At 42.4% G+C, this 52,458-nt stretch carries 43 protein-coding genes and 6 tRNA genes; 38 read left to right on the forward strand and 11 right to left on the reverse strand.

Translation table 11 applies throughout. From position 1 onward, the window contains the following. The first annotated feature begins 28 nt into the window (after nt 1–28). Nucleotides 29–105: transfer RNA gene (locus tag PSF67_RS19350), tRNA-Asp, on the forward strand. Between the two features lie 8 nt (nt 106–113). Beyond that, nucleotides 114–189 (forward strand) — tRNA-Trp (locus PSF67_RS19355). 657 nt (nt 190–846) lie between these two features. On the opposite strand, the gene hdfR is transcribed toward PSF67_RS19355, so the two are convergent. After that, on the reverse strand, nt 847–1,686 hold the full coding sequence (hdfR, locus tag PSF67_RS19360; RefSeq protein WP_166263917.1) for an HTH-type transcriptional regulator HdfR: 840 nt from the start codon (nt 1,684–1,686) through the stop codon (nt 847–849). A gap of 112 nt (nt 1,687–1,798) precedes the next feature. Here hdfR and PSF67_RS19365 point away from each other — a divergent pair, with 112 nt between their 5' ends. After that, complete coding sequence (locus PSF67_RS19365; protein ID WP_102139853.1) at nt 1,799–2,137, forward strand: DUF413 domain-containing protein; 339 nt, start codon at nt 1,799–1,801, stop codon at nt 2,135–2,137. Between the two features lie 77 nt (nt 2,138–2,214). Here the strand turns inward: PSF67_RS19365 and PSF67_RS19370 are convergent, their stop codons facing one another. Further along, a complete protein-coding gene (locus PSF67_RS19370) occupies nt 2,215–3,741 on the reverse strand; it encodes a YifB family Mg chelatase-like AAA ATPase (protein ID WP_102139854.1) in 1,527 nt (508 codons plus the stop codon). A gap of 479 nt (nt 3,742–4,220) precedes the next feature. Between PSF67_RS19370 and ilvL the strand changes: the two genes are divergently transcribed. From ilvL to ilvA, 6 genes are all read left to right on the forward strand, one after another. Then, nucleotides 4,221–4,322 carry an ilv operon leader peptide gene (gene ilvL / locus PSF67_RS19375; RefSeq protein ID WP_071524553.1) on the forward strand — a complete coding sequence of 34 codons (102 nt, stop codon included), beginning with the start codon at nt 4,221–4,223 and terminating at the stop codon, nt 4,320–4,322. 132 nt (nt 4,323–4,454) lie between these two features. Continuing rightward, complete coding sequence (gene ilvG, locus PSF67_RS19380; protein ID WP_102139855.1) at nt 4,455–6,101, forward strand: acetolactate synthase 2 catalytic subunit; 1,647 nt, start codon at nt 4,455–4,457, stop codon at nt 6,099–6,101. Continuing rightward, on the forward strand, nt 6,098–6,367 hold the full coding sequence (gene ilvM / locus PSF67_RS19385) for an acetolactate synthase 2 small subunit (protein ID WP_102139856.1): 270 nt from the start codon (nt 6,098–6,100) through the stop codon (nt 6,365–6,367). The genes ilvG and ilvM overlap by 4 nt, the downstream gene beginning before the upstream one ends. Before the next feature lie 11 nt (nt 6,368–6,378). Next, nucleotides 6,379–7,305, forward strand: coding sequence for a branched-chain amino acid transaminase (locus tag PSF67_RS19390; protein ID WP_102139857.1), 927 nt, complete (start codon nt 6,379–6,381; stop codon nt 7,303–7,305). Nucleotides 7,306–7,372: 67 nt separating this feature from the next. Continuing rightward, nucleotides 7,373–9,223: a dihydroxy-acid dehydratase gene (gene ilvD / locus PSF67_RS19395; RefSeq protein WP_272677499.1), complete on the forward strand. Its 1,851-nt coding sequence runs from the start codon at nt 7,373–7,375 to the stop codon at nt 9,221–9,223. Nucleotides 9,224–9,225: 2 nt separating this feature from the next. Next, entirely contained in the window at nt 9,226–10,800 is a 1,575-nt protein-coding gene (ilvA, locus tag PSF67_RS19400; protein ID WP_102139859.1) for a threonine ammonia-lyase, biosynthetic, read from the forward strand. Here ilvA and ilvY read toward each other — a convergent pair. Beyond that, nucleotides 10,792–11,688 (reverse strand): HTH-type transcriptional activator IlvY, encoded by an 897-nt coding sequence (ilvY, locus tag PSF67_RS19405; RefSeq protein ID WP_102139860.1) that lies wholly within the window; start codon nt 11,686–11,688, stop codon nt 10,792–10,794. The two genes, ilvA and ilvY, sit on opposite strands and share 9 nt — an antisense overlap. Before the next feature lie 172 nt (nt 11,689–11,860). Between ilvY and ilvC the strand changes: the two genes are divergently transcribed. Then, nucleotides 11,861–13,333: a ketol-acid reductoisomerase gene (gene ilvC / locus PSF67_RS19410; RefSeq protein ID WP_206276152.1), complete on the forward strand. Its 1,473-nt coding sequence runs from the start codon at nt 11,861–11,863 to the stop codon at nt 13,331–13,333. Between the two features lie 243 nt (nt 13,334–13,576). Further along, nucleotides 13,577–15,601: a DNA helicase Rep gene (gene rep, locus PSF67_RS19415; protein WP_102139862.1), complete on the forward strand. Its 2,025-nt coding sequence runs from the start codon at nt 13,577–13,579 to the stop codon at nt 15,599–15,601. Between the two features lie 52 nt (nt 15,602–15,653). Here rep and gppA read toward each other — a convergent pair whose 3' ends face one another. Both gppA and rhlB read right to left on the reverse strand, forming a co-directional pair. Continuing rightward, nucleotides 15,654–17,156 carry a guanosine-5'-triphosphate,3'-diphosphate diphosphatase gene (gppA, locus tag PSF67_RS19420; RefSeq protein WP_195697885.1) on the reverse strand — a complete coding sequence of 501 codons (1,503 nt, stop codon included), beginning with the start codon at nt 17,154–17,156 and terminating at the stop codon, nt 15,654–15,656. Nucleotides 17,157–17,167: 11 nt separating this feature from the next. Further along, the gene (gene rhlB, locus PSF67_RS19425; protein WP_166263931.1) at nt 17,168–18,454 is read right to left on the reverse strand and encodes an ATP-dependent RNA helicase RhlB; all 1,287 of its coding nucleotides are present in this window, start codon (nt 18,452–18,454) and stop codon (nt 17,168–17,170) included. 117 nt (nt 18,455–18,571) lie between these two features. Between rhlB and trxA the strand changes: the two genes are divergently transcribed. The 19 genes from trxA to PSF67_RS19520 all read left to right on the forward strand — a co-directional run bounded on the left by trxA (nt 18,572) and on the right by PSF67_RS19520 (nt 36,686). After that, complete coding sequence (gene trxA, locus PSF67_RS19430) at nt 18,572–18,898, forward strand: thioredoxin TrxA (RefSeq protein WP_102139865.1); 327 nt, start codon at nt 18,572–18,574, stop codon at nt 18,896–18,898. A gap of 704 nt (nt 18,899–19,602) precedes the next feature. Further along, the gene (gene rho / locus PSF67_RS19435; protein WP_004906109.1) at nt 19,603–20,862 is read left to right on the forward strand and encodes a transcription termination factor Rho; all 1,260 of its coding nucleotides are present in this window, start codon (nt 19,603–19,605) and stop codon (nt 20,860–20,862) included. 626 nt (nt 20,863–21,488) lie between these two features. After that, nucleotides 21,489–22,574 carry a UDP-N-acetylglucosamine--undecaprenyl-phosphate N-acetylglucosaminephosphotransferase gene (wecA, locus tag PSF67_RS19440; protein WP_102139866.1) on the forward strand — a complete coding sequence of 362 codons (1,086 nt, stop codon included), beginning with the start codon at nt 21,489–21,491 and terminating at the stop codon, nt 22,572–22,574. A gap of 29 nt (nt 22,575–22,603) precedes the next feature. Then, a complete protein-coding gene (wzzE, locus tag PSF67_RS19445; RefSeq protein WP_102139867.1) occupies nt 22,604–23,662 on the forward strand; it encodes an ECA polysaccharide chain length modulation protein in 1,059 nt (352 codons plus the stop codon). Between the two features lie 97 nt (nt 23,663–23,759). Beyond that, on the forward strand, nt 23,760–24,890 hold the full coding sequence (gene wecB, locus PSF67_RS19450; protein ID WP_102139868.1) for a non-hydrolyzing UDP-N-acetylglucosamine 2-epimerase: 1,131 nt from the start codon (nt 23,760–23,762) through the stop codon (nt 24,888–24,890). Beyond that, entirely contained in the window at nt 24,887–26,149 is a 1,263-nt protein-coding gene (gene wecC, locus PSF67_RS19455; protein ID WP_102139869.1) for a UDP-N-acetyl-D-mannosamine dehydrogenase, read from the forward strand. Before wecB ends, wecC begins: the two co-directional genes overlap by 4 nt. Next, nucleotides 26,140–27,213, forward strand: a complete 1,074-nt coding sequence (gene rffG / locus PSF67_RS19460; protein ID WP_272677500.1) for a dTDP-glucose 4,6-dehydratase — start codon at nt 26,140–26,142, stop codon at nt 27,211–27,213. Before wecC ends, rffG begins: the two co-directional genes overlap by 10 nt. A gap of 8 nt (nt 27,214–27,221) precedes the next feature. Beyond that, complete coding sequence (rfbA, locus tag PSF67_RS19465; protein ID WP_102139870.1) at nt 27,222–28,103, forward strand: glucose-1-phosphate thymidylyltransferase RfbA; 882 nt, start codon at nt 27,222–27,224, stop codon at nt 28,101–28,103. Beyond that, nucleotides 28,081–28,821 (forward strand): dTDP-4-amino-4,6-dideoxy-D-galactose acyltransferase, encoded by a 741-nt coding sequence (gene rffC, locus PSF67_RS19470; protein WP_102139871.1) that lies wholly within the window; start codon nt 28,081–28,083, stop codon nt 28,819–28,821. The genes rfbA and rffC overlap by 23 nt, the downstream gene beginning before the upstream one ends. Beyond that, on the forward strand, nt 28,808–29,938 hold the full coding sequence (gene rffA / locus PSF67_RS19475; protein ID WP_102139872.1) for a dTDP-4-amino-4,6-dideoxygalactose transaminase: 1,131 nt from the start codon (nt 28,808–28,810) through the stop codon (nt 29,936–29,938). Before rffC ends, rffA begins: the two co-directional genes overlap by 14 nt. Then, on the forward strand, nt 29,938–31,188 hold the full coding sequence (gene wzxE / locus PSF67_RS19480) for a lipid III flippase WzxE (protein WP_102139873.1): 1,251 nt from the start codon (nt 29,938–29,940) through the stop codon (nt 31,186–31,188). The genes rffA and wzxE overlap by 1 nt, the downstream gene beginning before the upstream one ends. After that, a complete protein-coding gene (locus PSF67_RS19485) occupies nt 31,185–32,270 on the forward strand; it encodes a TDP-N-acetylfucosamine:lipid II N-acetylfucosaminyltransferase (protein ID WP_102139874.1) in 1,086 nt (361 codons plus the stop codon). Before wzxE ends, PSF67_RS19485 begins: the two co-directional genes overlap by 4 nt. Beyond that, nucleotides 32,267–33,622, forward strand: a complete 1,356-nt coding sequence (wzyE, locus tag PSF67_RS19490) for an ECA oligosaccharide polymerase (RefSeq protein WP_094962456.1) — start codon at nt 32,267–32,269, stop codon at nt 33,620–33,622. Before PSF67_RS19485 ends, wzyE begins: the two co-directional genes overlap by 4 nt. 54 nt (nt 33,623–33,676) lie before the next feature. Next, nucleotides 33,677–34,414: a lipopolysaccharide N-acetylmannosaminouronosyltransferase gene (wecG, locus tag PSF67_RS19495; RefSeq protein WP_166264485.1), complete on the forward strand. Its 738-nt coding sequence runs from the start codon at nt 33,677–33,679 to the stop codon at nt 34,412–34,414. A 289-nt stretch (nt 34,415–34,703) separates the two neighbouring features. Then, nucleotides 34,704–36,080 (forward strand): bifunctional threonine/serine APC transporter ThrP, encoded by a 1,377-nt coding sequence (gene thrP / locus PSF67_RS19500; protein ID WP_102139875.1) that lies wholly within the window; start codon nt 34,704–34,706, stop codon nt 36,078–36,080. Between the two features lie 167 nt (nt 36,081–36,247). Next, nucleotides 36,248–36,324: transfer RNA gene (locus tag PSF67_RS19505), tRNA-Arg, on the forward strand. Nucleotides 36,325–36,403: 79 nt separating this feature from the next. Beyond that, nucleotides 36,404–36,479, forward strand: a tRNA-His gene (locus tag PSF67_RS19510). A gap of 15 nt (nt 36,480–36,494) precedes the next feature. Then, nucleotides 36,495–36,580, forward strand: a tRNA-Leu gene (locus PSF67_RS19515). A gap of 29 nt (nt 36,581–36,609) precedes the next feature. After that, nucleotides 36,610–36,686: transfer RNA gene (locus PSF67_RS19520), tRNA-Pro, on the forward strand. Nucleotides 36,687–37,510: 824 nt separating this feature from the next. Here PSF67_RS19520 and PSF67_RS19525 read toward each other — a convergent pair. The 5 genes from PSF67_RS19525 to hemC form a co-directional block, all read right to left on the reverse strand. Further along, on the reverse strand, nt 37,511–37,738 hold the full coding sequence (locus tag PSF67_RS19525; protein ID WP_272677501.1) for a hypothetical protein: 228 nt from the start codon (nt 37,736–37,738) through the stop codon (nt 37,511–37,513). 319 nt (nt 37,739–38,057) lie between these two features. Beyond that, nucleotides 38,058–39,251, reverse strand: coding sequence for a protoheme IX biogenesis protein HemY (gene hemY / locus PSF67_RS19530; protein ID WP_102139877.1), 1,194 nt, complete (start codon nt 39,249–39,251; stop codon nt 38,058–38,060). 2 nt (nt 39,252–39,253) lie between these two features. After that, nucleotides 39,254–40,522 (reverse strand): uroporphyrinogen-III C-methyltransferase, encoded by a 1,269-nt coding sequence (hemX, locus tag PSF67_RS19535; RefSeq protein WP_166263939.1) that lies wholly within the window; start codon nt 40,520–40,522, stop codon nt 39,254–39,256. 3 nt (nt 40,523–40,525) lie between these two features. Continuing rightward, on the reverse strand, nt 40,526–41,281 hold the full coding sequence (locus tag PSF67_RS19540) for a uroporphyrinogen-III synthase (RefSeq protein WP_272677502.1): 756 nt from the start codon (nt 41,279–41,281) through the stop codon (nt 40,526–40,528). Further along, nucleotides 41,278–42,222, reverse strand: coding sequence for a hydroxymethylbilane synthase (gene hemC, locus PSF67_RS19545; RefSeq protein WP_166263943.1), 945 nt, complete (start codon nt 42,220–42,222; stop codon nt 41,278–41,280). Before hemC ends, PSF67_RS19540 begins: the two co-directional genes overlap by 4 nt. A gap of 593 nt (nt 42,223–42,815) precedes the next feature. Between hemC and PSF67_RS19550 the strand changes: the two genes are divergently transcribed. After that, nucleotides 42,816–45,389, forward strand: coding sequence for a class I adenylate cyclase (locus PSF67_RS19550; RefSeq protein ID WP_166263945.1), 2,574 nt, complete (start codon nt 42,816–42,818; stop codon nt 45,387–45,389). Nucleotides 45,390–45,432: 43 nt separating this feature from the next. Here the strand turns inward: PSF67_RS19550 and cyaY are convergent, their stop codons facing one another. After that, nucleotides 45,433–45,750: an iron donor protein CyaY gene (gene cyaY / locus PSF67_RS19555; protein WP_166263947.1), complete on the reverse strand. Its 318-nt coding sequence runs from the start codon at nt 45,748–45,750 to the stop codon at nt 45,433–45,435. Between the two features lie 235 nt (nt 45,751–45,985). Between cyaY and lptM the strand changes: the two genes are divergently transcribed. The 7 genes from lptM to PSF67_RS19590 form a co-directional block, all read left to right on the forward strand. After that, nucleotides 45,986–46,171 (forward strand): LPS translocon maturation chaperone LptM, encoded by a 186-nt coding sequence (lptM, locus tag PSF67_RS19560; protein WP_272677503.1) that lies wholly within the window; start codon nt 45,986–45,988, stop codon nt 46,169–46,171. Between the two features lie 21 nt (nt 46,172–46,192). Then, complete coding sequence (gene dapF, locus PSF67_RS19565; RefSeq protein WP_102139884.1) at nt 46,193–47,017, forward strand: diaminopimelate epimerase; 825 nt, start codon at nt 46,193–46,195, stop codon at nt 47,015–47,017. A gap of 24 nt (nt 47,018–47,041) precedes the next feature. Then, nucleotides 47,042–47,746 (forward strand): DUF484 family protein, encoded by a 705-nt coding sequence (locus PSF67_RS19570; protein ID WP_102139910.1) that lies wholly within the window; start codon nt 47,042–47,044, stop codon nt 47,744–47,746. Continuing rightward, complete coding sequence (gene xerC / locus PSF67_RS19575) at nt 47,728–48,657, forward strand: tyrosine recombinase XerC (RefSeq protein WP_272677504.1); 930 nt, start codon at nt 47,728–47,730, stop codon at nt 48,655–48,657. Before PSF67_RS19570 ends, xerC begins: the two co-directional genes overlap by 19 nt. Beyond that, entirely contained in the window at nt 48,657–49,373 is a 717-nt protein-coding gene (yigB, locus tag PSF67_RS19580) for a 5-amino-6-(5-phospho-D-ribitylamino)uracil phosphatase YigB (RefSeq protein WP_210843089.1), read from the forward strand. Before xerC ends, yigB begins: the two co-directional genes overlap by 1 nt. Nucleotides 49,374–49,451: 78 nt before the next feature. Further along, complete coding sequence (gene uvrD / locus PSF67_RS19585; RefSeq protein WP_231068266.1) at nt 49,452–51,623, forward strand: DNA helicase II; 2,172 nt, start codon at nt 49,452–49,454, stop codon at nt 51,621–51,623. A gap of 224 nt (nt 51,624–51,847) precedes the next feature. Continuing rightward, the coding region (locus tag PSF67_RS19590) for a hypothetical protein (protein WP_272677505.1) at nt 51,848–52,458 on the forward strand (611 nt) is incomplete at its 3' end.

Here is a 52,458-nt window from a genome sequence, read left to right on the forward strand (position 1 = left end):
AAACAGCCGAGAGGCAAAAAGAATAAGTGGAGCGGTAGTTCAGTTGGTTAGAATACCTGCCTGTCACGCAGGGGGTCGCGGGTTCGAGTCCCGTCCGTTCCGCCACTTAATTTAGGGGCGTAGTTCAATTGGTAGAGCACCGGTCTCCAAAACCGGGTGTTGGGAGTTCGAGTCTCTCCGCCCCTGCCAGTTACCAATTAAGTAATAATAAAAGAAGTATCTATTGATAACCCGATTAGCTTAATCGGGTTTTTCTTTATCCGTACAATTGTAAATATAGAGTTATTTTCTTAACCCCCTTCAGTTAATCTTTAATTCACTTTTTTCCCCCACATACTATATTAACTTTCACTAATTTCAAAAAATCACTTTGCTAAAGAAGTAATATATTGTTGTATTATTGTTTTATAAAAATAAATGCCGATGAGTTTTTCGTGATTGATATACTTATTGAGATATAAAAGAAAATATTAGTTAAGACTATTTAATAGCGGCATATAATTTACTTATTCATTTTTTTTATTATATTAAGTTGCGTTAGCGTCATTAAACATGAGGTTATTAAATTCTATTTATAAATCAGACTATTAATTCAATAATAGGACCTTCATGTCAGAGGTTGATGCTTAGGTTAATATTCGTAAGCTAAGTATGAAAAGATGTTTATAGGAATTAAAGAATAAAGCTCAGAGCATACAAAGTGGCTATGTAAATATTATCTCGCCTTTTGCTAAAACTCAGACAAAAATTAGCTTTTAATAATATTCGTTCAATTATAGGTGAGGGTTATGAGTCTTTCACTAGTATAAAGATATGCCAAACCACCCGTTATGAGGGTGGCTATGATTATTCACTTAAAGGCGCATTTTTTATTGGCGTCTTAATCAATTGATTGATAAGAGCTTGTTGATCATTTTTTTGGAGCCAGACAGCATACAAGGGTTTGCTTATTGAGGTTTCTGAGAGCGTTTTTAAGCCTGGGTATTGATATGCCCAATGTGCAGGCAAAAATGCCGCTGAAAGCGATACAGGAAGTAATTGACGGGTAATATGGGCTGAGGTAGTGATCATTACGGGTGTATCATCTTGAGTTAGTGCTGGTTCATTTTTTGGATGAAAATCAGCCCCCCATTCAAGCTTTATAAAATTATATTTTGTGAGTGCAATATTTTTTTGGGAAGCCATAAGTTGTAAGTCAATAGTACCGATGATTGTGCTTTCAAACTCATCCATTTTGGGTGGCTCAGTTGCAATTAATAAATCTAATTCTCTAGAATGTAATTGCTTAACGAGGGACTGACGCGTTGAAACTCTAGCTTCGAGTCGTAGTTCATCATGTTGATTATAAAGTTCTTCTGCCCAGTCAGTTAGATAGCCTTCCCAAAGTGAAGCAGTTGCACCAATAGAAAGTTCTGTGTGTTGTGAGGCATGAGATATCTCTTTTTTAGCTTGCAACCAGGTATTCATTAGTGATTCAGCATATGGAACGAGCCTTTCACCGGCAGCGGTTAACCGGATATTATTTCTATGCCTCGTAAATAGGCTTGTACCTAGTTGTGTTTCTAATTGCCTAATACGGAAGCTAACCGCTGATTGCGTTAAATAGAGTGATTCTGCGGCTCTACCAAAGTGCCTAGTTTTACTAACCTCTAAAAAAGTTCTCAATAACTCGCTGTCCACACGCATCTCCAATTATTTTTGTCGTGATGATTTAAATGTTTTGTTTTACAGATTGTCAATGCTGTCTAATACTCCGCGCCATATAGAGTTTGACTGTAATAAGTTAGGAGTGTGTCAGATGGCAGATAGCTTCATCACGACTAATCGTTTTTTTGATAATAAACATTACCCACGTGGCTTTTCTCGTCATGGTGATTTCACCATCAAAGAAGCTCAGTTGCTAGAACGTCTCGGCCAAGCTTTTAATGAGCTTGATGCAGGTAAACGAGCACCGCAGACAGAAGAAGAAAAACTTTTCGTCGCTGTATGCCGTGGTGAACGTGAACCAGCTACCCCAGAAGAAAAAGTTTGGGTAAAATATTCTAGCCGTATTAACCGCCCTAAACGCTTCCATACTTTATCTGGCGGTAAACCGCAGATAGACCCATCGGAAGACTATACTGATACAGATGATTAATATCGTCGTCGTATGATAAGAGGGACTCCGGTCCCTTTATTTTTACGAGATAATAAGTACTTGTCTGTCCACCCTTCTCAGCTTACTTGTTTTTGCAAATGAAGCAATAACTTATCCATCGCTCGATACCCCAGCGCTTCTAATAAATCGGAACGCTCAATAGTTTCTGCGGCATTAAGGTCGGCTATTGTTCTAGCAACCCTTAAAATTCTATGCCAGGCTCGGATGGAAAGACCTAACTTATTTAATGCATGTTCTAAGAATAACGCATCTTTTGTTGTTAGTAGGCAAAATTGTGTGGTTTCTCTTGGCGTTAGTAAACTATTAATTTTTCCAGCTCGCCTAAGTTGTCTATTTCTAGCTTCGATGACTCTTTGTCTAACGTGTTCACTTGTTTCACCTTGATTTGTTTGATTACTCAATGAGCCGAGAGGCAACAATGGAATTTCTATTGAGAGGTCAAATCGATCAATAAAAGGCCCTGATATGCGTGAAAGGTAACGTAGGATACGAGAAGGGACTGAACGGCTCATTTCTCCTTGGTAGTGCCCTGTTGGACTAGGATTTAAGGCTGCGATCAGCTGGAAGCTTGCAGGATAGCAAACTTTTGCTTTTGCTCGAGAAATGCTAATTTTTCTAGATTCTAATGGTTCTCGTAAAGAATCAAGTACTGAACGGCTAAATTCTGGTAATTCATCTAAAAATAACACACCATGATGTGCAAGTGAAATTTCGCCAGGTTTGGGAAGCGAGCCTCCCCCAATTAAAGCCGCAATTGATGCGCTATGATGAGGCGCTCTAAAAGGCCTTATTGGCCAGTTCATATCTTCTTTTGTGTTTTCACTCAAACTATGCAATGAAGCCACTTCTAATGCTTCCTGAGGGGTTAAAGGGGGAAGTAAAGTCATTAGCCGGCTTGCTAACATCGTTTTTCCTGTTCCCGGAGGACCCAGTAAGAGTAAATTATGCCCACCAGCAGCACAAATTTCTAATGCCCGTTTCCCATGTTCTTGGCCGATAATATCGTTAATATCACTCTCTTGCTTGATTGAGATAGGCGGTTGATGAATTTGTTGATTACAAAGTAATGTATGTTTGTTATGTAAAAAATGACAAAGCTCTAATAAGGATGTCGCGAAATAAACGCTATTATTTGGGAGCAAACCTAATTGGTGTTGATTCTCCATGGATAGTATCAAAGAACGCTGTTGTTTTAATGCTGATTGAGCTGCAGGAATAGCGCTATTGACATAACGAACATCGCCAGACAAAGCGAGTTCGCCTAAAAATTCATATTGTCTTAATGGCTCGTGGGGGAGTTGGCCTGATGATGCGAGTATGGCTATCGCAATTGCGAGGTCATACCGACCGCTTTCTTTTGGTAAATCGGCTGGCGCTAAATTAACCGTCATTTTTTTAGCTGGATATTCAAATCCACTGTTTAGTAGAGCGCTTCGAACTCTATCTCTTGCTTCTTTTACTGCTGTTTCTGGTAGCCCAACAAGTGTTAAACCTGGAAGCCCATTACTAATATGTGCTTCAACAGTAACAAGAGGTGCTTCTAACCCAATTGATGCTCTAGTGTAAACAATCGCTAATGTCATAAGCCCTCCAATATCATTTACAGAGTAATATTCTGCTGAAAGTAAGTTTACTTATCTTGGGTAGATAATATGTTTGCGAAGCTGCTCGACAATTTAATTACTTAGTTACTGGACTGTTTCAATTTACTGCGAGCAGCTTCGAAGTCTTGTTATAATTGGGGTTGTGAGGATGTTATAAAGCATGGAGACTATTCTGAGCTTGGAAATCAGTAAGAAAAAATAATTAATTTCTCTGTGTGAGTTTTAATGGCGCTAGATGATTGTTATGGATGATATAGCTGATCATGCTGGGTATTTTGTTGAATATTACTGATGAATGGGTGTTTAAGTAGTTAATAATGCTAATTATCTCATAGGTATGTGATTTTGAAGTGATTTAATGTTTTGAAAATAAATAAATTAAATAAAAGTTGTCAAAACAATTTTAAAATGATAACTCTAAATAATAGATAATTAAGAATATTGAAAAAGTAAAATACATGAACGCATTTATCCAAGCAGTTAGCCTAATTATTATTAGCGTGGTGGTGATTATTATCCCACCGTGCGGGGCTGCACTTGGACGACGAAGGCTAAAATAACAGCCAGATCTTACGAGAACCCCGCACCGAAAGGCGCGGGGTTTTTTTTGACATAAATGTTGATTAATGCAAACACACAAAATAAAACATAACAAATACAAACAGATAAAGTAGATGGACAGGAGATAAAGCATGAACGGAGCACAATGGTTAGTTCAAGCATTGCGAGCACAGGGGGTTGATACCGTATTTGGTTATCCTGGTGGCGCAATAATGCCAGTTTATGATGCATTGTATGATGGTGGAGTTGAGCATTTGTTGTGTCGACATGAGCAAGGTGCTGTAATCGCTGCGATTGGCTATGCACGTTCAACAGGAAAAACAGGGGTATGTATCGCAACATCTGGCCCTGGTGCAACAAATGTTATCACGGGATTAGCTGACGCATTATTAGACTCCGTCCCTGTTGTCGCGATTACCGGGCAAGTCGCCTCTGAGTTTATCGGAACCGATGCCTTTCAGGAAATCGATGTCTTAGGGTTGTCTTTAGCTTGTACTAAACATAGCTTTTTAGTTGAAGATATCGAAGATTTACCTCGCATTCTTGCTGAGGCTTTCGCAATCGCAAATAGTGGGCGTCCTGGCCCTGTACTGATTGATATTCCGAAAGATATTCAGCTACAACAAGCTGAGCTGTCTCCGTTTTTAATGCCGGTAGAGCAAGAAGTCACGTCACCTTTATCAGAAATTCAACAGGCAAGAATGCTATTAGAACAATCAGAAAAGCCTATGTTGTACGTTGGTGGTGGTGTTGGAATGTCTGGTGCGGTTACAGAATTGCGTGAATTTATTGAGTTTACAGGCATTCCTTCAGTTGCAACATTAAAAGGTCTTGGTGCTGTGAGTCCTTTAGATGAAAACTATTTAGGTATGTTAGGGATGCATGGCACTAAGGCAGCCAATATCTCAGTACAACGTTGTGACCTACTCATCGCTGTTGGTGCTCGTTTTGATGATAGGGTAACAGGTAAGTTAAATACTTTTGCACCGAACGCCAAAGTGATTCATATCGATATAGATCACGTAGAACTGGATAAATTGCGTCAAACTCATGTTGCGCTGCATGGTGATGCAAAGGTATTACTGCCTGAATTAATGCTTAAAAAATCAATTGCGCTTTGGCAGCAGGAAGTTCAGCAACTTAAAAAAGAATTCGGTTGGCGTTATGACCATCCTGGTGAGCCTATTTATGCGCCATTATTACTGAAACAGCTGTCGGATAAAATGAAGCCAAATACCGTTGTTACCACTGATGTAGGGCAACACCAAATGTGGTCAGCGCAACATATCACCGTTGATGCGCCTGAAAACTTCTTAACTTCAAGCGGGCTTGGAACCATGGGGTTTGGTATCCCTGCAGCAATTGGTGCACAGGTTGCTAGGCCTGAAGATACCGTTGTTTGTGTCTCTGGGGATGGCTCATTTATGATGAATGTCCAAGAGCTGGGAACCATCAAACGTAAGCAACTTCCTGTAAAAATCCTTTTGATCGATAACCAACGATTAGGCATGGTCCGTCAGTGGCAAGAACTGTTTTTTGAACAGCGCTATAGCGAAACAATTTTAACAGATAACCCTGATTTTGTGGCATTAGCCAGTGCGTTTGGTATCAAAGGCCAACGGATCACGGACAAGTCGGAAGTTAACTCTGCATTAGATGAATTACTTAATAGCGAAGGTGCCTATTTATTACAGGTATCAATTAATGAATTAGAAAATGTCTGGCCGTTGGTTCCACCTGGGGCTAGTAATGAAAAAATGATGGAGAAACCATTATGATGCAACATCAAATCTCGATATTGGCCCGTTTCCGTCCTGAGGTTTTAGAGCGTATATTAAGGGTCACTCGCCATCGTGGATTTCGTATTAATGCCATGAATATGGGGCAATCGACAGACGGCGACAATGTTAATATTGAACTTACTGTAAGTAGTCAAAGGCCATTAACCCAGCTTTGTGCACAGTTAACCAAGCTTTCAGACATTACAGAAGTTGAAGTACGACAACAAGAATCACGACTATTACGCACACAAAGTGCAATGTAAGGAATATACAAATGACTAAGAAAGCTGACTTTATTTGGTTTAACGGTGAAATGACGCCATGGGCTGATGCAAAGGTTCATGTTATGTCTCATGCTCTGCACTATGGTACATCAGTGTTTGAAGGCGTCCGTTGTTATGACTCACACAAAGGTCCCGTGGTCTTCCGCCACCGTGAGCATATGCAACGTTTGCATGATTCAGCGAAAATTTACCGTATGCCTGTCAGCTACAGTGTGGAAGAGTTAATGGAAGCATGTCGTGCAACTCTGCGTAAAAATAACTTAGTCAGTGCATATATTCGCCCATTAGTATTTATTGGTGATGTTGGTATGGGTGTTAACCCACCAGACGGTTATAACACCGATGTGATTTTAGCTGCGTTCCCATGGGGTGCTTATTTAGGTGAAGAAGCGTTAGATCAAGGCATTGATGCGATGGTGTCTTCTTGGAATCGTGTTGCACCAAACACCATTCCTACAGGGGCAAAAGCAGGTGGTAACTACCTGTCTTCATTACTGGTTGGTAGTGAAGCGCGTCGCCATGGTTACCAAGAAGGGATTGCACTAGATGTTCATGGGTATCTTTCAGAAGGCGCAGGGGAAAATATTTTTGAGGTGAAAGATGGCATCCTGTATACGCCTCCGTTCACATCATCTGCATTACCGGGTATTACACGTGATGCAATTTTAACCTTAGCAAAAGATATGGGTATTGAAGTTCGTGAGCAAACACTATCACGTGAATCTCTCTATCTTGCTGATGAAGTCTTTATGACAGGCACAGCTGCCGAAATTACGCCAGTACGTAGCGTTGATGGTATCCAAGTCGGCATTGGTCGTTGTGGCCCAGTAACCAAGAAAATTCAGCAAGCATTCTTTGGCTTATTTGATGGCACAACAGAAGATAAATGGGGCTGGTTAGATCCAGTAAACCCTTAATAACTAAATTGAAATAGATGTTACAGGCGGACGTTCCCCGCCTGTTTTAAACACGGGAGTTAAAGATATGCCTAAGTACCGTTCAGCAACAACAACTCATGGTCGTAATATGGCTGGGGCTCGTGCATTATGGCGTGCAACAGGCATGACCGATGCTGATTTTGGAAAGCCCATTATTGCTGTTGTTAACTCATTCACACAGTTTGTTCCTGGTCACGTACATCTACGTGATTTAGGCAAATTAGTTGCAGAGCAAATTGAAAATGCAGGTGGTGTTGCGAAAGAGTTTAATACAATCGCAGTTGACGATGGGATTGCCATGGGACATGGCGGAATGCTGTATTCCTTACCTTCTCGTGAATTAATTGCAGACTCGGTTGAATATATGGTGAATGCACACTGTGCGGATGCCATGGTATGTATTTCAAACTGCGATAAGATCACCCCAGGCATGTTGATGGCGTCATTGCGCCTCAATATTCCAGTTATTTTTGTTTCGGGTGGCCCGATGGAAGCGGGTAAAACCAAGCTTTCAGACCAAATTATCAAGCTCGATTTGGTTGATGCCATGATCCAAGGAGCGAACCCAAATGTGAGCGATGCAGATAGCGAGCAAATAGAACGTTCAGCATGCCCAACGTGTGGTTCTTGCTCAGGAATGTTTACTGCAAACTCAATGAACTGCTTAACTGAGGCGCTGGGGTTATCTCAACCAGGAAATGGCTCATTATTAGCGACTCACGCAGACCGCGAAACTTTATTTATCAATGCAGGTAAGCGCATTGTTGAATTAACCAAACGCTATTACGAACAAGATGATGAAAGTGCGTTACCACGCAATATCGCCAATAAATCTGCATTTGAAAATGCGATGACGTTGGATATTGCCATGGGTGGTTCAACTAACACCGTCCTGCACTTACTGGCAGCCGCTCAGGAAGCAGAGATCGATTTCACCATGGATGATATCGACCGCTTATCACGTAAAGTTCCACATCTGTGTAAGGTTGCACCGAGTACGCAAAAATACCATATGGAAGATGTTCACCGTGCTGGTGGTGTTATCGGTATTTTAGGTGAGCTGAGCCGTGCAGGTTTGCTGCAAGAAAATGTGACTAATATTTTAGGCCTTAGCTTCCAAGAAACACTAGCGCAATATGATGTGATGTTAACAAAGGACGAGTCTGTCAAATCGATGTTTTCCGCAGGCCCTGCCGGGATCCGCACGACAAAAGCTTTTTCACAGAATTGCCGTTGGCCGTCATTGGATACTGACCGTGAAAATGGGTGTATCCGTAGTATTGAGCATGCGTATAGTTTGGATGGGGGCCTTGCTGTCCTGTCTGGAAATATTGCAGAGGATGGCTGTATTGTTAAAACAGCAGGGGTTGATGAAGGTAGCTTAACATTCTGTGGCCCAGCCAAAGTGTTTGAAAGCCAAGATGATGCCGTTGAGTCGATCCTCGGTGGAAAAGTTGTTGAAGGTGATGTGGTTGTTATTCGCTATGAAGGGCCTAAAGGTGGCCCGGGCATGCAAGAAATGCTGTATCCAACCTCATATCTGAAATCAATGGGGTTAGGCAAAAGCTGTGCATTGATAACGGATGGCCGCTTTTCAGGTGGTAGCTCTGGGCTTTCTATCGGCCATATTTCGCCAGAAGCCGCGAGTGGTGGCTTATTAGCATTAGTTCAAGATGGCGATATTATTGATATTGATATCCCAAAAAGAACGATTGTGCTGGATGTTAGTGAAAGCGAATTGAATCAACGTCGTGAAGCTGAATTGGCTCGAGGTGATAAAGCTTATACTCCGCGTAATCGTCAGCGTGAGGTTTCTTTTGCTCTGCGTGCTTACGCTTCTTTGGCGACGAGCGCAGACAAAGGTGCTGTTCGTGACAAGTCGAAATTAGGGGGCTAATTGTGGCGGCAGCAAAACCATTACCGGTTGCCCCAACCGGAGCAGATTACTTAAAAGCGGCGCTGAGTGCGCCGGTTTATGAAGCTGCACAAGTAACGCCTCTTCAACAGATGGATAAAATATCTTCACGCTTGGGCAATACCATTTTAGTCAAGCGCGAAGATAGGCAGCCAGTACATAGCTTTAAGCTCCGTGGTGCTTACGCCATGATTGCGAGTTTAACTGAAGAGCAAAAAAGCAAAGGTGTGGTGACCGCTTCTGCTGGGAATCACGCTCAAGGCGTTGCGTTATCGGCAAATCGTGTGGGTGTGAAAGCAAAAATCGTTATGCCAGTTGCGACAGCGGATATCAAAGTGGATGCCGTACGTAGTTTCGGTGGCGAAGCTATTTTACATGGTGCCAATTTTGATGAAGCGAAAGCGAAAGCCATTGCAATGGCAGAAGAGGATGGTTACACCTTCGTTCCACCTTTTGACCACCCTTCAGTCATTGCAGGCCAAGCTACGATAGCACTGGAACTATTGCAACAAGATGTTCATTTAGACCGAATTTTTATCCCAGTAGGTGGCGGTGGGTTAATTGCGGGCGTCGCTGTGATTATCAAGCAATTAATGCCTGAAATTAAAATCATTGGTGTAGAGTCGGAAGATGCTGCTTGTTTAAAAGCGGCATTAGAGGCGGGACACCCTGTTGATTTACCCCGTGTTGGCTTATTTGCAGAAGGTGTAGCAGTAAAACGCATCGGAGACGAAACCTTCAGGTTGTGCCAGCAATATGTTGATGATGTTATTACTGTTGATAGCGATTCCATTTGTGCAGCACTGAAAGATATTTTTGAAGATGTTCGTGCGATAGCTGAACCTTCAGGCGCTTTGGCATTGGCCGGATTGAAAAAATATGTACAGCAGCACAACATCAAAGGTGAACGTTTAGCACATATTTTGTCCGGTGCGAATATGAATTTCCACGGGCTGCGTTATGTTTCTGAGCGCTGTGAAATTGGTGAACAACGAGAAGCCTTGCTGGCAGTGACCATTCCTGAGCAAAAAGGGAGTTTCTTACGCTTTTGCCAGTTATTAGGTCATCGAGCCATTACGGAGTTTAACTATCGATATACGGATGCCGATCCTGACCGTGCTTGTATTTTTGTTGGGGTGCGTTTAAGTGGCCGTGATGGCGAGCGCTCGGAGATTATTCAAGAGCTCAAAAGTAACGGCTATGAAGTCGATGATTTATCAGATGATGAAATGGCCAAACTCCATGTGCGTTACATGATTGGTGGCCGCCCATCAAAGCCATTAGATGAAAGATTGTATAGCTTTGAATTTCCAGAGTCTCCAGGTGCATTACTGAGATTCTTAGAGACTCTTGGGACTCATTGGAATATTACGTTATTTCATTATCGCAGCCATGGTACGGATTATGGACGAGTGCTGGCGGCATTTGAACTGGCCGGGCCAGAAGTACGTTTTGATAGGCATCTTGATGCGCTAGGTTATGAATATCATGATGAAACAGGAAACCCGTCTTTCCGTTTTTTCTTAGCGCCACAAGATAACCAAAGAACCTTAGACTGAGTTGTCCGGGAGTAACTCCCAGAACGCTTTAATTAATGGTTCACTCAGGCGTTTGCTTAATAGGCAAACGCCGAGCTCAAAAGGTTCGACCATTGAAATATTATCGAGCTGTGAAATACGGCTACGTACGGGCTCTGGGCTGTTATCAACGACCACGCTGGGGATCAAGGCAATGCCACATCCCAAAGCCACCATTGACACAATAGCCTCATGGCCCGATACCGTCGCATAAATGACGGGGTTATTGATATTATGGCGACGGAACCAAAGTTCGATACGTTTACGTGATGGGCCATGCTCAGGCAGGATGAAGGGGACGGTAGACCAATCAGGTTCAGCCTCTGTTACCATGCTTCGTACTGCACAGGGTAGTGATGGAGCAATCAAAACGAGAGGGATTTCGCCGATTTTTGCAAAACGGACGTTATCAGGTAAGCGCTCGGGTTTGCCTGCGATACCAAGGTCAGCCTCATGAGTTTCCACTTTTTCAACGGCATCAGCTGCGTCCCCTGTCGTGAGCTTAATTTCAACTAATGGGTGCAGCGCACGGAATTTATCTAACACTTCGGGTAAATGACTATAGGCTGCCGTAACAGAACAGAAAAGATGCAGTTCTCCACTGAGCGATGGGCTTTGCTGGTTGAGAGCATGTTGCAGTTGTTGATATTGCAATAATGTTTGTTGGGCAAATTGCTTAAGATGCTCCCCTGCTTGGGTCAATTTGACTGAGCGGTTATCGCGCACAAATAGTGGGTGACCCAGTTGTTCTTCGAGGCGTTGTATTTGTCGAGACAATGTGGAAGGGCTGACATGCATCGCTTTAGATGTGCGCCCGAAGTGGCAACTTTGTGCTAGATGCAAAAAAAGCTTGAGATCGCGAATGTCCATTTTGCCCTCTAATAACATAATTAATGACGTTGCAGATATTGCAACATTGTATTGTTAATATATCAATTTAAGCAATGCGAAACATCGCATATAGTAAATCCATAAACGCTCAAAATGAGCGACAGGCAGACTGCCTGACATAACGAACACAACAGAACAATGGAGTATGACAATGGCGAATTATTTTAACACATTGAATTTACGTGAGCAGTTAGCTCAATTAGGTAAGTGCCGTTTTATGCAGCGCGAAGAATTTGCGGATGAAGCGGGCTTTCTGAAAGGTAAAAAAATCGTCATCGTCGGTTGTGGAGCACAAGGTCTGAACCAAGGCCTGAATATGCGTGACTCAGGTTTAGATATTGCTTATGCATTACGTGATGAAGCAATTGCAGAGAAACGTGCTTCATGGCGCAAAGCGACAGAAAATGGTTTCAAAGTTGGGACTTATAAAGAATTGATCCCTACTGCTGATTTGGTTGTTAACTTAACGCCAGACAAACAGCATTCAGCCGTTGTTCGTGCTGTTCAGCCTATGATGAAACAAGGCGCAGCACTGGGTTATTCACATGGCTTCAACATTGTTGAAGTTGGCGAAGAAATCCGTAAAGACATTACTGTTGTGATGGTTGCTCCAAAATGTCCAGGTACTGAAGTACGTGAAGAATACAAGCGTGGTTTTGGTGTTCCAACGCTGATTGCAGTACACCCAGAAAATGACCCGAAAGGTGAGGGTATGGCGATTGCTAAAGCGTGGGCGGCAGCGACTGGCGGTCACCGTGCAGGTGTTCTGGAATCCTCATTTGTTGCAGAAGTTAAGTCTGACCTGATGGGTGAGCAAACGATTCTGTGTGGTATGTTGCAAGCGGGTGCATTACTGAGCTACGACAAAATGGTCGCAGACGGTGTTGAGCCAGGCTACGCAGGTAAATTAATTCAGTTTGGTTGGGAAACTATCACTGAAGCGCTGAAACAAGGCGGTATCACGCTGATGATGGATCGCTTATCTAACCCTGCGAAAGTGCGTGCTTATGCGTTATCTGAGCAACTGAAAACTATCATGGCGCCATTGTTCCACAAACATATGGATGACATCATTTCAGGCGAGTTTTCTGCAACAATGATGGCAGACTGGGCAAATGATGATAAAAACTTGCTGACATGGCGTGAAGAGACAGGCAAAACAGCATTCGAAAATTACCCTGAATATAACGGGAAAATTGCGGAACAAGAGTACTTCGACCACGGTGTTCTGTTAGTTGCAATGGTTAAAGCAGGCGTTGAGTTAGCGTTCGATACGATGTTAGAAGCGGGTATCTTAGAAGAATCGGCTTACTATGAGTCACTGCATGAGTTACCACTGATTGCGAACACTATTGCTCGTAAACGTTTATATGAAATGAACGTGGTTATCTCTGATACTGCAGAATATGGTAACTATCTGTTTTCATTCGCAGTTGTACCAATGCTGAAGGATTTCATGACGAAATTACAAGCAGGGGATTTAGCGAAACCAGTTGCAGATAATGGTACTGATAACGCGCAGTTACGTGATATCAACGAAGCTATCCGTAATCATCCGATTGAGAAGATCGGTAAGACTTTACGGGGTTATATGACGGATATGAAGAAGATTGCGGTCGGCTAATTTTTCGTCACTCTTCGCGTGATAGGTGCGTTGGCTACACTCTGTTACCTTCCTCTAACGCGAATAGTTTAGAAAAATGCATTAATGATATAAAAGAAAAAGAACAAAACCACATCTTTCTGATGAATGATGTGGTTTTTTGTTTTTTATAAATAGAGAAGATCGTTGCTCAAGAGTTGGCTCGGTTTCTGCTACAATCTGTAGCGAATTCCTTTTTGAATAACTGAGTGATGTAGAGAAGCCATGCGATTAAACCCAAGCCAACAGCAGGCAGTTGAATTTGTCGATGGCCCGTGCCTTGTATTGGCGGGAGCGGGGTCAGGCAAAACACGTGTTATTACCAATAAAATTGCGCATTTAATTCGCCAATGTGGTTATCAGCCTAGGCAAATTGCAGCGGTGACTTTCACCAATAAAGCAGCGCGGGAAATGAAAGAACGCGTGGCACAAACCTTGGGTAAGAAAGAAGCGCGTGGTTTGATCATATCCACCTTCCATACATTAGGGTTGGAAATTATTAAGCGTGAATATAAAGCGCTGGGTATTAAAGCCAACTTTTCGCTATTTGACGACCAAGACCAGATGGCATTGTTGAAAGAGCTCACTTTTGACTTGCTAGAAGAAGATAAAGACTTACTCAAGGAATTGATCTCAGCGATCTCAAATTGGAAAAATGATCTTATCTCGCCACAACAGGTTATAGGCCAAGCACGGAGTGAAAAAGAGCATCACTTTGCCGAGTGTTATCGTCGCTATGAACTTCATCTGAAAAGTTGCAATGTGCTGGATTTTGATGACTTAATCAGCAAACCTACCATGTTGTTATATCAGAATGAAGAAGTTCGCGAGCGCTGGCAGCAAAAAATTCGTTACTTGCTGGTGGATGAGTACCAAGATACCAATACGAGTCAGTATCAGTTGGTTAAATTGCTTGTGGGGCAGCGGGCAAGGTTTACGGTTGTGGGTGATGACGACCAGTCAATCTATTCATGGCGTGGAGCAAGGCCGCAAAATTTAGTTTTATTGAATCAGGACTTCCCTAAGTTAAATGTTATTAAGCTTGAGCAAAATTACCGTTCATCCGAACGAATTTTAAAGGCTGCGAATATTTTAATTGCCAATAACCCTCATGTATTTGAAAAAAAACTATTTTCAGAGCTGGGGTATGGTGCGCCAATTCGGGTTCTTACCGCAAATAATGAAGATCACGAAGCCGAAAGAGTGATTGGGGAGCTTATTGCACACCACTTTATTAATAAGACGGAATATAAAGATTACGCCATTTTGTATCGCGGTAACCATCAATCGCGTATTTTTGAAAAAATGTTGATGCAAAACCGCATTCCGTATCGTATTTCGGGGGGGACTTCGTTTTTCTCTCGCCCTGAAATCAAAGACTTATTAGCTTATTTGCGAGTATTGACGAACCCTGAAGATGACAGTGCTTTTTTACGTATCGTAAATACTCCACGTCGAGAGATTGGCCCCAAAACTATCCAAAAATTGGGGGAATGGGCAAACCAGCGGGGCAAAAGCTTGTATCAAGCCAGTTTTGATCTAGGGCTTGAACAAAGCTTAAAAGGCAAAGGATTAGAAGCATTACAGCGTTTCACTCATTGGATGGACAGTATTGTTCGAACGTCGGAACGTGAACCTTTAATTGCGGTGCGTGATTTGCTGCGCGAAATGGATTATGAAAGCTGGTTATATGAAACGTCGACCAGTACTAAAGCGGCTGAAATGCGAATGAAAAACGTCAACCAATTGTTCACATGGATGAGTGAAATGGTGGAAGGTGATGAGCTCAATGACCCAATGACATTGAGCCAAGTGGTTACCCGCTTTACGCTGCGAGATATGATGGAGCGTGGTGAGGATGATGAAGAATCAGACCAAGTTCAACTCATGACGTTGCATGCCTCTAAAGGTCTTGAATTCCCTTATGTTTTTTTGGTTGGTATGGAAGAGGGGCTATTGCCACACCAAAGTAGTATTGATGAAAACAATATTGATGAAGAACGCCGTTTAGCTTATGTGGGAATTACGCGGGCACAAAGAGAGCTGTTTTTTTCTCATTGCCGTGAGCGCCGCCAATATGGTGAATTAATCCGCCCTGAATTAAGCCGTTTTCTTCTTGAATTACCTCAAGATGATTTGCAATGGGAGCAGGAGCGTAAAGTGGTTAGTGCGCAGGAGCGTATGCAGAAAGGGCAATCAGCATTAGCTGATATTAAAGCCCGTTTAGGGTTAAATAAAAAAAGCGAGTAATGGTAACTAATTGAATTTCCACACTAGAGTCGGCCTAGTGTGGAAAATATTATCAATTTGAACTATTACGTTCTTCCAACTCTAAAACCCAATTTACATAGCCCTGCCATTGGACTTCTTGCTGTAAATTTTCAGCTCGTAGAGGGTGAGAAGATAACCAACGATAAGGCAATGTAATGGTTAATCTTTGTGCATTCACATTAAGCCTAAGAGCAGGCAAGGTATCATCCCGTCTACGGCTCGCAAAAATAATGGCGAGACGAAGTAAACGACATAAATCATATGCATGCTGCATGGGTAACGCATTTTGTTGGCTTAATGGCGTTAAATCAACAGGGCCTTGCTGGTTTATCAATAATGCAGCAAGTAACCGTTTTTGAGCTGGAGTGAAGCCAGGTAAATCAAGGTGTGTTATGAGGTAGCTAGCGTGCTCGGGGCCTTTACGGAAATCAACACTCAAGCCGATTTCATGTAAGGCGCATGCACTTGATAGTAAATCACGACAGCGAGTATCTAAGCCCCAATCTTTCGCGACTTGCAAGTAAAAATATTCTGCAAGTTGACGAACTCGGCCAGCTTGTTCGATATCGACTTGGAAGCGCCGTTGAATATTGCGAACGGTACGAGCGCGAATATCCTGCTCAATAGGAAGCTGTAGCATACCATAGACAAGACCTTCACGAAGTGCGCCGCCAGCCAGTGTCATGTTATCAATGTTTAATGCTTCAAAGATAGCAATCAAAATAGACAAGCCGCTTGGAAAAACCAGAGCGCGTTCGAAGGTTAAGCCGTCAATTTCAAGCTCTTCAAGTTTTTGGCATTGAATGGCTTTGCGCTTAAGCTGTTGTAATTTAGAAAGAGTGATCAGTTCATCCATGCCTTGGGCAATCATGATTTCCTGAATGGCTTGTACAGTACCGGATGCACCAACACATATCTTCCACCCATGTGTCTTTAGTGCATCAGCAATAGGGGCGATGACATTATGGGCAGCGGCTTGAGCCGCTGCGAAGTTTTCTTCGGTTAAACTTCTATCGCCAAAGTAGCGCTCAAGCCAAGTTACACACCCCATTTCAAGGCTGTAGAGTTGCTCTGCTTTTGCGCCTGTACCCGTAACTAGCTCAGTGCTTCCCCCTCCAATATCAACCACTAAGCGTTGATCTGGCCCGCCAGTTGTATGTGCAACACCTTGATAAATCAAACGAGCTTCTTCTTCCCCTTGAATGACTTTAACAGGGTTTCCTAAAATTTGGCTGGCTTTTTCGATGAAAATATCGGCATTTTTAGCTAGACGCAAAGTCGCTGTTGCGACAACACGAATTTGTGTATTCGGAATATCTTGTAAGTGTTCCGAAAACAGGCGCAAGCATTGCCAGCCTCGCTCCATTGCTTGCTCAGAAAGCAGGTTGTTGTTATCTAACCCTGCTGCAAGACGAACTTTGCGTTTAACCCTAGAGATGACCTGAATGCTGCCAGCAGTCTCACGTACAACGAGCATATGAAAACTGTTTGAGCCTAAATCGATGGCGGCATAAAGAGAAGAAGATTTCAGCATATCGTTTTTACTCAGCCTGGACGTTTATGGTTGTTACGTGGGCCATTGTGGCGACGCTGCGAATTCGAATTACGGCGAGGGCCTCCAGGACGTGGGCGATGACGGCGTTTTGGCGCAGGTAAATCGCTCAATAATGCATCACTGTTATATTTACTCACAGGGATTGAGTGTTGGATATATTCTTCAATAGCTGGCAGGTTAAGTGCATATTCTTCACAGGCTAAGCTAATTGAGTTTCCGCTTTCGCCAGCACGGCCAGTACGGCCAATACGGTGTACATAATCTTCACAGTCATCAGGTAAGTCGTAGTTAAAGACATGAGTTACTGATGGAATATGTAAACCACGTGCAGCAACATCAGTTGCCACTAAAATATCTAAATGGCCTTGTGTGAATTGCTCTAATATACGCAGTCGTTTTTTCTGTGCGACATCGCCAGTTAGCAAGCCTACACGATGACCATCGGCAGCTAAATGCGCCCAAATATCATCACAACGGTGTTTGGTATTGGCGAAAATAATACAACGCTCTGGCCACTCTTCTTCAAGTAGCGTTTGGAGCAAGCGCATTTTCTCTTCATTAGAAGGGTAAAATAACTCTTCTTTAATACGATGACCTGTTTTTTGTAAAGGTTCGACCTCAACATATTCAGGGTTATTCATTTGTTCGAAAGCTAATTCTCTTACTCGGTAAGATAAAGTTGCAGAAAACAGCAAATTAAGCCTGTCTGCCGCACCTGGCATGCGACGGAAAATCCAGCGGATATCTTTAATGAAACCAAGGTCATACATACGGTCGGCTTCATCGAGGACCACAACTTGAATCGCACTTAAGTCGACATGGCCTTGTTTTGCGTAGTCGATTAAACGGCCAGTTGTACCAATAAGGATATCAACACCGTTTTGTAAAACCTTCAGTTGCTCATCATAGCCGTCACCACCGTATGCTAAGCCCATTTTCAGGCCAGTGTACTCAGCGAGCTCTTTAGCATCTGAATAGATTTGTACAGCGAGTTCGCGTGTCGGCGCCATAATGAGAGCACGAGGCTGATTCGCTTTTTTACCCTCAATCGCAGGGTGAGTTAATAAATAATGGAATGTAGACGTTAAAAAAGCTAACGTTTTCCCTGTACCGGTTTGCGCTTGACCCGCCACGTCTTTGCCTTCGACAGTAAAAGGCAAGGTGGACGCCTGGATAGGCGTGCAAAAATTGAAGCCTTTTTTATTTAGAGCTTCAATGACTTTAGGGTGCAATGCGAAGTCGGAAAACTTCTTTTCTGTCAAGTGTGCTTTACTCATAGTATGTTAGAATATCAGTTAACGGTTGGTTTACGAAAGTGTATCTTTTGAAATAAAGCATACTGCTGCCAATAATGTTACACTAAGTCTGCAAAAGATGACCCCTTGGAGTACAACATGAGCGATAAAATTATACATATAACTGATGCAAGTTTTGCAACTGAAGTTTTGAACGCAAGTTCACCTGTTCTCGTCGATTTTTGGGCAGCATGGTGTGGTCCTTGTAAAATGATCGCGCCTATTCTTGATGAAGTTGCTGAAGAATATACAGGCAAACTGACTATCACAAAACTGAATATTGATGAAAACCCAGGTACTGCTCCAAAATATGGAATTCGTGGTATCCCGACCTTGCTTTTATTCAAAAATGGTGAAGTCGCAGCAACGAAAGTCGGTGCATTATCAAAAACGCAACTGAAAGAATTTTTAGACGAAAATCTGTAAGTTATCGTTATATGTAAGCTAAAACGTTTAGCGGTATATCTATTTTATCTAGAGAGCCGCTAGACGTCTTCACTTAAGCATGATAAGTTATCTTTATTCCTCGTATAGCACCCATATGAATTACCTTGTATTCCATTGCTCTTATCTTACATATCTAGCTTGTTAGTTCAGTATTGTGATGTCTTTTTTGATCAAAAAACTGATGACATAATGATTTTAAATATGAAATTGAAAGTTTAGACGTTGAGTTATAGCCGTATTCAATATCTTCTGTTTCAATGTATCCTTCATATGAATTAAAGATAGTGCATAAACGAACATAGTGAAATTCAATATTTTTATATCTTTTGGATATAAAAATGAAGTGGGAGAAGGTTGGCATTGAGCAGTTATGTGTTTTTTAATGCTAATCTGACATTAAATTTGCGATATTGGGATGGATGTTGTCCTAAATGTACAAAAAACTATTGCTAATATTGTCCGTGTTTCTAATAATATGCCACACATCATCAAGATGAGTTGCAGTCAAATGTTAGAGTAATCTTAGTAATGGCTAGCACAAGATTTTTTTGCATTGCTGTTTGTTTTTGGTAAAAATTAGCGATCAGCAGGGCAGTATAAAGTTAAACTGGCACTTAATAATAAGCTGCCGTCAATTTACGTTCATAGTTCGAGAATTACCCCGAGTTAAAGAACCCACCATTATGAATCTTACCGAATTAAAAAATACGCCAGTATCAGAATTGATTACGTTAGGCGAAAACATGGGGCTAGAGAACTTAGCCCGTATGAGAAAGCAGGATATTATTTTCTCTATTTTGAAGCAGCATGCGAAAAGTGGCGAAGATATTTTCGGCGATGGCGTACTGGAAATATTGCAGGATGGATTTGGTTTCCTCCGTTCAGCAGACAGTTCTTACCTCGCAGGTCCTGATGATATCTACGTTTCTCCTAGCCAAATCCGCCGTTTTAACTTACGTACAGGTGACACAATTTCAGGAAAAATTCGTCCTCCTAAAGAAGGTGAACGTTATTTTGCCCTCCTAAAAGTCAACGAAGTTAACTACGACAAACCTGAAAATGCCCGCAGTAAAATTCTTTTCGAAAACCTAACTCCATTGCATGCAAACCGTCGTCTGCGTATGGAACGTGGTAACGGTTCAACTGAAGATTTAACTGCACGTGTACTGGATCTTGCGGCGCCAATCGGTCGTGGCCAACGTGGTCTGATTGTTGCTCCACCGAAAGCGGGTAAAACAATGTTGCTGCAAAACATTGCAGCAAATATTGCACACAATTATCCTGATTGCGTTCTGATGGTTCTGTTGATCGATGAACGTCCTGAGGAAGTGACAGAAATGCAGCGTTTAGTTAAAGGTGAAGTAATCGCTTCAACTTTCGATGAGCCTGCAGCACGTCACGTTCAAGTCGCTGAGATGGTGATTGAGAAAGCGAAACGTCTAGTTGAACATAAAAAAGACGTTATCATTTTACTCGACTCTATTACGCGTCTGGCCCGTGCATACAACACCGTTGTACCTTCCTCTGGGAAAGTATTAACCGGTGGTGTGGATGCTAACGCATTACACCGTCCAAAACGTTTCTTCGGTGCTGCTCGTAATGTTGAAGAAGGTGGAAGCCTGACAATCATTGCAACTGCACTGGTTGATACCGGTTCTAAGATGGATGAAGTTATTTACGAAGAGTTTAAAGGTACAGGTAACATGGAACTGCACCTGTCTCGTAAGATTGCAGAAAAACGTGTTTTCCCTGCAATAGACTACAACCGTTCTGGTACGCGTAAAGAAGAGTTACTGACATCGCAAGATGAGTTACAAAAAATGTGGATCCTGCGTAAGATCATTCACCCAATGGGCGAAATCGATGCAATGGAGTTCCTCATCAGTAAATTAGCGATGACGAAAACTAACGAAGAGTTCTTTGATTTTATGAAAAGAGCGTAACCGTTAAGGTTCTCTGTGTATTATAAAAAAGGTGCCTGTTATGGCACCTTTTTTTGTTTTTTATACACGGTAGTCGCGTATAAAAATTAAAACATATCATATTAAGTAAGGGTTAATATTTTGCTGATTGAGTTCAATGGATTAAGATGCTGTTTTATTGCTTTGTTTATAAATAACATTGAATAAATAGGCGAAATTTTTATTAGAACATTAATGATAAACGATAAAAACACCAATGCATGCAAGTTAACCAACTGAATTAAAAGATAAATACTATGTTTATATTTATTTTGTGATTAGCATTAAATTTATTTTCACCACTTTATTATTTAATCATCAAGCGCTTATTTAAACATCAATCGATTAACGCAATTTTAGAGTATTGCTTTTATGGCATGCATATTGCAGCTATTCAGTATAAAATTAAGGGATGTTTCGTTATTAAATCAAACACACTAATAAAGTGTGAAAACTAATAATGTTACAGGGATCTCTTTATGAATAAAGATTCGTCTTATAGCGGATTCCAGTACTAAGATGATAATGCATTGGCGTATGCTTGTTTACCAGCATTCGCTAAAAAATTAGTTTTGAAAGTTAAATATAAAGATTAAGAGAGTCGAACAGTGGACACCATACACTTTGTAACCAATCTCTTCTACGTTTTCTTGTTTTCATTAGTTTTTATTTTTCTGGCTCGAGTTGTTGCAATAAAAATCGGGTTAGTTGATAAACCTAATTTCAGAAAGAAACACGTAGGATTAGTTCCTCTTGTTGGGGGAATTTCCGTTTTCTTTGGGATCTGTTTTGCATTTTATATCACCGGAGAATACATTCCTCATAAGTGGCTATATATCGCTTGTGCAGGATTACTCGTCTTTATTGGCGCATTAGATGATAGGTTTGATATCAGTGTGAAATTAAGGGCTGGTATCCAAGCGATCGTTGCAGTTGTGATGATGACAGCGGCAGGGTTGAAACTTGAATCACTTGGCCATGCCTTTGGCCCATGGGAACTGGTGCTGGGTCCATTCGGTTATATCGTCACTTTATTTGCGGTATGGGCAGCAATTAACGCTTTTAACATGGTTGATGGCATTGATGGACTATTGGGTGGTTTATCGTCTGTTTCTTTTGGTGCTCTTGGCTTTTTGTTATATCAAAACGGTAACTACGCGTTAGCATTTTGGTGTTTTGCCTTTATTGCAGCTATCCTTCCTTATATTCTTCTGAATTTAGGTGTGCTAGGCCGTCGTTTTAAAGTTTTCATGGGGGATGCGGGAAGTACACTGATTGGGTTCACTATTATTTGGATCCTTGTGGCTTCGACCCAAGAAGAAGTACATCCGATTAACCCAGTTACCGCTTTATGGATTATTGCGATCCCTCTAATGGATATGGTTGCCATTATGTATCGACGTATTCGTAAAGGCATGAGCCCATTTTCACCAGATCGCCAACACATTCACCATTTAATTATGCGTTCTGGCTTTACACCAAAAGGGGCATTTGTGCTGATTACATTATCAGCAGCCGCTTTAGCGTGTGTTGGTATTATTGGTGAACACTTAACATTTGTACCTGAATGGGTAATGTTGGCATTATTTTTGCTTGTATTTATGATGTATGGTTACTGCATCAAACGAGCTTGGAAAGTCGCCCGTTTTATTAAGCGAGTAAGACGTAGAGCACGTAGAGGAGCAGTACGGTAACGACAAAACGAAAATAGAGGTTCTGTGCAGTGAATAACTCAGAAACACAACCGAGTCAGCATCAATCGCCAATAGAGCCGGAATTGGATATCCGTGGTTTATGTCGCTCACTGTGGCAAGGTAAAATTTGGATCGTTGCATTTGCCGTTATTTTTGCTGCAATTGCCTTGGGAGCGTCCTATTTTATGCAGCCAAAGTGGAGTGCGACAGCAATTACGGATTTACCAACCGTCAATAATCTGGGAAGTTACTATTCTCAGCAACAATTTCTGCGCAACCTCGATTCCCGTATTAATAATACGGGAGTAGAAGGGCAATTACCGACAATCGCAAAAGAAGCTTATCAAGAATTCACCAAGCAGCTCGGCTCTTATGATACGCGTCGTCAGTTTTGGCTAAATACAGATTACTATAAGCAGCGTTTAGAGAATGACCCTAAAGCAGATGCCGCATTATTGGATGAGCTCATCAACGATATTGAGTTTACGCCAGCAGATGAAGTCAAAAATTTAACAGATAACATTAAGTTAGTGGCGGAAACTTCCGCTGATGCGAACCAGTTGCTGCGTCAATATACTCAGTTCGCTAACCAACGTGCGACAACGAATCTCAATGATGAAATTAAAGGCACTTGGGCTACGAAAATGCAATCTATGAAGGCATTGGTTAAACGCGAAGACATGGTGGCAAAGGCTGCTTATGAACGTCGTTTGAATGCTTTAGAACAAGCACTAAAAGTTGCTGAAAAACAAGGTATTGTGCGTAATCAAAGTGCAACGCCTGTGGATGAAATTCCAGATTCTAAAATGTTTATGTTAGGTGCCCCTTTATTAGAAGCACAGATTGAAACATTGAAAGCAACTGGGCCCGATCACGATAGTGATTACGATCAAAATATTGCCATGTTATCAACATTGAGCGTAGGGCCTACCCTCCAAGATAATTTTCAAGCATATCGCTATTTACGAACGCCTGAAGAGCCCGTTAAACGCGATAGTCCTCGTCGAGCCTTTATGATGGTTCTATGGGGAGCCATAGGGATGTTAGTAGGTGCCGGTGTGGTACTTGCTCGCCGCCGCCCATCTTGATTTTGGGATAAGCCACTGGTGAATTTACCAGTGGCATATAAAGTTATTAAGATTACAAAAGCAGCTCACTGCGAAAGATAAATATAAGAGAGTCACTGTGAAAGTATTGACTGTATTCGGCACACGACCTGAAGCCATTAAAATGGCACCACTGGTTCATGCATTAGCTGAAGATGCAGACTTTGAAGCCAAAGTTTGTGTTACAGCACAGCATCGTGAAATGCTAGATCAAGTACTGAAACTGTTTGAGATCATTCCAGATTACGATCTCAATATTATGAAACCAGGGCAAGATTTAACTGATATCACATGTCGTATTCTTGAAGGGTTGAAAAGCGTTTTTGCTGATTTTCAACCGGATGTTGTTCTTGTTCATGGCGACACCGCAACGACGATGGCAACTAGCCTTGCGGCATTTTACCATCGTATACCTGTAGGGCACGTTGAAGCTGGGTTACGTACAGGAGACCTGTATTCCCCATGGCCTGAGGAAGCAAACCGTAAGATTGCTGGGCATTTAGCAATGTATCACTTCGCCCCAACTGAAAATTCACGCCAAAATCTGTTAAAAGAATCTATTCCTGACAGCCATATTTTTGTCACCGGAAATAGTGTTATTGATGCGCTATTGTGGGTACGTGATAAAGTCATGAGCGACCAGTACATGATGGAAAAACTGGCCGCAAACTATCCGTTTATCGACCCAAATAAAAAAATGATTTTAGTCACAGGCCACCGTCGTGAAAGTTTTGGTGGTGGTTTTGAGCGGATTTGTCATGCGCTGGCAGAAATTGCACAAGCACATCCAGATGTGCAAGTTGTCTACCCAGTTCACTTAAATCCAAATGTGAGTGAGCCTGTTAAACGTATACTGCATGATATTGATAATATTATTTTAATTAGCCCTCAAGACTACCTGCCATTTGTTTATTTAATGAATCATGCTTATTTAATTTTAACAGATTCAGGCGGTATTCAAGAGGAAGCGCCTTCTCTCGGTAAGCCTGTTTTGGTAATGAGAGATACCACAGAACGACCAGAAGCAGTTGATGCAGGAACGGTTCGTCTTGTGGGAACAGACACACAAAAAATTGTGAAAGAAGTTAATCGGTTACTGACAGATGACGCGGAGTATCACGAAATGAGCCGCGCACATAACCCTTATGGGGATGGTCATGCTTGTCAGCGTATTCTTGCAGCATTGAAAAGTAATCAGGTGAAATTATGAGTTTTGAAACTATTTCTGTTATTGGCCTTGGTTATATTGGTTTACCAACAGCAGCAGCCTTTGCATCACGTAAAAAACAAGTGGTTGGTGTCGATGTTAACCAACATGCCGTTGATACTATTAATCAAGGTAAAATCCACATCGTGGAGCCAGAACTGGATATCGTGGTCAAAAAGGCAGTTGAAGAAGGCCACCTGAAAGCCTTTACTAAGCCGCAACCTGCGGATGCTTATCTGATTGCTGTGCCTACGCCATTTAAAGGCGAACACGAACCTGACCTCGCGTATGTACGTGCTGCCGCTGAGTCAGTTGCTCCAGTATTGAAGAAAGGCGATTTAGTCATCCTTGAGTCCACATCGCCAGTAGGAACAACAGAGCAAATGGCAGAGTGGATGGCAGCTGCTCGCCCTGATTTAACTTTCCCCCACCAAGCAGGTGAAGAAGCCGATATCGATGTCGCATACTGCCCTGAGCGCGTGTTACCAGGCCAAGTGATGGTCGAATTAATTAAAAATGACCGCGTTGTTGGTGGAATGACCCCAAAATCCTCCCTGCGTGCTAGTGAGTTATACAATATTTTCCTTGAAGGTGAGTGTGTAATTACTAACTCAAGAACCGCGGAAATGTGTAAGTTAACGGAAAATAGCTTCCGCGATGTGAATATTGCTTTTGCGAATGAATTGTCATTAATTTGTGCTGAACAAGACATCAATGTGTGGGAGTTAATCAGCCTCGCGAATCGTCATCCACGCGTTAATATTTTGCAGCCAGGCCCGGGGGTTGGTGGGCACTGCATCGCGGTTGACCCATGGTTTATTGTTGCGCAAAATCCAAAACAATCACGTCTTATTCATACCGCTCGTTTAGTCAATGATGGCAAACCAATTTGGGTTGTTGACCAAGTGAAAGCGGCAGTGGCTGATTGCTTAGTGGAAACGGGTAAAAAAGCCAGTGAAGTGACAATTGCCTGTTTCGGACTGTCATTTAAACCGAATATTGATGATTTACGTGAAAGCCCAGCAATGCACATCACCAAAATGGTGGCGAACTGGAACCCAGGTAAAACGTATGCGGTTGAGCCACACATCCATGAATTACCGACCTCTTTAAAAGGTATTTCTGAGCTGGTTTCGATTGAACAAGCCGTTAATGAAGCCGATGTGATCTTAATGTTAGTTGACCACAATATGTTCAAAGGCATCCAAGGTTCTGCGATCCCACAAAAATGGGTCGTGGATACAAAAGGAGTATGGCGTTGAAACGCATTTTAATCACTGGAGGCGCCGGGTTTATCGGCTCTGCTGTTGTTCGTCATATTATTGAAAATACTGACGACAGCGCAGTGGTTCTGGATTGTTTAACCTATGCAGGTAACTTAGAGTCTCTTGCAACGGTTGCGAATAACCCGCGCTATGCTTTTGAGCAGGTGAATATTTGTGATAGAGCTGCATTAGATGCTGTTTTTGAAAAATATCAACCCGATGCTGTGATGCATTTAGCGGCAGAAAGCCATGTTGACCGTTCAATTGATGGCCCTGCGGCATTTATCGAAACTAACATTGTGGGGACTTACACACTGTTAGAGGCGGCTCGTCATTACTGGTCTGCACTGAATGATGAGAAAAAAGCGGCTTTCCGTTTTCACCATATCTCAACAGATGAAGTTTATGGTGACCTCGAGGGGCCTGATGGTTTCTTCACAGAAACCACGCCTTATGCACCAAGTAGCCCTTATTCCGCATCGAAAGCATCGAGTGACCATTTAGTTCGTGCATGGCAAAGAACCTATGGCCTGCCAACGATGATCACTAATTGTTCAAATAACTACGGGCCGTATCATTTTCCTGAGAAATTGATCCCTTTAATTATTTTGAACGCCTTAGCAGGCAAACCTCTGCCAGTTTATGGTAAAGGTGAGCAAATTCGTGACTGGCTGTTTGTTGAAGACCATGCACGCGCACTGCATTTAGTTGCGACAACCGCGCAACCTGGCACCACCTATAATATTGGTGGCCATAATGAGCGCCGTAATATTGATGTTGTAGAAACGATTTGTGAGCTGCTTGAAGAGCTGCACCCGCAAAAACCACAAGGTGTGGTGCACTACCGTGACTTAATCACATATGTGAAAGACCGGCCGGGGCACGATATGCGTTATGCCATTGATGCCGCGAAAATTGAGCGTGAATTGGGGTGGACGCCACAAGAAACCTTCGAATCAGGTATCCGCAAAACAGTGCAGTGGTATTTGAACAATGAAACGTGGTGGCGCCGCGTACAAGACGGTTCTTATGCGGGCGAGCGTTTAGGTCTAGGAAATTAGGTGACAGTATGAAAGGTATTATATTAGCGGGAGGGTCGGGGACGCGTTTGCATCCTATCACTCGCGGTATTTCTAAACAGTTATTGCCTATCTACGATAAGCCGATGATTTACTACCCGCTTTCAGTTCTGATGTTAGCGGGAGTCCGTGAGATTTTAATCATCTCTACCCCTGACGATTTGCCGATGTTTAAGCGTTTATTAGGGGATGGCCACGAGTTTGGGATTGAGCTGAGCTATGCGGAGCAACCATCACCAGACGGCCTTGCACAAGCGTTTATCATCGGTGAAGAGTTCATCAATGGTGACTCGTGCTGTTTAGTATTGGGCGACAATATCTTTTTCGGCCATTCATTTAGCCCAAAATTGAAATCTGTTGCTGAACGAGTAAAAGGCGCAACGGTTTTTGGTTACCAAGTGATGGATCCTGAGCGTTTTGGCGTCGTGGAATTTGACGATAATTTTAAAGCACTGTCGATTGAAGAAAAACCCGTTAAGCCTAAATCGAATTGGGCGGTGACAGGGCTATATTTCTATGATTCACAAGTGGTTGAATTTGCTAAACAAGTCAAACCTTCTGAACGTGGCGAGTTAGAAATTACGTCGATTAACCAAATGTACTTAGAACGTGGCGAACTAAACGTTGAATTGCTCGGTCGCGGCTTTGCTTGGTTAGATACAGGCACCCACGATAGCCTCATTGAGGCGGGAACCTTTGTGCAAACCGTTGAAAAACGTCAAGGTTTCAAAGTTGCTTGTTTGGAAGAAATCGCGTGGCGTAACGGCTGGCTGACAGATGAACAAGTCGCTTTTTCAGCACAACAGCTGAAAAAAACAGGTTATGGGCAATATTTAGAGGATTTATTACGTGTCCGTCCGCGCCAGTATTGAGAGCTTGCCATGGGAGAGCGAATTTTTTCATCGCTCAACGGCAAAGTTGAATTTTACGGGGGATAATCTCGAAACCCTCCTTGCTTATCAAATAAATGAATACGATATCGTGCAAGCAAAAGTCGCTGCGTCTGAAACGCAGCTGATTGACGATTTAGCCGGTATGGGTTTTTCATTTGTTGAAGGTGAAATCGATTTCGCGCTGACTATTGGCACAGAAAATGCTTATTTAAAGGCAGGTTTAACAGCGGAAGATCGCATTGTTGTCGCACAAGTGGATGATATTCCTACGTTGCGACAAGCCGCTGAGTCTGTCTTTAGCAAAAGCCGCTTTAGAGCACCTTGGTATCGTGATGGTGATAGCGGTCAGTTTTATGCGTTGTGGATAGAAAAATCAGTACTTGGCACGTTTGACCACACTTGTTTACTGATTAAAGATGCGTCTGGTGCGATATTGGGCTTTGTGAGTTTACGGCATCTGGATGCTGAAACTGCGCGGGTTGGCCTACTAGCGAAAATGCCAGAAGCGAAAGGGCAAGGTGTGGGGCGTAAGTTGATGTCAGCAGCATTTAATTGGTGTGTGGAACACCAAAAAAGACAGTTAAATGTGGCCACGCAAATCAGTAATGTTGCGGCATTAAATCTTTATTCACGTAGCGGTGCAGCAATTGTCAGTACCGCCTATTGGTTATACAGGGGACAACATGATTCCATTTAATAAACCACCCGTTGTAGGTACTGAATTAGAGTATATGAGACAAGCCATGGAAAGTGGCAAACTGTGTGGTGACGGTGGCTTCACGAAACGTTGTGAAGAATGGATGGAAAAACGGTTTAATTGCCCGAAAGTGCAGTTAACGCCATCTTGTACGGCCTCATTAGAAATGGCGGCGATCCTGATTGATACTAAGCCGGGTGATGAAATTATCATGCCAAGCTTTACTTTTGTATCAACCTCTAATGCATTCGTGTTACGTGGCGCGAAAATCGTATTCGTTGATATCCGCCCAGATACCATGAATATTGATGAAACTAAAATTGAAGCCGCAATCACTGAACGTACGCGTGCCATCGTTCCTGTTCACTATGCAGGTGTTGCTTGTGAGATGGACACCATTATGGCCATTGCGAAAAAACACAATTTATTCGTGATTGAAGACGCGGCACAAGGTGTGATGTCGACCTATAAAGGCAAAGCGCTGGGGACCATCGGCCACATTGGTTGCTATAGCTTCCATGAAACGAAAAACTACTCTTCAGGCGGTGAAGGTGGGGCAACGCTTATCAATGATAAAGACTTGATTAGCCGTGCAGAAGTGATCCGTGAAAAAGGGACGAATCGTAGCCAATTTTTCCGCGGCCAAGTGGATAAATACACATGGCGTGACATCGGCTCAAGCTACTTATTGTCTGATTTGCAAGCGGCTTACCTATGGGCACAGTTAGAAGAAGCGGACAAAATTAACGACCGCCGTTTACTATTATGGAAACGTTATGATGAAGCGTTGCAGCCATTGGTTGATGCGGGACGTTTAGTCTTAGCAACTGTGCCAGAAGGCTTAAAACACAATGCCCATATGTTCTATATCAAACTTAAAGATATCGACGAGCGTACCGAGTTCAATGATTATATGAAATCCCATGGTATTTTGACGGTATTCCACTATGTTGCATTGCATACTAGCCCTGCGGGTATCGAGTTTGGCCGTTTCCATGGTGAAGATAAATATACAACATCAGAAAGTGACCGCTTAGTGCGTTTACCGATGTTCTACAACATGACTGATGATGAACAGCAGACAGTCATTGAGCGAATCAAAGCGTTCTTTGCCTAATGTCTCTTGCTAAAGCATCGGTTTGGACTGCTGGCTCTACCCTGATTAAAATCGGGGTAGGCCTGTTAATCGTTAAGTTGTTTGCAGTCTCATTTGGGCCCAGCGGTGTGGGGCTAGCGGGTAACTTCCGCCAATTGATTACTGTACTAGGGGTGTTATCTGGTGCAGGGATTTTCAATGGTGTCACAAAATATGTTGCAGAGCACCACCAAGACCCACAAAAATTACGTGCGGTTCTGGGAACGTCATCGACGATTATTCTAGGGTTTTCAGCGCTACTTGCGCTTATCTTTTTACTTTGCAGTGCGCCAATCAGCGTAGCGTTGTTTGATAGTGAAAAATACAGCTCGGTTATTCAAATAGTCGCTTTAATTCAAATGGGTATCGCGTATGCGAACTATTTCCTGGCTATTTTGAAGGGCTACCGAGACGCATCGGCAAACGCATTAGCCATTATTTTGGGTAGCATAATCGGAGTTGTTGCCTATTATTTATGCTATCTGGTTGGTGGGTATGAAGGCGCTCTCGCAGGGTTAGCATTAGTGCCTGCACTCGTGGTACTGCCTGCGGCTGGGATGGTAATTAAACGTAAGCAATTTGCGTTATCGTCATTGAAGCCCGCATGGGACAAAGCGATTGCGACTAATTTAGGCAAATTTACGGTCATGGCGATGTTAACAGCAGTCACGTTGCCAGTCGCTTATATCATGATGCGAAACCTACTCGCCCAAACCTATAGTTGGGATGAAGTGGGGTTATGGACCGGAGTGACCACCATTTCAGACGCCTATTTGCAGTTTATTACCGCGACATTTTCAGTGTATTTGTTGCCGACTTTATCGCGTTTGCAACATAAAAATGAAATTTCAGCCGAAATTGTTAAAGCATTGAAATTTGTTTTACCTGCCGTTGCGGTTGTCAGTTTTACGGTTTGGTTACTACGTGATTTTGCGATTTGGTTGCTGTTCTCAAAAGAATTTACAGGTATGCGAGACCTGTTTGCATGGCAGCTGGTCGGCGATGTATTGAAAGTGGGGGCTTACGTATTTGGCTATTTGGTTATTGCCAAAGCCGCATTGCGTTTTTATGTCCTTACTGAAGTGAGTCAATTTATATTATTAACGGGTTTTGCGCATTGGCTAATCCCTGAACATGGCGCAGTAGGTGCAACTCAGGCTTATATGGCCACTTATATTGTCTATTTTACCTTATGTTGTTGCGTATTTTTGATTTACCGTAGGCGAGCATGACAACCTTAATACATGTACTGGGATCGAACCTCCCACACCACAATCAGACGGTATTGACGTTTTTTAATGACGTCATTTGCCAAGCAGAAATCGCTCCGTCATCAACACCGCATTTTATGGTCGTAAGCGACGATGCGCAGCTTGCTGACGCTTATCCTCAGCTAAAAATAGATGTTTTTGCGAATAAACAGGCTATTGCCAATAGTGTTATACAGCGTGCCAAGGCAAATCGCCGTACTCGCTTTTTCTTTCATGGGCAATTCAATGCGCCTATTTGGTTAGCGCTGTTATTTGGCCAAATCAAATCCCATCAGTTTTGGTGGCATATATGGGGAGCTGACCTCTATGAAGAGTCTAGCTCATTAAAATTTAAGTTATTCTATATCTTACGTCGTCTAGCGCAGAAAAAAGTAGGGCACGTGTGTGCTACACGCGGGGATTTGTGTTATTTCCACCAGTCGAACCCGAAAGTACCTGCGACAGTGTTGTATTTTCCAACACGAATGGACCCTGCATTAACAATAAGCGAGCCTAAGGTGCGTGAAGGCGCTCAACTGACTATTTTGTTGGGTAACTCAGGTGACCGTTCGAATCGCCATGTAGAGGCACTGAGTGCGATTAAACAGCAATTTGGTGATGAGGTTAAGGTGATTGTCCCAATGGGCTATCCTGCCAATAACCAAGGCTATATTGAACAAGTCGAACAGGCTGCAAATAGTGAGTTTACTTCAGGACAAGTCGAAATCCTGAAAGAGCGCATGGAATTTAGCGAGTACCTGAATTTGCTCAAATCCTGTGATCTTGGCTATTTTATTTTTAATCGCCAACAAGGGGTGGGAACGGTTTGTTTGCTGATCCAATTTGGCATTCCGTTTGTAATCAGCCGTCAAAATACGTTCTGGCAGGATTTAACTGCTCAAAATGTCCCTGTGTTTTTCTATGGTGACAACCTGACGATACCGCTGGTGGACGAAGCTCAGCGCCAAATGAGTTTATTAGATAAACACCATATTGAATTTTTTGCTCCCAACTTTACTGAGGGCTGGAAAGCCGTTCTCAGAGCCGTGGAGGAGCGAGCATGACGCTGACGGAATTAGGCGGCTTAGCACTGGTCTACCTGATATCAATTATTTTTATTGGTACTTTGCTATACAAAGAGTTTTTACGTGCTCGGTTTAACTTCAATATTTTCTTCTCAATGCTGTATTTATTGACGTTTTACTTTGGTTTTCCATTAACCTGTGCGTTAGTGTTTCAATTTGATGTTGCGGTTGTTAAGGCGGATTACTTACTTTACGCCCAACTAGCGGCAACCAGTTTTTATGCGATTTATTATGTCGCTTATAAAACACGGCTTTCTAGGCAACCGGATGCACCACGGCGTGCGTTGTTTAGCATGAACAAAGTGGAAACGAATTTAACCTGTCTGTTATTGATTCTGATTGCTGTCGTGACAGTAGGTATCTTTTTCATGCAGAACGGTTTTTTGCTGTTTAAGTTAAAATCCTATAGCCAAATTTTCTCCAGCCAAGTTTCTGGCGTGGCATTAAAACGCTTTTTCTATTTCTTCATTCCTGCAATGTTGATTGTTTATTTCTTGCGGCCAACACAGAAACGCTGGATTTTCTTTCTTGTTAGTACCGTTGCATTTGGTTTCTTAACCTATGTTATCGTCGGGGGAACAAGAGCGAATATCATTATTGCCTTCGCGCTGTTCTTATTTATTGGGATTGTCAGAGGTTGGATTACGCTGTGGATGCTAGCCGCGGCTGGGGTCGCCAGTATTGTAGGGATGTTCTGGTTAGCCTTAAAACGCTATGGCCTAGATGTCAGTGGTGCTGAAGCGTATTACACTTTCTTGTACTTAACGCGGGACACATTCTCCCCGTGGGAAAACTTAGCATTGCTGCTGAGCCATTACGATGAGATGGATTTTCAAGGCCTAGCGCCGATTATCCGTGACTTTTATGTTTTTATTCCTTCTTGGGTTTGGCCAGAACGTCCAGATACGGTATTGAATTCTGCCAACTATTTTACGTGGGAAGTGCTCAACAACCATTCTGGGCTGGCAATTTCGCCAACACTGATTGGTTCATTAGTGGTGATGGGCGGGGTGATTTTTATACCTCTCGGAGCCATCGTTGTGGGGCTTATCATCAAATGGTTTGATTGGATCTATGGCATGAGCCTGAAAGAACCGAATCGCTATAAGGCCGCCATTATGCAGGCATTTTGTTTTGGCGCCATTTTTAACATTATTGTTTTAGCGCGTGAAGGCGTGGATTCTTTCGTCTCACGGGTGGTTTTCTTTTGCTTAATATTCGGACTGTGTCTGGTGTTAGCAAAATTACTGTATTGGTTATTTGAAAGTGCAGGGCTTATTCGCACAAAAACAGCTTCTTTTTTAAGAAGCCAACAGCGTGAAAGCCGCTAAAGGAGTATCATGGAATCGTCATCAACTCAGTCTTCATCAGTTACACAGTCATCTATTCCACAATCATCTATTCCACAATATAGTATTCGTGGTCATAATATTTGGGGCTTTAAAGATATGGCCCACTTTTTAGACTACTTATTTGCTGATGGGGAAACGAAAACGGGAACACTCGTTGCGATTAATGCAGAAAAAGTGATGATCGCTGAACAAGATACGGCTTTAAATACATTACTAGGCCAAGCCGAATATTTGTATGCTGATGGAATTAGTATTGTCCGTGCTATTCGCCGTAAATATCCCCAAGCTGAAGTTTCCCGCGTGGCTGGTGCTGACTTATGGGAAGGCTTAATGGAAAGAGCCGGTAAAGAAGGTACGCCGGTTTTCTTAGTGGGTGGCAAACCAGAAATCCTAGAACAAACCGAAAGCAAGCTGCGCTCGCAGTGGAATGTGAACATTGTTGGCTCGCAAAACGGTTATTTTACTGCTGAAGACCGAAGTGCATTGTTCGAACGTATTCGTGCAAGTGGTGCCAAAATTGTTACTGTTGCGATGGGTTCCCCGAAACAAGAACTGTTTATGCGTGATTGCCGAACAGTCCACCCTGATGCGTTATATATGGGTGTTGGGGGGACTTATGATGTGTTTACAGGGCATGTTAAACGCGCCCCGAAAGTTTGGCAAAACTTAGGTCTGGAATGGTTGTATCGCTTATTATCTCAACCTTCTCGTATTACTCGTCAGTTTAAATTACTGAAATTTTTAGGCTACTATTACGGTGGCAAGCTGTAATTTTTGTAATTATTTGATTTTTATCGTTATTATCGATGTATTTTACTGACCGCAAGTAGGCTTAAACTTTTGCTTGCGGTCTGAATTCTCCGAATTACTGGTCTCTTCCTTCAAATATTTCTATAATCCCTCAAAAATAATCATATTCGCACCAGTTTGTGCTTAATCTTGCGGCTATGGCATTTTTTTAATCGCCTAATTAATGCTTTTCAAATAATTGCAGTGATTATTACTAACTGAGTTTCAATTAAAACTGCATTTTAAATATCTAACTTTGACAGGGGTATGTATGGGAAATCCACAGCAGGGGCTTCAACGTGGGTTAGAAGCACGCCATATCGAGCTGATTGCGCTCGGTGGAACTATTGGCGTTGGGTTATTTATGGGATCCGCCAGTACACTAAAATGGGCGGGACCTTCTGTTTTGCTGGCTTATATCATCGCAGGAATTTTTGTTTTCTTCATTATGCGCTCAATGGGGGAAATGCTATTTCTTGAGCCTGTAACGGGTTCTTTTGCTTCGTTTGGTTATAAATATTTAAGTCCATTTTGGGGATGTCTCACCGCATGGGGCTACTGGTTTATGTGGGTGGCTGTCGGTATTTCTGAGATCACGGCCATTGGCGTATATGCCGAATATTGGTTCCCTGACGTACCGCAATGGATTTTTGCCATTATTGCAGTGGTATTAGTGGCATTAGCTAACTTAGCCGCTGTACGGCTGTATGGAGAGCTTGAGTTCTGGTTTGCCATGATCAAAGTGACCACGATTGTGGTGATGATTTTAATTGGTTTAGGACTGATTTTTTTTGGTCTGGGTAATAACTTTGAGCCGATTGGGCTTGCGAACCTTACCGAACATGGTGGTTTCTTTGCCGGGGGCTGGAAAGGCTTCTTATTTGCTTTGTGTATCGTTGTGGCCTCTTATCAAGGGGTTGAGCTGGTTGGGATCACTGCGGGTGAAGCGAAAAATCCTCAAGTCACGTTAAGAAAGGCGATCAATAATATTTTATGGCGCATATTAATTTTTTATGTGGGCGCTATCTTTATTGTTGTAACGCTGTTTCCGTGGACTGAAGTGGGTTCTCAAGGTAGTCCATTTGTTCTCACCTTTGCGAAAGTCGGTATTGTATCTGCCGCAGCGGTGATTAACTTTGTGGTGTTAACCGCAGCGTTATCTGGCTGTAATAGCGGGATGTATAGTGGTGGACGGATGCTGTATGCCTTAGCGCAAAATAAACAGTTGCCTCGCTCATTATTGAAATTAACAAAGAACGGTGTGCCGGCACGTTGTGTAGGTTTTACTATCCTTTGCTTAGTGGCCGGATCAAGCCTGAATTACATCATACCGAATCCAGAGAAAGTCTTTGTGTATGTCTATAGTGCGAGTGTGTTACCCGGAATGGTGCCTTGGCTAGTGCTATTGACCAGCCAAATCCGTTTTCGACAACAAAACAAAGAAAAACTTATCGGACACCCTTTCAAATCGATTCTTTTTCCATGGGTTAACTATGTAACCTTACTATTTTTAGCCTGCGTTTTGGTTGGAATGGCGATTAACCCAGATACTCGCTTATCTTTAATCGTGGGAGCTATCTTTTTAGGGGGCGTTTCCCTGCTTTATTTCATCATTCGTCTGTTCAATAACCGTAATGCAAAAGTTTAATCGCCGTGTTTTGGCTGATTTTTATTAGTGGTACAGTGAAAAAGAGGGTAAATATGCTCTCTTTCTCGACGAAATGGATAAAAGGCAAGCAATCGATATTTTTATTTCAAAAAGGACTAGACAGAAGGAGGATAAATCCGTACTATCCTCTCCCGCAACGGCGTTAAGCGCCCGTAGCTCAGCTGGATAGAGCGCTGCCCTCCGGAGGCAGAGGTCTCAGGTTCGAATCCTGTCGGGCGCACCAGTTTTAGCGCTTCGCTACGGTTGGCAAAATGACGTTGTATGTAGTAATATAGCAACGCTTTGAAAAAAGTGAAGTTATGGTGGCTATAGCTCAGTTGGTAGAGCCCTGGATTGTGATTCCAGTTGTCGTGGGTTCGAGTCCCATTAGCCACCCCATTTTTTTGTGATATTGCGAGGGTGGCGGAATTGGTAGACGCGCTAGCTTCAGGTGTTAGTGTCCTATGGACGTGGGGGTTCAAGTCCCCCCTTTCGCACCACGAAGAAATGTAATGAGTACTAAAAAATTCGGCGAGTAGCGCAGCTTGGTAGCGCAACTGGTTTGGGACCAGTGGGTCGGAGGTTCGAATCCTCTCTCGCCGACCAATTTAAAGAAACCCGTCTTAATCGACGGGTTTTTTGCTTTCTATTCTTATACTTTCATACTCTCTTCATTCTTTATTCTTCAAGCCATGTGTTGTTGGCTATGTTCAGCTACCCAGGTTACATACATACTTATGTATGTTCATCGGGATATCTTCATTTGCGGTTTAGCCATAACTAGAATTATCTAGAGTATATTCAGGGTGTTTTTCAATTAGTGACTGGATATAGTTAATTGCTTGTTTTTATTTGTAATTTAACAGACTATCTCGCTAGTGTCGTAGAATAGATACAATCCATTATATTGATGTCGCCAAAAGGCGACATATTACCTGTTGATTTATAAGAAAATATAAATAACTCATTTATGGTGTCTCTAAACTGCGACAAAATAGTACAGCAAGATATGGGCAACAGATGCGTACATTCTTTAATGTTAGAGAGGTTGACTTCCAAGAAGAAAAATTATGTGTAAAACCGGAGGGATGAGAGAGAAGTTAAAAGAGCGAGCTTAAAAAATATCATTTAAAAAAAGTTGGCATGCATTGTGCATTATTCTATATGTAGATGCTCATCTCACTTCTTATGACAGCGAAGCTTCATAAACCCAGAGATGACGCAAAGCCGATTATCGGTGCCTATTGTCCAACTTAGATGATCAAGAGCTTATCCTCTTACCATCAACGAACGGGCGAAACGTTGAGTGAGGCACCATCCGTCTGTAGACCTGATTGTATTTTACACCTGCCTTGTGCAGGTGTTTTTTTGTCTATACAAAATACTTAGCCCCTTAGAAAATAACTAAGAGGCTGAAAATAAAACAGGTATTAGCTTTTACCTTTACTAAACCATTTACTGAACCAGCGAGTAATATAGGTATAGCAGAGGATAATGAATGTAATAATGAAAATGTCTTTACTAAGATCTTCGGTGTTAAACCCAATAACCATAATAAAAACAAAAGGTGATAATACTAGCAGCAGAAGATCAAAGAATATTTGTAAACGGTTTGGGGTTGCAATAATCCAGCGCCAAATAGTTTTAATTACATTCATATCGATATCCCTAATTCATTCAAAACAAAGATGTATATAAAGCTTTATACACTATGTGTTTATTTTATAACATAGCCAAGTGTGTTTTGCTGATCCTTAAATAACGATTATTGATTAAACATTGAGTTATTGATCTGTAATGTTGCCAATCATAAACCTCATATTCTCCTTTTATGATGATTTAATGCGATTAAAGCAATGCATTTAAATTGTTTTCTGTGTTTTTATTTGGGAAGGTAAATGTAGTTGCAGTTAAGCTTATGAATAAAAAAACTCCACTAAAATAAGTGGAGTTTTTAGAAGAGGCTAAACAAGAGTATTAGTTTCGTTCTTGTTTTAATGAGTGGTTTAATGCGTCTTGGCGAATTTTTGCCGCATCGCTAGGCTTATGTTGTTTGTCAAACGCATCGGCTAACCATGATGCATCCTGCACATCAAAACGTTGAGCCAAAGCAGCTTTAAAGTAGGTTTCTGCTTTGTCCCATTGGGCGTGTTGTAGCGACAAAACGCCCAATGTACTGTTGAGTAATGGGGTGGCACCGTTTTGTTTTTGCAGATGTAAAAGGGTTTTTTCGATAACTTCAGGGCGTTCACTGTTAAGTTTCGGTACTAACAGAAGCAAGCGTTCATCATATTGCTGTTTTAAGCCATCAATAATTATTTTTTCTGCACTTGCAGTATCACCACATTCAATTAAATGTTCAGCTAAGAAAGCTTGCAATGCGGTTTCATGACGAACTCGGCGAGGCTGTGCTTTCCACCAAGCTTTTAGCCCATCACTACCCCCTTCAGCCATATATTGGTTCATCAGCCCTTTGTAAGCCTTTAATTTCAGTGCATCGAGCTCATCTTCATTGTGTAACTGTACTTTGGCCATGACCGGAAGTAATTCAATCAGCGACTGGTAAGCGCCTGAACGTAAGTAAGCTTGTTCCGCGAGGCGCAGTACTTCGGGGTGCCTTGGAGCTTTGTCGAGAAGTTTATCAATGCCATTACGAGCAGCATGGACTTCCCCTTCCGCTAATTGGATACGGACACGGCTGATATCAACGGGAAGTTGGTCACTTCCCGCGGCTTCTGCGGCTCTATCTAAGTACTGGTGAGTGCGATATTCATCACCACGTTGTTGAGCGGCTTCAGCTGCCATTAGGTAGTTAATCACGGGTTGTTGAGAGAAATCAGCATGTTTGCTCATTAACTTTTCAACCTGTTCGAAATCACCTTCTGCTAATTTCAATAGCGCTTTTTGTGTTTGAGTATGTGCTTTGTGGTATTTACGACCACTTACCCAACCTCTGGTACGTGATGTTGTACTGATAAAGCGGCGATAGCACCAACCGAGGAACAACAGCACAAATTGGAGCAGGATAAAGCCTAAAACGAGGCTGGTTACACTGGTTGTAATGTCATAATTGTCAGTACGAATAAAAACATAACCTTGGTGACCTGCTAATAATGGGCCTAAGATCACCCCGGCAATAAGTACTATAAATAGGATCAGGACTTTTATCATAATTACCCCCTATTGCCAGCAGGCTCTGCTGATTCAAAAGGGTGAGGATTATCAGCTGATTCTGCTTTTTGTGTATCCGTGGCAGGAACTGCGGCATCGGCCGCCGCCTCTGTTGACACTTCAGGCGCATCCGCTGCGGCATCAACAGCACCATCGTTAACTTTTGTGTTGTCTGACGACTGAGAAAGTAAGCTGCGAACCCGAGTTTGCATGACTTTGTCTAGCTTCTCTTGGCTTTCTAAGGTGTCAGGCATTTCAATGTCAATCGGCTGATTGATTAAGTCATCAATGGTTGATAAGAACGCTTTAGTTTCAGGCGCTTCAGTATCAAAATAGGCTCTTACCCATGTCGAAGCTTGTTCTAATGACTGTTTGTAAGTGGCTTCTTGATAACGGGGTACAGCTTGCGCTGCGATTAATAATTGAGAACGAATGTTTTCACGTAGGTAAATATCTTGGTTTGGGGCTAGAAGCGGGGCTTCTGAGCCATCACGAGCTCGTACTGTGACAAAGTCATTTGCAAAACTTTTCCAGCTACGTGCCAAATTTTGTTTCCAATCTGAGATGTCATCGCTAACGTCAGCGTTGTCTTCACTTTTCGCGTCGCCACTGTTTAAATCCGCTAATCGTAAGTTATCGACTTCATTACTTAGCTGGTTTAAACGTAAAATAATACCGTCATAGTCAACTTGGTTGATCGCAGCTAATTTAGCCATATCACTGTTAATTGACTTACGAATGTCGAGTAGGCTCGGGTCATTCATTTCTGCCAGACTTGAGTCTGCACTTTTTAACAGAACGGCTGCGGTTACTGGGTCGCGGTCATTCCACAGCTTTCTTCCTGCCATTTTGACCATAAAGTCAGCTTGGGCCAGTAGCCAACTCTTCACATCAGCGCTGGACAATGCCGTGACGTGTGCTTGCAACTCTTGCATGCGACGGTTGAGGTTCTCTTCATATTCACGAGAATGGCTTTTTATTTCAGAATTAGCCGCAATTAGTGCGTCTAACCGTTGCCTGTCTGAGTTTTGTTGTTCGACTAAGTCACTTAGCTTTTGCTTTAATTCATTGTTTTCATTAGCTAAATTAATATTGCTTTGTTGGGTGAAATAGTACAACCCACCGCCAATAGCGATGATAATAGCGATAGCAATTACACCGCCTATCAGACCAGAACGTTTTTGTTCCGAAGAAGGTTTAGTTTTTGGGCGCTGTTGTTCTGCGCCAGCTTCTGGGGTAACCGTCTCGGTTGTTTTATCGTGTTCCGTCATAAATTAGCATCCCATATCGATTGAAATTAATGCTTCTAATAAAGCATTATTATCTGCGCTATTAGCTACACAGACCTTTTGCCATCCACTTTTGCGGGCTTGGTCTGCAATCCGTTCACTGACGACAAGTAGGCGGCGGGAAAACCACCAAGTTTGGTATTCTTCAGTGATTAATTCTTCTAACAAGGCTAACATTTGACCACTAGTGATCACAACATCGGTAATACCGGTTTGAAACCATTGGTCATTGAACTGGGTTTTATCATAATGAACAGGGTGCCTTGCATAACATTCACAATAATCGACTTGTGCGCCACGAGACCTTAATGTCGATGCAAGCAGTTCTCTTCCGCCATTTCCACGCAATAACAGGGCTTTTTTCCCTTCAAGAAACTGCAAATCCGAATGGGTTAGGAGTACTTCACTAGTTTCCCCTTGCTCTGCCCAACGTACATTTTTACCGGTTATCCGTTGAAAAAACTGCCCTGTAGAACGACCAATTGCATAGTAAGATAACTTATCTGACCAGCTACGGGCCATTTGTTCAAGCGTTAAATTTGCGTATTCGACTGCATTTTTAGATAAAAGAAAGACTAAATCATTCGCAGTAAGGCTATCAAGTTGAGAAATAAGGGTATTTAATTCAGCGCCGGAGCCAATGTGAATTAAAGGGGAGGAGAAGGCTTCTCCCCCTTTGGCAGTGATTGCCGTGATCAGCTCTGAACCTGCAGGCTCAGGGCGAGTGACAAGCACTTTCATGCAGGCGGGTTTCCTTGATAGACATCCGCCAAAATTTCCCTTGCACCACGCTCAAGTAATTCTTCAGCCAATGATACCCCTGCTTGGTTAGCTTCGCTTGGAGAAACGAGCCGTTCCCCACGAATAATCACGCTGCCGTCTGGGGCTCCCACCAAGGCACGCAGCCATATTTTGTCATCTTGCCAAATAGCATAACTGCCAATGGGGACTTGGCAACCGCCTTCAAGGCGCATATTCATCGCACGCTCAGCAAGGACACAGGTTGAGGTTGCGTTATTATTTAGCTTCGCAAGTAACTCACGGGTTTTACTGTCATTTAAACGGCATTCGATACCGACCGCTCCTTGGCCTACCGCAGGTAAGCACTGTTCTGGAGCGAGGGCGGTTTTAATTCGCGTTTCTAACCCCAAACGTTTTAACCCTGCAACGGCCAAAATAATAGCGTCATATTCACCGTTATCTAATTTTGATAGGCGTGTTCCTACATTGCCGCGTAAGTCGCGAATGACTAAATCAGGGCGGAGTTCCCTTAATTGGCATTGACGGCGTAAACTCGATGTCCCGACGATACTGCCCTCTGGCAATGCATCAAGACTATCGTAGTGGTTTGAAACAAAGGCATCTCGAGGGTCTTCACGTTCACAAATCGTGACTAACCCTAAGCCTTCAGGAAATTCAACAGGAACATCTTTCATCGAGTGAACGGCAATGTCAGCGCGCCCTTCCAATAAAGCAAGTTCTAGCTCTTTGACGAACAGCCCTTTTCCGCCAACTTTCGCGAGAGGTGTATCAAGGATGATGTCGCCTTTTGTCACCATAGGGACTAATTCAACCTGTAAGCCCGGGTGAAGCTGCTCTAATTTGTCTTTGACAAAGTGTGCTTGCCATAGGGCTAGAGGACTTTTGCGCGTTGCAATACGCACGATATTTGTTGATGTCATTTTTACTGTTTTCTCTGGCGAAGAATGCCGCAGATTAACCATACAATTGGCATTAGTTTTAACATGTTAAGGATATTTTTTCCAGTTAGGTGAAAAAACCCTCTTTGAATCGTTTATCACCGATTCACTTTTTCTACCATGATGCAAGAAAGAGATTCAAAATGAGATGACCTAGAACTGCTATTAAGTGATTTCTTTAGCTTATCGTGCTATTTTTTGCGTGGAACATTCTGTGTTTTCTGTTAATTCGTGTTGAAGCGTGTAAGCACAGACGCTGTGCGTATTGTACTTAATATCATTCTATTTTGCTTTTTTACTAAACAACTGGGTAAAAAGAAATTATTCCATTGAAAAACAAGGGGTATTTTACAGATTAAAAAATAAAAAGCCTTTTTATACAATATGTTGAAAAGCATTTTGTATCAAAAATAAGCGCGTAAAATTATGTGATCTACTTTACCCTTTTGATGCAAGGTGTTAAATTGATCACGTTTCCGACAATCCATTTGAAAATTATTTTAAATCTATCTCTATCTGTTGGGTGCTGGGAAATTCTCCGGTTTGTATTACTTTCATTCAATCAGGCGTAACCTTTGTATCTCTATATTGAAACCTTAAAACAAAGACTGGATGCGATAAACCAATTACGGTTGGAACGTGCAACAGCTTCTATGAGTGAAGCCTTCTCGAAGGTTTATAGCTTGCTGCCTGTCTTGTTTCATTATCATCATCCAATGATACCTGGTTTTATTGAAGGTAATGTGCCTCATGGTGTCTGTTTTTTCTCTCCTGATACAGAGCAAAAAAAATGGTTGGAACCTTTTGCGCGTTTTCTGCCCACGATTGAAACCGAAACGAATGGTGAATTACCGATTACGGGTATTTACTCGATGGGGAGTACTTCATCTGTTGGGCAAAGTCAGTGTTCAGATATCGACGTTTGGGTTTGTCATCCTTCTTGGTTAGACCACGAAGAAAAACGTTTTTTGCAAAAGAAGTGCACCTTAATTGAACAGTGGGCAGCGTCTTTAGGCATTGATGTCACTGTTTTTCTAATCGATGAAAATCGTTTTCGTCATCATGCCAGTGGGCATATAGGTGGGGAGAACTGTGGTTCAACGCAACACATTCTATTATTAGATGAATTTTATCGAACTGCTGTGCGTATGGCGGGTAAACGTTTGCTGTGGACCATGGTACCGGTTGAAGAAGAGCAGCATTACGATGAATATGTTATGGGGTTATATGCACAAGGCGTGCTAACGCCTAATGAATGGCTTGATTTAGGCGGGTTAAGCGAACTTTCTGCTGCGGAATATTTCGGTGCAAGCCTATGGCAGTTGTACAAAAGTGTCGATTCCCCCTATAAAGCCGTGTTGAAGAGTATCTTGCTGGAGTCCTATTCATGGGACTATCCCAATGGCAAACTATTAGCGATGGAGTTTAAGCGTCATTTACATGCTGGCGAAATCGTGTGTTACGGCTTGGATTCATACTGTTTAATGTTAGAGCGAGTGACACGTTACCTGACTGAAATTAATGATTTAACTCGCCTTGACCTTATCCGTCGCTGTTTCTACTTGAAAGTGTGTGAAAAATTGTCTGAAGAAGACGCTAACACGTGCTCAGGCTGGCGTCGTGATGTGTTGTCTCAGTTGGTTGAATCATGGGGGTGGGGATCAGCGCGTTTGTCGATACTCGATACGCGTAATCAGTGGAAAATTGAGCGTGTCCGTGAGGCGCATAACGAGTTACTTGACACGATGATGCAAAGTTATCGTAATCTTATTCGTTTTGCGCGTAGAAATAATTTAAGTGTTAGTGCAAGCCCACAAGATATTGGGGTATTAACCCGTAAATTATATGCGGCTTTTGAGGCCCTTCCTGGTAAGGTGACATTAGTTAACCCCCAAATTTCACCTGATTTAAGCGAAGCGCATCTCACCTTTATTTATGTGCCAGAAGGGCGCGCGAACCGGAGTGGTTGGTATCTGTATAACCAAGCACCAAATATTGATGCTATTATTGGGCATCAACCTCTTGAATATAACCGCTATTTAAATAAATTAGTGGCGTGGGCGTATTTTAATGGTCTGCTGACTGAGACAACCCAAGTTTATATGCATAATGGGAAATCCCAGTGTGATGAACGAAAACTGCTTGAGCTAATGCACGATGTTTCAAGTCATTTTCCTATTAGGTTGCCCGCCCCAACGCCAAAAGCGCTTTATAGCCCGTGTGAAATTCGCCATCTTGCAATCATTGTTAATTTAGAAAAAGACCCAACACAGGTATATTCAGAGCAAGTCGTTCATGTTGATTTTAGAAAACTGGATATTTTCAGTTTTGGCGAATCACAACAATGCCTGATCGGTAGCATTGATTTGTTATATCGCAATTCGTGGAATGAGGTAAGAACGCTACATTTCAGCGGAGAACAGTGCATGTTAGAAGCACTTAAGACCATTTTAGGGAAAATGCATCAAGATGCATCGCCTCCTGAAGCGGTCGAGGTGTTTTGTTATAGTGAGCACTTACGTGGGTTGATTCGTACCCGTGTACAACAGCTAATATCTGAGTGTGTTGAATTACGTTTATCGAGCAACCGAAATGACCCTGGGCGTTTTAAAGCATTACGTATCGCGGGGCAAACGTGGGGTTTATTCTTTGAGCGCCTGAATGTATCCGTACAAAAACTTGAGAATGCGGTTGAGTTCTATGGGGCTATCTCCCATAACAAGCTGCATGGCTGGCCAGTTAAACTTCAGGCGAAGAGTGACAACCATTTGCCTGCCGTTGTTGATGGCTATGCGAGTGAAGGGATTGTACAGTTTTTCTTTGAAAATACCGCAGACAATACCGGTTTTAATATTTATGTTTTAGATGAAGCGAATCGGGTTGAAATTTATTCCCACTGTGAAGGGTCGAAAGAAGATCTTGTCCGTGATGTGAGTAAATTCTATTCTTCTTCCCACGACCGGTTTACCTATGGTGCAAATTTTATCAACTTCAATTTACCGCAATTTTACCAAATCATTAATCAAGATGGTAAAAACCAAGTTGTTGCATTTTCTGGCGGGACATGGCCATTTACGGCAGAAGATGATGACATGGGGTATGAAATGCATTCGAGCCAACCGCAGCACCCACAAGCGCACTATTATTGATGGTAGGCAGTATAACGCTGCCCACCGTCTAAACTCGTAACGCTTAGAATGAAAAGGGCTCTTGGCTTTGAAAAGCAATTGCCTCGGCTAGTTTAGTCTTAAATTCATGCCCTGAGCGGTCACAAACCCAATGACCTTGTTTATAATCATAATGGTACCCACCCTGTTTAGTTGCTAACCATATTTGGTGGAATGCCTCTTGTTTGTTGATAATAATTTTACTGCCATCTTCAAAACTAAGCGTCATCACACCACCATTGATTTCACAATCAATATCGGCATCACCCTCATAGTTATCTAAATGCTCTTCGATGCTGCTTAGTAGCGTTTCGGCTAGCTGATGAAATTCGCTGTCATTCACGATTAATTTCCTGTTTGCTCACAATGGTTTAATTGAAATTATTATTGTTAATTGAAATTATAGGAGGGAACCTACATTGGGGTCAATCTAAGCATACCCACTAAAAATTTCAGACTAAATTTAGCCTAAAGTATATAATATCAGCATGCTGGATAAACAGGCGTGATTTGCGAGGCCACTCCTGTTATTGTGTAAAATATCAGATGTCAAAAGTAAGTATTACGGGCGAAAAAGAATGAAAAAAAGTTTAATTGGGCTTAGTGCACTAGTTGTTTTATTTACCCTTTCTGGCTGTGGCTTAAAAGGCCCGTTGTATTTTCCGCCAGAAGAAACTGCAGCTCCGGCTAAGGCATCTGATGTGCAACCTACCGCACAAGACAGTACTGCCAAAGAGCCGGTTCAAACCACAAATAATCAGTAAGTCGCCTCTATGGAGCGTGAAATGCAATTTTCTAAAATGCATGGCTTAGGCAATGACTTCATGGTTGTCGATGGTGTTACACAAAATGTGTATTTTTCGCCTGAATTGATTTGTCGGTTAGCAGATAGGCACACAGGCGTTGGGTTCGATCAACTACTATTAGTTGAAGCTCCTTATGACCCTGACCTTGATTTTCATTATCGTATTTTTAATGCGGATGGCAGTGAAGTTGCACAATGTGGCAATGGAGCCCGTTGTTTTGCTCGTTTTGTTAGGCTCAAAGGCTTAACGAATAAGCAAAAAATTAAAGTCAGTACTCAGTCCGGCCGTATGACATTAACCATAAATGAGAATGATGATGTCAGCGTTAATATGGGCGAACCTGATTTTGAACCGCAGAGAGTGCCATTTCGCGCCGTCAAAGAAGAAAAGACCTATATTATTCGAGCACAAGAACGTACAGTGTTGTGTGGGGTTGTCTCAATGGGTAACCCGCATTGTGTGATTCAAGTTGAAAGTATTCATACGGCAGAAGTCGAAGTTTTAGGCCCCGCTTTAGAAAATCATGAGCGTTTTCCAGAACGTGCCAATATTGGTTTTATGGAAATTATCAGCGCTGACCACATTCGCTTGCGTGTTTATGAACGCGGGGCTGGGGAAACTCAAGCTTGTGGTAGCGGAGCATGCGCGGCTGTCGCAGTTGGAATTACTCAAGGGCTACTGGCTAAGCGGGTCAAAGTCGATTTGCCGGGGGGCTCATTAGATATCGCGTGGGAAGGCCCAGGGTCGCCACTTTATATGACAGGCCCTGCAACGCATGTTTATGACGGAGTCATTCAACTCTAATTTTGAATAGCTGAAGAGGGAAAAATGGATAAAACCAAAAAAGCACAGGAGTTGGTTCATCAGATTGATGAGCTCGATGTCGTGCGCTACTTAACGGAAAACCCCTATTTTTTTCTTCGTAATGCACAACTGTTGGAGCAACTAAAAGTCCCACATGTCGTGCGGGAAGCGATTTCATTGCCTGAGTTAGTGATGAGCCGTCAACGGTTGAAAATCAAAGAGCTCGAACAAGATATTCGTTTTATGGTTGAACAAGCTCATGAAAATGTGGAGCTTTTTGAAGAGTTGTTAGTGTTGGTGATTGAAATGTCATCAGCAGAAAGTTTACAGCAAATGCTGTTAGCACTAAATCGTTGGGCAAAAAGACTGGGTTTATCCGGTGCTCAGGTACGCTTGTTTAGCGATAGCTGGCATTTGTCCGCACCTATGGATGCACATCAATTAGTTATTTCTCGTCGTGTCTTTGAACCCGTAAGAATTCAACGGTTTGGCGATAACCGTAACTACCTCGGTCGGCTAAATGGCCCTGAAATCCAACTACTTTTACCGGATGCATTAAATGTCGGCTCAGTCGCTATTTCACTGTTTGGTCATCACGGTGAATCAGGTATGGTCATTTTTACTAGCCGGGATCGTGAACACTATCAACATGATATGGGAACAGTCATGTTGGAAAAAGTCGCTCAAATTCTACCGAGGTTATTATGCCAATGGATAGAACGCCTGTAAAAAATCAGCCAGAAGGGCTGATGAGCCAAATTGAAGCTTTTCTGCATTATTTGCGAGTTGAACGCCGGCTAAGCCCTGTTACTATCACTAATTATCGCCGCCAACTCAGCGTTATCGTGGAAATGTTAGCCTCCTTAGATATCCACGAATGGCAAAAAGTGGATACGACTATTGTGCGCAATGTTGCCGCTAAAAGTCGTAAATCGGGCTTGCAAGCGGCAAGTATGGCGTTGCGGTTATCATCGCTGCGTAGTTTTTTTGATTGGATGGTTCATCAAGGGGAACTACCAGCAAACCCGGCAAAAGCAATTCATGCCCCTAAGTCCAAAAAGCGTCTCCCTAAAAATATGGATGTGGATGAAGTTTCCCAACTGTTGAATATGGATAGTGGCGACCCCCTTGTTGTACGTGACCGAACAATGCTTGAAGTGATGTACGGCGCGGGGTTACGTTTATCTGAGCTCGTTGGGCTGGACGTTCGTCATCTTGATTTAAATACGGGTGAAGTGTGGGTGATGGGAAAAGGGAGCAAAGAGCGCAGAGTGCCAATGGGTAAAACAGCGGTGAGCTGGCTGCAGCGTTGGCTTGAGATGCGAGAACTCTATGACCCTGAAGATGATGCTGTTTTTATCTCAACCCAAAGTGGTAAACGTATTTCGAATCGGAACGTACAGAAACGTTTTGAGCAATGGGGAATAAAACAAGGGGTTAATAGCCACATTAATCCCCATAAATTACGCCACTCTTTTGCGACACATATCCTTGAATCAAGTGGGAATTTACGTGGAGTGCAAGAACTTCTTGGGCATGCAAATTTATCGACGACACAAATCTATACGCACCTTGATTTTCAGCACTTAGCAAACGTTTATGATGTGGCTCATCCGAGAGCAAAGAGGGAGAAACCTTAATGCATTTTTACCGTCCGTTATCACCCATTTTGGCGATCACGTTTGATTTGGATGACACGCTTTACGATAACCATCCCGTTATTGATAAAACGGAAGAAGAAGTTTTACGTTTTGTTCGTGAATATGATCCGCGCTTTAATCATTTTAAGAATGAAGATCTTTATGCTTTTCGGCGTCTTGTTGAAGAACAAGAGCCTGATATTTATCATGATATATCACGCTGGCGTTGGCTTTCTTCCAAAATGATGCTTTGCCATTATGGTTACTCGAAAGAAGCCGCACAAAAAGGGGCGGATGATATCATGGCGCACTTCACATATTGGCGAAATAGAATCGATATCCCACAATCCACCCATGAAACACTGCGTCAGCTCGCAGAGAAAGTTCCGCTGGTGGCGATTACTAATGGAAATGCAGAGCCTGAAGCATGTGGGTTAGGCCAATATTTTCAATTTGTATTGAAAGCAGGGCCCGACGGCCGCTCAAAGCCATTTTGTGATATGTATCGTTTAGCTGCGAAGCGGCTTGAGATGGAGCCACAGTTTATTCTTCATGTTGGGGATAACTTGCTGACGGATGTTGAAGGTGCAATTAACAGCGGTATGCAAGCCTGCTGGATCAACACAAATCAAAAAACACTGATGGAAGAGAAAGAGGTGCGTTTATTACCGCATGTGGAAATTTCGCGGTTGGATTCTCTCTTATCATTGGTATAATCATTTACTGTATAAAAAAACAGTGGCACTCGCCATTGTCAATAACCTCACAGTGGTGTTAGCCACTGTTTTGCTTTGATGGTAACTATGGACGTCTCTTATCTGCTTGAAGGTCTTAATGACAAACAGCGCGAAGCGGTTGCCGCACCGCGTACCAATTTACTTGTCCTTGCGGGGGCGGGTAGTGGTAAAACTCGGGTGCTAGTGCATCGAATCGCATGGCTGATGTCTGTGGAAAATGCTTCTCCATTTTCAATTATGGCAGTGACGTTCACGAACAAAGCAGCGGCAGAGATGCGGCACAGAATCAATCAATTGATTGGAACCAGTGAAGGCGGTATGTGGATAGGAACATTCCACGGTTTAGCGCATCGTTTATTACGCCAACACTATATGGATGCCAATTTACCCCAAGATTTCCAAATTCTCGATAGCGATGACCAATACCGTTTAATTCGTCGTTTACTTAAAGCGATGAATTTAGATGAAAAACAATGGCCACCACGTCAGGGGATGTGGTACATCAATGGTAAAAAAGATGAGGGTCTGCGTCCTCAGCACATTGAAGCTTACGGAAACCCAGTCGAAGCCACATGGCTAAAAGTATACCAAGCTTACCAAGAAGCCTGTGATAGAGCCGGGCTCGTGGATTTTGCTGAGCTACTATTACGTGCCCATGAACTGTGGTTAAACAAGCCTCATGTATTGCAGCATTATCGTGAGCGTTTTACCAATATTCTTGTCGATGAATTCCAAGATACCAATAATATTCAATATGCATGGATCCGTGTACTCGCGGGGGATACAGGCAAAGTCATGATTGTTGGTGATGATGACCAGTCAATCTATGGTTGGCGTGGCGCTCAAGTCGAAAATATCCAGCGCTTTCTTAATGATTTTCCTGGTGCAGAAACTATCCGTCTTGAGCAAAACTATCGCTCAACGAATAATATATTAAAAGCAGCGAATACATTGATCGCGAATAATAGTGACCGCTTAGGAAAAAATTTATGGACGGAAGGTGGAGATGGCGAGCCAATTTCCCTCTATTGTGCTTTTAATGAGTTAGATGAAGCCCGCTATGTGGTTGGGCGTATTAAGCAATGGCATGAAAATGGGGGAGCTTTACAAGATTGCGCGATGCTGTACCGTAGTAATGCCCAGTCTCGTGTATTGGAAGAAGCGCTCATCCAAAGTGCTATGCCATATCGTATCTATGGTGGGCAACGTTTCTTTGAACGCCAAGAAATCAAAGATGCGCTTTCTTATTTAAGGCTGATCGCAAACCGCAATGATGATGCCTCCTTTGAACGGGTGGTCAATACACCAACACGTGGGATTGGGGACAGAACGTTAGATACTGTTCGCCAAACTGCACGGGATCAACAACTGACATTATGGGAAAGTTGTGAGTACTTACTTCGCGAGCAGGTTTTGGGAGGGCGGGCAGCCGCTGCAATTGAGCGTTTCTTAGAATTAGTCGATGCATTAGCTAAAGAAACCCAAGACATGCCATTACATGTTCAAGCTGATCGAGTGATTAATGACTCAGGCTTACGAGCGATGTATGAACAAGAAAAAGGTGAAAAAGCACAGGCACGTATTGAAAACTTGGAAGAGCTAGTCAACGCGACTCGTGACTTTAGTTATCAAGATGAAGACCAAGATTTAATGCCATTACAGGCTTTTCTTTCTCATGCGGCATTGGAAGCTGGGGATGGGCAGGCGGATGTCAGCCAAGATGCTGTTCAATTAATGACTTTGCATTCAGCTAAAGGCCTAGAGTTTCCAGTTGTATTCATTGTGGGAATGGAAGAAGGTATGTTCCCAAGCCAGATGTCGATGGATGAAAGCGGTCGCCTTGAAGAAGAGCGTCGCCTTGCCTATGTCGGTATTACCCGAGCAATGGAAAAACTCACGATCACCTACGCTGAAAGCCGTCGGTTATATGGTAAAGAAGTTTATCACCGTCCTTCACGTTTTATCGGTGAATTACCCACCGAGTGTGTGGAAGAAGTACGTTTAAGAGCGACAGTTTCTCGTCCTGTTAGCCACCAGCGTCTTGGAACCCCGATTAGCCAAAATGATTCGGGTTATTCGTTAGGCCAACGAGTGATGCACCCAAAATTTGGTGAAGGCACAATTATTAATTTAGAAGGTAGTGGCGAGCACTGTCGTCTACAAATCGCTTTTCAAGGGCAAGGGATTAAATGGCTGGTGGCATCATATGCTCGCTTAGAAAATTTATAATTTTATATTATAGATATCAACATCTTCATATATATTTGGTGGTGTTGATATAACAATAATAAATATAATTGTTAGGGTTATTAACCTTTAATTAATAATATTTATTAAACCTAATCTCTTCTTTTTTATTATATTAATAATAAATTAGTTATGTTTTTATAAATAAGATAGCATTTTAATTGCCAAGATTAATTGGCGATTTTTTATTTATTAAGAGGCTAGGTATGAATATCAATTTTGATTTGAATAATGCTAAGTTCCAACGAATAGAGCGGTTGATGCAGTCAATCGAAAACAGATTAAAGCGTATGATTGACTTGGAAAAGGCGATAGGTCGTAACTTCACTGAGATAGATAATCAGTATTGGGATAACAGATCTGATATATCCGAGAAAGTTACAATGGGTTTATATCGTAAGAATAACTTTGTAAGTCGTAAGGTTTCTTTACATAAAGAAACCTTTCTAAAAATGAATGAGCTAATTGCAACAACGAAGAAAACCATCATAAATGATCAGGCTTATTTTTCTCGTGATAACACAACGTTTAATAACTTAGATATGAATAATATACATTTATATAATTCTCCAATTAATAATTGGATAAAAGTAAAAAACGACCATGTTGTTAGTGATGACCTTACCAATAAAATATTGCAAGCGAAAATCTCACACAAATTCATAGTGCCATTAGAACCTGATGCGGTAAAAAATATTGTTCAATTAAATAATCAGTCCAAACATATTAATAATGCACTCGCTGAAATTGAGCAGTTACAACAGGAGCTAATTATTGATTATAAGAAAACAAGAAATGAAACGATTAATAAAGAAGG

This window comes from Providencia sp. PROV076 (assembly GCF_028483405.1).
Classification (GTDB): domain Bacteria; phylum Pseudomonadota; class Gammaproteobacteria; order Enterobacterales; family Enterobacteriaceae; genus Providencia; species Providencia huaxiensis.

What these genes read in the sequence shown, in the direction of transcription:
- rep (WP_102139862.1), top strand. Translation starts at nt 13,577, where the DNA reads ATGCGATTAAACCCAAGCCAACAGCAGGCAGTTGAATTTGTCGATGGC.
- PSF67_RS19485 (WP_102139874.1), top strand. Translation starts at nt 31,185, where the DNA reads ATGACAACCTTAATACATGTACTGGGATCGAACCTCCCACACCACAAT.
- hemX (WP_166263939.1), bottom strand. Translation starts at nt 40,522, where the DNA reads ATGACGGAACACGATAAAACAACCGAGACGGTTACCCCAGAAGCTGGC.
- ilvY (WP_102139860.1), bottom strand. Translation starts at nt 11,688, where the DNA reads ATGGACATTCGCGATCTCAAGCTTTTTTTGCATCTAGCACAAAGTTGC.
- thrP (WP_102139875.1), top strand. Translation starts at nt 34,704, where the DNA reads ATGGGAAATCCACAGCAGGGGCTTCAACGTGGGTTAGAAGCACGCCAT.
- ilvL (WP_071524553.1), top strand. Translation starts at nt 4,221, where the DNA reads ATGAACGCATTTATCCAAGCAGTTAGCCTAATTATTATTAGCGTGGTG.
- hdfR (WP_166263917.1), bottom strand. Translation starts at nt 1,686, where the DNA reads ATGCGTGTGGACAGCGAGTTATTGAGAACTTTTTTAGAGGTTAGTAAA.
- hemY (WP_102139877.1), bottom strand. Translation starts at nt 39,251, where the DNA reads ATGATAAAAGTCCTGATCCTATTTATAGTACTTATTGCCGGGGTGATC.
- ilvC (WP_206276152.1), top strand. Translation starts at nt 11,861, where the DNA reads ATGGCGAATTATTTTAACACATTGAATTTACGTGAGCAGTTAGCTCAA.
- ilvM (WP_102139856.1), top strand. Translation starts at nt 6,098, where the DNA reads ATGATGCAACATCAAATCTCGATATTGGCCCGTTTCCGTCCTGAGGTT.
- PSF67_RS19370 (WP_102139854.1), bottom strand. Translation starts at nt 3,741, where the DNA reads ATGACATTAGCGATTGTTTACACTAGAGCATCAATTGGGTTAGAAGCA.
- rffG (WP_272677500.1), top strand. Translation starts at nt 26,140, where the DNA reads ATGGCGTTGAAACGCATTTTAATCACTGGAGGCGCCGGGTTTATCGGC.
- gppA (WP_195697885.1), bottom strand. Translation starts at nt 17,156, where the DNA reads ATGCTGAAATCTTCTTCTCTTTATGCCGCCATCGATTTAGGCTCAAAC.
- wzyE (WP_094962456.1), top strand. Translation starts at nt 32,267, where the DNA reads ATGACGCTGACGGAATTAGGCGGCTTAGCACTGGTCTACCTGATATCA.
- PSF67_RS19390 (WP_102139857.1), top strand. Translation starts at nt 6,379, where the DNA reads ATGACTAAGAAAGCTGACTTTATTTGGTTTAACGGTGAAATGACGCCA.
- ilvD (WP_272677499.1), top strand. Translation starts at nt 7,373, where the DNA reads ATGCCTAAGTACCGTTCAGCAACAACAACTCATGGTCGTAATATGGCT.
- uvrD (WP_231068266.1), top strand. Translation starts at nt 49,452, where the DNA reads ATGGTAACTATGGACGTCTCTTATCTGCTTGAAGGTCTTAATGACAAA.
- rho (WP_004906109.1), top strand. Translation starts at nt 19,603, where the DNA reads ATGAATCTTACCGAATTAAAAAATACGCCAGTATCAGAATTGATTACG.
- trxA (WP_102139865.1), top strand. Translation starts at nt 18,572, where the DNA reads ATGAGCGATAAAATTATACATATAACTGATGCAAGTTTTGCAACTGAA.
- rhlB (WP_166263931.1), bottom strand. Translation starts at nt 18,454, where the DNA reads ATGAGTAAAGCACACTTGACAGAAAAGAAGTTTTCCGACTTCGCATTG.
- PSF67_RS19525 (WP_272677501.1), bottom strand. Translation starts at nt 37,738, where the DNA reads ATGAATGTAATTAAAACTATTTGGCGCTGGATTATTGCAACCCCAAAC.
- lptM (WP_272677503.1), top strand. Translation starts at nt 45,986, where the DNA reads ATGAAAAAAAGTTTAATTGGGCTTAGTGCACTAGTTGTTTTATTTACC.
- hemC (WP_166263943.1), bottom strand. Translation starts at nt 42,222, where the DNA reads ATGACATCAACAAATATCGTGCGTATTGCAACGCGCAAAAGTCCTCTA.
- rffA (WP_102139872.1), top strand. Translation starts at nt 28,808, where the DNA reads ATGATTCCATTTAATAAACCACCCGTTGTAGGTACTGAATTAGAGTAT.
- wzxE (WP_102139873.1), top strand. Translation starts at nt 29,938, where the DNA reads ATGTCTCTTGCTAAAGCATCGGTTTGGACTGCTGGCTCTACCCTGATT.
- dapF (WP_102139884.1), top strand. Translation starts at nt 46,193, where the DNA reads ATGCAATTTTCTAAAATGCATGGCTTAGGCAATGACTTCATGGTTGTC.
- yigB (WP_210843089.1), top strand. Translation starts at nt 48,657, where the DNA reads ATGCATTTTTACCGTCCGTTATCACCCATTTTGGCGATCACGTTTGAT.
- PSF67_RS19570 (WP_102139910.1), top strand. Translation starts at nt 47,042, where the DNA reads ATGGATAAAACCAAAAAAGCACAGGAGTTGGTTCATCAGATTGATGAG.
- wecC (WP_102139869.1), top strand. Translation starts at nt 24,887, where the DNA reads ATGAGTTTTGAAACTATTTCTGTTATTGGCCTTGGTTATATTGGTTTA.
- PSF67_RS19540 (WP_272677502.1), bottom strand. Translation starts at nt 41,281, where the DNA reads ATGAAAGTGCTTGTCACTCGCCCTGAGCCTGCAGGTTCAGAGCTGATC.
- xerC (WP_272677504.1), top strand. Translation starts at nt 47,728, where the DNA reads ATGGATAGAACGCCTGTAAAAAATCAGCCAGAAGGGCTGATGAGCCAA.
- PSF67_RS19365 (WP_102139853.1), top strand. Translation starts at nt 1,799, where the DNA reads ATGGCAGATAGCTTCATCACGACTAATCGTTTTTTTGATAATAAACAT.
- rfbA (WP_102139870.1), top strand. Translation starts at nt 27,222, where the DNA reads ATGAAAGGTATTATATTAGCGGGAGGGTCGGGGACGCGTTTGCATCCT.
- ilvG (WP_102139855.1), top strand. Translation starts at nt 4,455, where the DNA reads ATGAACGGAGCACAATGGTTAGTTCAAGCATTGCGAGCACAGGGGGTT.